The sequence below is a fragment of the Pedobacter sp. Bi126 genome, assembly GCF_918698245.1.
Lineage (GTDB): Bacteria > Bacteroidota > Bacteroidia > Sphingobacteriales > Sphingobacteriaceae > Pedobacter.
In genome coordinates this window covers 461371-518358 of sequence record NZ_CAKKMS010000004.1, presented here as the reverse complement: position 1 = coordinate 518358, position 56988 = coordinate 461371, and the positions used below count along the sequence as shown (strand labels likewise).

Sequence of the window (56988 nt, the reverse complement as noted above, 5' to 3'; positions counted from 1 at the left end):
TGTTTTTAGTACGCTGACCACGAGAAGGTAAACCTTTTCTGTGACGTAAACCACGGTAACAACCAATATCCATTAAACGTTTGATGTTTAACTGAACCTCTGAGCGTAAAGCACCTTCTACTTTAATCTCATCGTTAATCATTGTACGGATAGCTGATAACTCATCATCAGACCAGTCTTGTACTTTTTTGTTCAAGTCGATACCTGCTGTAGTTAATATACGTTGTGCAGTTGTTCTGCCAATTCCGTAGATATACGTTAAACCGATCTCTCCTCTTTTGTTTCTTGGTAAATCAATACCTGAAATCCTTGCCATATTTATTTATTTTTTGAGTAACTCCGAACGGCGGGCCACCGTTGTGCGGTTCATTACAATATTTTTAATTACCCTTGACGTTGCTTGTATTTAGGATTTTTCTTGTTGATTACGTAAAGTTTACCTTTACGGCGAATAATCTTACAATCAGCGCTACGTTTTTTAATTGATGATCTAACTTTCATTTTATTTGTATCTATAAGTAATGCGTCCCTTTGTTAAATCATAAGGAGACATTTCCAATTTAACTTTATCTCCAGGAAGAATTTTGATGTAGTGCATCCTCATCTTTCCTGAAATATGCGCAATAATCTCATGCCCGTTCTCGAGTTCTACCCGGAACATCGCATTGGATAATGCTTCTCTTATTACTCCGTCTTGTTCAATTGAGGCTTGTTTAGCCATATTTTATTGATTGTTACTTAATTAGCTGCTTCTAAACAGGGTTGCAAAATTAAATAAAAAATTTTAATTATTTATTTTTTTTTGTTGTAAAACTTCTTCTATTATAGAAAACGTTGATAAAACATCTGCTTTGCCCTTTTTTACGGCTACTGTGTGTTCAAAATGTGCCGATGGTTTATTGTCTTTACTGGTTACCGTCCATCCATCGTTATGGAATTTAACACCGGCTACGCCTGCATTGATCATGGGTTCTATCGCAATTACCATTCCTTCTTCAAGTTTTGGCCCTGCACCACGTTTCCCATAATTCGGAACTTCCGGTTTTTCATGAAGTTTTACACCAACACCGTGTCCAACAAGTTCTCTTACTACACCAAATCCATTAGCTTCTGCATACTGCTGAACAGCGAAACCGATATCACCGATCCGCATACCAACAACAGCTTTTTCTATACCCAATTCCAGGCAACGTTTAGTAACCTCAACCAACTTCTGTTTTTCAGCATCAATTTCTCCGATAGAGAAAGTATAGGCCGAATCGCCAAAGTAATTGTTTTTAATCACCCCACAATCAACTGAAATTAAATCGCCTTCCTGGATTACGTATTCGCTTGGAAAACCATGAACAACCTGTTCATTTGGCGAAATACATAAAGAATTAGGGAAACCATTATAATTTAAAAATGCCGGAATCGCTCCATGGTCACTTATAAATTCGTAGGCTAGTTTATCTAACTGGATAGTAGTCATGCCTGCTTTTATCACCTTGGCCACTTCGGCCAACGTTTTAGAAACAAGCATGGAACTTTCTCTTATTAACTCGATCTCCTCAAGAGATTTGTAATAAATTTTAGACATCCGTTACACTACAACGCTGCGTTGCTACTTGCAGCAGGAACACCTGTTCTGCCAGTAACTCTACCCGTTTTCATCAAACCATCGTAATGGCGCATCAATAAATAACTTTCGATCTGCTGTAAAGTATCCAATACAACACCAACTAAAATCAATAAAGAAGTACCACCGAAGAAGTGCGCAAACTCTTGTTTAATGCCGAACTTAACCGCTAACGAAGGTAAAATAGCAATGATCGCTAAAAATACTGCACCTGGGAAAGTGATTTTAGAAATTACATCATCAATAAAAGTTGATGTTGCAAAACCCGGTTTAACACCTGGAATAAAACCACCGTTTTTCTTCATATCGTCGCTCATTTGAGTTGGATTAACTGTAATTGCAGTATAGAAGAAAGTAAATGCGATAATTAAAAATGCGAACGTTAAGCTATAAGCCAACGAAGTTGTGTTGCTGAACTGGATTAACCAAGAACCTTGTAATGAAGGAACAAACTGCATTAAAGCACCTGGAATAAACATTAACGCTTGAGCGAAAATGATCGGCATAACACCAGCAGCATTTACCTTTAAAGGAATGTACTGACGAACACCACCAAACTGGCGGTTACCAACTATTTTCTTTGCGTATTGTACAGGTACTTTACGTACACCTTGAACAATTAAAATGGTAAACATTACCACAGCAAATAATGCAACGATCTCTAAAACCAATGCAACCGGGCCTCCACCTTCACTAGATGAGCCTACACGTGCACTAAATTCTTGAGAAATTGCAACTGGTAAACGGGCAATAATACCAACCATGATGATCAGTGATGTACCGTTCCCAATACCTTTATCAGTAATTTTTTCACCTAACCACATTACAAATAATGTACCTGCTGTTAATACAAACGTAGATAACACTAAGAATAAAGTATTTGGCAATAAAATAGCTTCTGCGGGAACTTGCGTTTTAACGTAACCAACAGATTGAACGATTGTGATCGCTACCGTTAGGTAACGGGTAATCTGGTTCATTTTCTTTCTACCACTTTCGCCCTCTTTCTGCATTTTTTGGAAAGAAGGAACAGCAATACCCAATAGTTGCACCACAATCGATGCAGAGATATAAGGCATTACCCCCAACGCTAAAATAGACACACGAGAGAAAGAACCTCCGGCAAACATATCTAGTAAGCCTAAAATTCCTGATTTTTCGTTATTGCCTAAAGCAGTTGGATCTACACCTGGTAAAACCACGTGAGATACGAAACGGTATACCAAAAGAATTAAGAGCGTAAACAATATACGCTCTTTTAATTCCTGAATTTTCCAGATATTACTTAAAGTAGTAAATAGCTTCTTCATTTAATAATTACAATTTTACAATAGAACCACCTGCAGCTTCAATAGCTTTTTGTGCGGTTGCAGAGAACGCATGTGCTGTAATTTCTAGCTTTGCTTTAACTTCACCACGACCTAAAATTTTAACCAAGTCGTTTTTAGAAGCTAAACCATGTGCTTGTAAAGCAGCGAAATCGATAGTTGTTAAGCTGTGTTTTTCAGCTAAAGCTTGTAAAACATCTAAGTTTACACCAACATATTCTGTACGGTTGATTGGTTTGAAACCAACTTTAGGCACACGACGTTGTAAAGGCATTTGACCACCTTCGAAACCGATTTTGGTTTTGTGACCTGAACGAGAACCCGCACCTTTGTGACCACGAGTTGAAGTACCGCCACGACCAGAACCTGTACCACGACCAATTCTTTTGCTGTTTTTTGTAGAACCTACTGCAGGTTTTAAATTACTTAAATTCATTTTTTTGAATTTGTGTTGCCCTTCGCTTTCACTAAACAGGTACAACGATTAAACATATATAAAGGTAGTACAGGATTTTACCCATACTACCTTTAAAACTTTTACTAGATTGCTTCGATTGCTACCAAATGGTTCACTTTGCGAACCATACCGATAATTTGTGGAGTAGCTTCAACCTCAACACTTTGGTTCATTTTAGATAAACCCAAAGCCTGAACGGTTCTTTTTTGGCGCTCGCTTCTGTCGATAACGCTTTTTACTTGTGTTATTTTGATCTTAGCCATGATATTATCCGTTAAATACTTTGTTTAAATCTATACCACGAGTTTGAGCTACTGTATAAGCATCACGCATTTTAGTTAATGCATCAACAGTTGCTTTTACCACGTTGTGTGGATTAGATGATCCTTTAGATTTTGCCAATACGTTATGCACGCCAGCACTCTCTAATACAGCACGCATCGCACCACCAGCAATTACTCCGGTACCTACTGCAGCTGGTTTGATTAAAACAAAACCACCTGAGAATTTACCGATTTGCTCGTGAGGAACAGTACCGTTTAAAATTGGAACTTTTACCAAGTTCTTTTTAGCATCATCCACACCTTTAGCGATTGCTTCAGTTACCTCTTTCGCTTTACCTAAACCGAAACCAACAACACCGTTTTCATCACCTACAACAACAATTGCTGAGAAGCTGAAAGTTCGGCCACCTTTGGTTACTTTGGCAACGCGTTGTATACTAACCAAACGATCCTTTAATTCGATATCGGTGGTTTTTACTCTTTTTATATTAATAGTTGACATCTTACTTTTTCTTCAGATTAAAATACTAAACCAGCTTCGCGGGCACCCTCTGCCAACGATTTTACACGACCGTGGTATAAATAGCCATTTCTATCGAAAACAACTTCTTTAACACCTGCAGCGATTGCTTTTTCGGCAACTAATTTGCCTACTGCTACCGACTGATCGCTTTTGTTTCCAGTACCAGTAAAATCTTTCGATAATGATGATGCTGATGCTATTGTTTTACCGGTTACATCGTTAATTACCTGCGCATAAATCCCTTTATTGCTTCTATATACAGATAACCTTGGACGTTCTTCCGAACCGGTAAGTCTTTTTCTGATCCCTTTTTTAATACGATCTCTTCTTGATAATTTTTTACCTGCCATGATTACTATTTTTTAGATGCTGATTTACCTGCTTTTCTTCTTAACACTTCACCTACAAACTTGATACCTTTACCTTTATATGGCTCTGGTGCACGTAACGAACGGATTTTCGCTGCTACCTGACCGATCAATTGTTTGTCAATACTTTCTAAAATGATTTTAGGAGTCTGACCTTTTTCTGAAGATGTAGTTACTTTAATCTCTTCTGGTAATTGGAATACATAGTGGTGAGAATAACCTAAAACTAGATCTAGTGTATTACCTTGGTTTGTAGCACGGTAACCAACACCTACTAATTCTTGAGTTAATTTATAACCTTCTGTAACACCAACAACCATGTTGTTAAGCAATGAGCGATATAAACCGTGTAATGCTTTGTGTTTCTTTTGTTCTGAAGGACGTTGAACTGTTAAAATTCCGTCTTCTTGACTTACAGTGATATCTGTATCAACTGCTTGAGTTAATTCACCTTTAGGACCTTTTACAGTTACTACGTTATCTTTTGATACGGTAATTGTAACACCTGCAGGGATTGTAATTGGGGCTTTTCCTATTCTTGACATTGTGCTGTTCTCCTAATATTAATAAACGTGACACAATACCTCACCACCAATGTTTAATTTGGCTGCTTCTTTATCGGTCATTACACCTTTAGAAGTAGATAAGATTGCGATACCTAAACCGTTTAATACTCTTGGCATATTTTCAACACCAGCATAGTTTCTCAAACCTGGTTTACTTACTCGCACTAATGTACGAATAGCAGGAACTTTAGTAATTGGATTGTATTTCAAAGCAATTTTAATCGTGCCTTGAACTGTAGTATCTTCAAACTTGTAGTTCGCGATGTAACCTTTGTCAAAAAGAACTTTAGTAATTTCTTTTTTAAGGTTTGATGCAGGAATTTCTACAACACGGTGGTTGGCCTTAATGGCATTCCTTACTCTTGTTAAATAATCTGCTATTGGATCTGTATTCATTTTTTATTGTTTTTGATAGTGGTTTCCTTCTGCTACCCAGCTGTGGGACCTGCTACCGGTTAAAATTCTTTTTTTAGTAAATAGATATAAGTATCAAGTATCAAGACCAAATTGGTTTCTTGCTACTTGATACTAAATACTTTATACTAATTATATTACCAAGATGCTTTTTTAACACCTGGTATTTTACCGTCTAGTGCCATCTGGCGGAACGTTACCCTTGAAATACCAAAGGTACGCATATATCCACGAGGACGACCAGTTAATTTACAACGGTTGTGTAAACGTACCGGAGATGAGTTTTTAGGTAATTTATCTAAACCCTCGAAATCTCCTGCAGCTTTTAATACTGCACGTTTTTCAGCGTATCTAGCTACCAATTTTTGGCGCTTAACTTCGCGTGCTTTTACACCTTCTTTTGCCATTATTCTGCTGTTTTTTGATTTTTAAATGGTAATCCGAATTGTTTCAATAACTCAAGCGCTTCAACGTCAGATTTTGCCGAAGTTACGAAAGTTATATCCATACCTAAAATTTTATTGATTTTATCGATATTAATCTCAGGGAAGATGATTTGCTCAGTAACACCTAATGTATAGTTACCTTTTCCATCAAATCCTTTATCATTAATACCTTTGAAATCGCGGATACGAGGCAAAGCTACAGAGATCAAACGATCTAAGAACTCGTACATGTTGTTATCGCGTAACGTAACACGTACACCTACTGGCATACCTTTACGTAATTTAAAGTTAGAGATATCTTTCTTTGAATTAGCCGGAACCGCTTGCTGACCAGTAATGGTAGTCAACTCAACGATAGTGGTATCCATAATTTTCTTATCAGTAACAGAAAAACGACCAACACCCTGATTGATACAGATTTTTTCCAATTTAGGAACCTGCATTACAGTTTTGTACTGAAATTTTTCTTTTAGTGCATTTACAACTTCTTCTTTGTATTTGCTTTTTAATCTAGGTGTAGCCATTATTTAATCTCCTCTCCTGAAATTTTAGCAACTCTAACTAATTTACCATCTGCGTTAAGTTTACGACCTACGCGGGTAGCTTTACCAGATTTTGGATCAACCAACATCAAGTTAGAAATGTGAAGAGCAGCTTCTTTTTTAATAATACCACCGTTAGGATTAGCAGCATTTGGTTTAGTATGTTTAGATACTAAGTTAATGCCTTCCACAATGGCTCTGTTTTTATCTATAAGTACTGAAAGTACTTTTCCTTGTTGACCTTTTGAATCGCCAGCAATGACTTTAACTAAATCTCCTGTGCGGATTTTAAGTTTTGATGGTGTATTTACTTTGTTTCCCATTTTATAATACCTCCGGTGCTAATGATACAATTTTCATGAATTGTTTTTCACGTAGTTCTCTCGCAACCGGGCCAAAGATACGTGTACCTCTTGGCTCATCCTGTGCGTTCAATAATACAGCAGCATTATCGTCAAAACGGATATAAGAACCATCTTTACGACGGATTTCTTTTTTAGTTCTTACAACAACTGCTTTAGAAACTGTACCTTTTTTAATGTTACCTGAAGGTAACGCGCTTTTTACGGTAACAACTACTTTATCACCAATTGAAGCATAACGTTTGCCGGTTCCACCTAGCACGCGAATTACTAATACTTCTTTTGCGCCGCTGTTATCAGCAACGTTTAATCTCGATTCCTGTTGTACCATCTTATTTAGCTCTTTCTAAAATTTGTACCAATCTCCAGTTCTTGTTTTTACTCAAAGGACGAGTTTCCATAATCAATACTGTATCACCGATACCGCATTCGTTTTTCTCGTCGTGAGCCATAAATTTGGTAGTTTTCTTTACGAACTTACCATAAATCGGGTGTTTTACTTTACGTTCCACGCTCACTACAACAGATTTATCCATCTTGTTGCTTACCACTAACCCGGTTCTTGTTTTTCTTAATTGTCTTTCCATGTCGACTCTCAAATTATTTAGTTTCAGTAGCTGACTCAGTGTTTTTCACTTTAGTCAACTCAGTGTTTAAACGGGCTATGTCTTTCCTTACTTTTGCAATGCGTGAAGGATTTTCGATAGCTGAAATAGTGTGAGCGAACTTCAATTTTGATAAGTTCTCTTTTTCTTCCGCAATCTTAGCTACTAATTCTTCTTTTGAAAGCCCTGTGATTTCTGAATTTTTCATTTTTCTTTTTCTTTTACGTTGAGTGTAGCGGTTATAATAAACAAGTATTTACAACATTCACCTCAACACTTTACTATGCTTCTACGTAATCTCTACGTACTACGAATTTGGTTTGGATCGGTAATTTCTGAGCTGCTAAACGCAATGCTTCTTTAGCAACTTCTAAAGGCACACCTTCAGCTTCGAAAATTACGCGTCCTGGTCTTACAACTGCTACCCAATACTCAGGAGCACCTTTACCTTTACCCATACGTACCTCAGCAGGTTTTTTAGTTACCGGTTTGTCCGGGAAGATCCTGATCCATACTTGGCCTTCACGTTTCATGAAACGAGTTACGGCAATACGGGCAGCCTCTATCTGACGACTTGTGATCCAAGTAGCTTCTAGAGATTTGATACCGAAAGATCCGAATGCTAACTCAGCTCCACGAGAAGCTAAACCCTTCATTCTGCCTTTTTGCATCTTCCTGAACTTCGTTCTTTTTGGCTGTAACATTTTATTTTGTTCTAATCGTTAAACGATGTTAATAAATCAATTATTTACGAGGACCTCTGTTAGCGCCTGCGCCACCACCTCTGTTTGCACCACCTTGGCCTGGACCACGACCACCGCCTTGGTTTCCACCACGTCTGTCGTTACCACCGCCACGGTTATCTCTTCCACCACCACGGTTATCTCTTCCACCGAAAGCTGGTTTATCTGATGCGCCTTTTGGACCGTTGTTTGTTGCACCAATGTTTGGAGACAAATCACGTTTTCCATAAACCTCACCTTTACAGATCCAAACTTTAACACCTATTTTACCATAAGTAGTTAAGGCTTCAGCTAAAGCGTAGTCGATATCAGCACGGAATGTATGCAAAGGCACTCTTCCTTCTTTGTACTGCTCGGTACGTGCCATCTCAGCACCGCCTAAACGACCAGAAGTCATAATTTTGATACCTTCAGCACCCATACGCATGGTTGATGCGATAGAAGATTTCATTGCTCTACGGAATGAGATCCTTGCTTCTAATTGTTTTGCAACACCTTCTGCAACTAATTGTGCATCAAGCTCTGGGCGTTTAATTTCGAAGATGTTAATTTGAATTTCCTTTTTAGTTAATTTCTTTAACTCTTCTTTAATTTTATCAACCTCAGCACCTGCTTTACCGATTACGATACCTGGACGAGCTGTGTGGATAGTTACCGTGATACGTTTTAACGTACGCTCGATTACTACTTTTGCAACACCGCCTTTAGCGATACGGGCAGAAAGGTATTTTCTTATTTTCTCATCTTCAACTAATTTATCGGAGTAGTTGTTGCCACCGAACCAGTTAGAATCCCATCCTTTGATGATACCTAACCTGTTACCTATTGGATTTGCTTTTTGTCCCATTTCCTAAAATTAGTTTTGAGTTGTTTCTGTACTTTTACTATCTACAATCAGCGTTACGTGGTTAGAACGTTTACGAATTCTATATCCACGGCCTTGAGGAGCTGGACGTAAGCGTTTCAACTGACGGCCACCATCAACCATAACTGTTTTTACAAAAAGTTGGTTTTCTTCAGGGCGAGCACCTTCATTTTTAGATTCCCAGTTTTTGATAGCAGATAATAATAATTTCTCAACTCTTATTGCTGCTTCTTTATTGGTAAACTTTAAAATGCTTAATGCTTTTTCTACACGTTCACCTCTGATAAGATCTACAACCAAACGCATCTTACGCGGTGAGGTTGGACAATTGTTTAATTTTGCTATTGCTTCCATTGTCTAATTATTTTTTCTTTTCAGCGTGTCCTCTGAATGTTCTGGTTGGAGCAAATTCTCCCAACTTGTGACCAACCATGTTTTCTGTTACGTACACAGGGATAAATTTATTTCCGTTGTGTACAGCAAATGTATGATTCACGAAATCTGGTGATATCATTGATCTGCGAGACCAAGTTTTGATTACAGACTTTTTGCCTGAATCATTCATAGAGTTTACTTTTTTCTCTACGTTATGGTCAATATAAGGTCCTTTTTTTATCGAACGAGCCATTATTTCTTCCTTCTCTCTATGATGTAACGATTAGAATATTTTTTAAGTTCTCTGGTTTTGAAGCCTTTAGCTAAAACACCATTTCTTGAACGTGGGTGACCACCTGATGATCTACCTTCACCACCACCCATTGGGTGATCGACAGGGTTCATCGCTACCGGTCTAGTTCTCGGACGACGGCCCAACCAACGTTTACGACCAGCTTTACCTAATACTTCGTTTGCGTGATCTGAGTTAGATACAGCACCGATAGTAGCAAGACAAGTAGTCAAGATTAAACGGGTTTCGCCTGAAGGCATTTTTAAAGTAGCATATTTACCATCGCGGGCAGCTAATTGTGCGTAAGCACCTGCACTACGAGCTAATTGTGCTCCTTTTCCAGGATGGATCTCTACGTTGTGTACGATAGAACCTAATGGAATGTTCGATAATTTTAAAGTGTTACCTACTTCTGGTGTTGCTTTGTCGCCCGATAATAATACCGAACCAACTTGCAATCCTTCAGGAGCGATGATATAACGCTTCTCGCCATCTGCATAATGTAATAATGCGATGCGGGCAGTACGGTTTGGATCGTATTCAACAGTAGCTACTGTTGCAGGAATATCGAATTTATCGCGTTTGAAGTCGATTAAACGATATGATTTTTTGTGACCACCGCCCATGTAGCGCATAGTCATTTTTCCTGTGTTGTTACGTCCACCAGACTTTTTTGATGATACAACCAATGATTTTTCGGGCTTGGTTGCTGTAATCTCCGTAAAACTAGCACCAACTCTGAAGCGGGTACCTGGAGTAACTGGTTTAAATTTTCTTAAGCCCATAGTTATAATGAATTATTAAATTAAAGGGTTGCGTAATAATCTATTGTTTCGCCGTCTTTTAACGTTACGATTGCTTTTTTGTATTTCGGGCTACGGCCAGATACAAAACCTGCTTTAGTGTAACGAGATTTAGCTTTTCCATCAACAACCATTGTGTTAACTGCAACGATGGTAACACCGTACAATTTCTCAATTGCTTGTTTAATCTGGATTTTGTTAGCCTTGTGGTTAACGCTAAATGTGAAACGGTTAGATTTCTCAGTTAAAGCTGAAGCTTTTTCGGTTAATATTGGTTTTTTTAAAATTTCCATATTATTTGGCAAACGCCTCCTCCAAAGTTTTAACAGAATCAGCAGTTAACACAAGTACTCCAGCGTTTAATACATCATAAGTATTTAAATCTGCTGCCGAGATTACTTTAGTTTTCTGAATGTTTCTGCTTGATAAATAGATATTATTATTTTGCGCAGGTAAAACCAATAAAGTTTTTTGAGTACCTACGTTTAACGCAGCCAATAAACTTGTATAGTTTTTAGTTTTAGCTGTATCGAAGTTGAAATCTTCTAAAACTACCACGTTGTTGTCTTTTGCTTTATAAGCTAAAGCTGATTTACGTGCTAATGATTTTAATTTCTTGTTCAATTTAAAGCTATAATCACGTGGCTGAGGACCGAAAACACGACCACCACCGTTAAATAACGGAGATTTAATGCTACCAGCACGGGCACCACCTGTACCTTTTTGTTTGTATAGTTTACGAGTTGAACCAGCAATCTCATTACGTTGTTTAGATTTGTGAGTACCTTGACGTTGGTTAGCCAAATACTGTTTTACATCTAAATAAATCGCGTGGTCGTTAGGCTCGATACCAAATACCGATTCAGGAAGTTGCACCTTGGCACCTGTTTCTTTACCTGAAATGTTTAATACTTTAACTTCCATCTGATTACTTGTCTAAGATTACGTAAGAACCTTTAGCTCCTGGAATGGAACCACTAACTACTAATAAGTTTTGCTCAGCATAAACTTTCAAAACCTGTAAGTTCTGAACTTTTACCCTGTCTCCACCTGTTCTTCCAGCCATGCGCATTCCTTTGAATACACGTGAAGGGAATGACGATGCTCCCAATGAACCTGGGGCACGTAAACGGTTATGCTGACCGTGAGTCTGCATACCAACACCGGCAAATCCGTGGCGTTTTACAACACCTTGAAAACCTTTACCTTTTGAGGTACCTACAACATCAACAAAATCGCCTTCTGCGAAAGAATCAACCGTTACCACATCACCTAAATTAAGTGAAGTTGTAAACGAATCAAATTCTACCAGCTTGCGTTTCGGAGTTGTGTTTGCTTTCGCGAAATGGCCTTTCAATGGTTGAGTTGTGTTTTTCTCTTTTTTCTCATCGTAACCCAACTGGATTGATGAATAACCATCTACTTCTTCGGTTTTTACCTGTGTAACTACACAAGGTCCAGCCTCGATTACCGTACAAGGAATGTTTCTTCCTTCGGCATCAAAGATACTGGTCATTCCTACTTTTTTTCCAATAATTCCTGACATTTTATCTTTTCTTTTTAACACCCATCGAAGCAGTAGGGCTTCGTTCAAGGTGGTTGTACATCCCCCGAAAGGGACGGCAAAGATAGGCAAGAAATATTAATTTTCAAATAGTTAGCCAAATATTTTTTCAAATAAATTGCTGATATGATGGGATTTAACTAAAAAAGAGATGTTAATGTGCCAAACCACCATTTAAACTGATGGTTATGATCGCTAAAATGATAAATCCAATGAGTACATATAGGTAATCGCGTTCGATTAAAAAGCTGAAAATAGCAAAAACAATACGTGCAATTGGCGTAAAAATGAGCATCAGGATGCCAAACTGCACAATTGCATCTCCCTGAAAAGTAGATACCCCCTTAAATATGGCCACTATAGAAGAAAACTTGCTTAGCTCGGGTTTAAAAACTTTATAGTCGGTAACTGCCCCTTTGTTATGGATCAGGAAAATGGCACCCCCTATTAATACAATGCTCATCGAAATAATTACACCTGCACGCAGAAGCGTACCTAAAATTACCTGAATATCCTTATCGTTTAGGTTTTCTTTTCCGGCTGTATCCATTATAACCCGCTTATTCCTTTATATATCATTTGCAGTGCCAAAAAGGTAACTACAATGGCAAATACAATTTTAAGTTTATCCGTTTTGGCTCTTAACAAAACTTTCGAGCCAACTGTTGCCCCTGTTAAAACGCCGATACAGACTGGCATGGCAATACCCGGATCTATCTGACCACGATGTAAATAAACCACCGCACTCGCCGCTGCCGTAACACCCATCATAAAATTACTGGTAGTGGTTGATACCTTAAAAGGCAAACGCATAATGTTATCCATCGCGATTACTTTTAATGCTCCACTCCCTATACCCAGCAAACCTGATAATGTTCCGGCAAAAAGCATCATTAAAAAACCTCCGGGAACATGTTTTACTGCATATGGATGATCTATACCTTTATCCGGATAAGATCCATTGAGTTTAAAAAAATTCGCCCATTTATCGGTATGGTCTAAAGTAGTATGATCTACCTTTTTCTTTAGCGTCATGATGGCCGAAAAAATCAGGATACAGCCAAATAGAATAGCAATATAATTGGCATTGAGATAAACGGCTACAATTGCACCGCACACCGCACCAATTGTGGTAGCGATTTCTAAAAACATCCCAATTCGGATATTGGTAATGCCTTCTTTTACATAAGCCGCTGCTGAACCTGAAGAGGTAGCGATAACAGAAACAATTGATGCGCCTATGGCATAATGGATATCAACCCCTAGTGCTAAAGTGAGTAATGGAATAATAATCACTCCCCCACCCAAGCCCGTCAGTGAACCCAATAATCCGGCTAAAAAAGCACCTAATAAAATGATAATGGTAAACAACAATACCGACATGCGGGCAAATATAATGCACTCTTTTTGGGTAAACGAAGAATTAAGGGAATAAAATAAAGTCTATATGTTATATGGATGATATAAGATGGGAGGTGGAAAATGGAAGATGTTAGAGGATAGCAAATGATTAAATTTACTTATAATACAAAGGGGTTTTACTTGTATGGCGTAAGCGTACTATTCGTATTTGGGTAGCAGTGATTTTATACGACACCCTGTAATGGTATTTTTCGAAGGCTCTCCAACTACCATCATTGTCAATCTTATATTTATCAAGAGCATATTTTTCAGAATGTTTACTAAGGGCTATTGTTAGATCAATAATTTCGTCACGAACCAATATTGCGTGTTTTAAAGAATCTAAAGCAATATAGTTAAAAACTTTTTTTAATTCTAACCTTGCCCCCTTTACTCCAAACAACTACCATTTACTAGCTTCAGCTTTTAGTTGGGTTGCTGAAATAAAATCACCCTGTTCTATTTCTGAATTTCCAGCTTCAAGATCTGCATTATATTCCTCCAAGGTCTGGGCTTCATCAACTAACCTCTCTGATTTATCAATATTATAATTTAAACCCAAGGCATCTAAAACAGCCTTAACAGCTTTTTCTGATTTCTTATTGTCAATATTTACAGTTAAAGTTATCATAATAATAAAGTTAAAAAATAATAGGGAGAAATGTTTGATTGTTTAAGCTATTAAAACTGTTTAATTGTAAAATTGTTGCCAAGCCTAATTACAATTTATAATATAGCTTACTTTCCTTATTTAAATCAACACCCCGAAAACTTTCAAGTAGTTCGAAAGCAATTTGCCGAACAGTTTCGGGTATTGGGTCGATAGTTGATTTGTTTCCTCCGGCATCTTTAACCGTCCAGCCTGAAGTATTAAGCAACAATGAACTGGAACTAGCCAACGATTTAATTATTTTAGCCCTCGTAAAAGCAATCCCGTCCGAATCAACGATCACTTTTTTATTGTTCCACCAGTTTTCTTGCGATACCCTTGTTAAAGCAGAACGGTCTAATTTGGCCGAATAACTCCAGCCTCTTCCGGCATGATGTGCCAGTTTCAATAAGCCGATAAAGTTGGTGAGGCTTTTAAAATTGTAAGCCTCCGAACTACAATACATATCGAGATGATTTAATTTAAGCTGACTCAACAATGCTTTTACCTGATCGGAGTTATGGAAAAACACGACGATTTTTTCGGCAATGGATGGAATAACAACATCAGTTCCTTTATCGTACTCCCCACAAAGTATTTCTATCTCTATTAATTGTTGTTGCAACAACGAAACCAGTTCAGGTTTATTCAGAATGATCTTCATCCCTGGCAGCTACTTGCCTAATCGCTTAATCATTTCCGCACTTAAATCTCTTCCATCATTTAAACGGTTGGCGAAAAATGATTTGGCCGCTTCGAAATGTTCTTTGTAACCTTTTAAATCGCCATAGCCAATAATCGATGCCCATTCGTGCACCGCGGTGTGGAATTCTAAATCATCTCCGCGGATAGATTTATCATATAAAGCAGTATTAATCGATTCCTCTAACATTGCTTCATTTTTGAAAAGATATTCGGCAATGCCCAGCCTCAATTTAAAAGGTGGGGTTTGGCAGATCAGGTTATCATAAGGGTTTACACCCATTTTATACCAGGCATATACCATGCTCAGCAAACTTAAATGCGAATTTGGTTTCTGTTTATGGCTGGCATCCGATAGGCTGAATTCTTTCATGATGTTATCATCCAACAGTAAAAGCGAACGGCTTTCATGAAAAACGAAATCGCGTGCAGCATAAATCTTTTCCCTAAACTCCGCCTCATTCTCGCAGATCATCAGCTTAAACAGTTCCGATTCGGCCTGTGCATAATATTTTACCTGTTTCTGAGCATAAGGATTTAAAATGGCCAAACCAGCATAAATATGAGATTTGTAACTAAAAATTCTCAGCGTGGTCAAAATTTTCACATTATCGATTCCACCCGCATATGCCGGATTATCCCAAGGGAAAAAACCCGCATTTTTCCATGCCGAGCCCATGCTTTCGAATCCCATGTGTGTTACTGCCTGTGTATCGGCCACAATACGGTCGTGCTCCCTATAATCGTCCATTTCAATAATGTTCGATTTTAAAGATTTGTAAATTTCTAATGCTTTGGCATAAACAGCATCGGTAGCACGGTGACGTACTACCACAAGTGTTTGCCCTTCCGGACTAAATGCTGGACCATGCAAAGAATGACAGGTTACAATCTGGGTATCCGCTGGAAGGTGTTTTTCGAAAGCAGCAATTTCGGGATGTTTAACCGAGGTTTGTCCGGCAACTATGGCGCCATATTTTGTTGAGCGGGCAAAAGCAGCTACCACTTCATCAATTTTTTCGGCTTCAACGCAATAGATAATAAAGTCTGATTTACGGGCAACCTCATGGCCATCGATTAAAACTTCGATTCCTTTAGGTTCCAGCTCTTTTTTTAAATCTGTAAAACGTAAGGGCATATCTGCCCCACATACCTTATAACCAGCGTTTAAGAACGATAGCGCATACAATTTGCCCATATCGCCCAAACCAATAATTCCTATTTGCATGAAACAAATGTAACCTATCGCAAATAAATTTATAATAAAACTTAGATAAAATTGTTATTTAGAATGTTAAACCAGAACAATTTTATCGATTTGCCAAAACCTTAAACAAATTTTATTAACCGGAAAATGGATAAAAATGTAGTTTTACATTCTAACACCTATATTTAAACTATGCAGAAAATTAAACACACCCTATTGTTTTTAGGCGCTATGCTATTTTTAAACGTTGCCTTTGGGCAAACTTTACCTGACACTACGAAAAATACCGACCCTTCTTTAAATGGCCAGTATCAGTTCATGTTAAAGAAATCTAAAAACTTCAACGGCGCAAGGCTGATCAATCCATCACGGTTATCATCTTTATGGAAAAGTGTTAGTGATACGCTCAGAAAAGAACGCAAGCAGCTGCAGGAAGCCCGTCAGGAAATTAAAGCACAAGCCGATAACATTTCGAGCTTAAAAGGCGAAGTAAATGGAAAAGAAAGTTCCTTAGCCAATGCCAACGCTGCTGTTAATGAAATTAAATTTTTAGGCATATCCTTCAATAAAGGCACTTATAATACCATTGTTTGGGCCATTATTATTGTACTTGGGGTAGGTTTGGCCTTTGTAATTTTCCAATCGGGTAAATTAAGGCACGAAGCGAAGTACAGAACCGAGCTTTACCAAGAGGTGGCCGATGAATTTCAGGCACACAAAGTAAAAGCAAAAGATAAGGAAATGAGACTCGCCCGTGAGCTGCAGGACGAGCGTAATAAATGGGATGATGGCCGGGGAAGGTAATCGAAGACCTTTTAGTTAACTGAAAAAACTTACTTTTTTTTTTAGAAAAGCAGGGCTTGTGGTACTTCGGTTCCGCTAGCCCCGCCATTCGCTTTACCTCACTACGTTCAGTGTCCGCTACTGTCGGGTTTATGGAATATGGTTTGTGGTTTATGGGAACCAACCGATGCCTAAAACACGAAACGTTCCTACGGAACGAAAAAAATAAAACATTTTTTTACCGAGGAGCCGTCCCGATGGGACGAGCAATTTTTGATCATATGAGATAGAAAGGGTGGGCGGTAGCTAAACATAGATGTTTTCTTCTTAGGTTGGTGCCCCCCCCATTTGACGGAAGACAAGGAGGCAATTTTATCATTACAAATCGTCCCATCGGGACGTCTTCTTGGTAGCCAATTTATATAATTGGCGTTTTTCGTTCCGTAGGAACGTTTGGTGGTAAACCCATCAATAGCCCCCATCATTGGCCACCTAACCCGATCAAAGCGAGATGCCGATATTTCATGGGCAGAAGCGGGAGCGGGAACTGCTCTTACCCAAAAGCTACCACAACTGCTTTCCAAAAAACAACGGTTTAAAAAAATAATTAAATTATTGGATAAATCTGTAGGTACATTTAACAGTAGATTTCTCCATTCCGTTGCACTTCAGTCGAAATGACGATAACAGCTTAATTTTTGATACTGTACTTCAAACCCACCTCAAATTCGCCATTGCTATAACTCTGCATTTTTGAAGTATTGGTCGTGTACTGGAATAAAACCGAAAATTGGTTTTTGTAGTTTGCACCAAAACCAGCTGTAAAGCTGTTGGTACTATGATATATGCCGTTCATCATCAACTTATTCTCTAAAAACTGAAGATTTACACCGGCATCAAAAATACCATCGTAATTCTGCACCCCTCTATATACCAATTTCGGTTCAATACTGTTGATTACTTTATCAGTTGTGAATTTATAACCCGCTGCGATAAAATAAATCGATCGGTCTACCACGTTTCGCAGTACATCTCTTTTAAAAAACCGTTTAAGATTAGGCAAAGCAGCCTGTAGTGTCAATTTATCGGAGCGGTAAGCTACTCCAAAATCGCCGTCCAGATATAATCTACGATCGTTAAAGCTATTGAGTACATCGTCGTCTAAATCGCCTTTGGCTTTACCGAAGTCAATCCATTCATTCATTAGGCCAGCCGACAACCCAAAATCCAAAAAGTTAGTCCCACCATTTAAAGGCAAATGATAAGCATAAGTTACAGTTGCCCTGGTACGGTTAATCGCCCCTGCACCTTCATTGTAAAAAAGAATGCCCAAACCTACTTTATTATTAGCCAAACCATAGTCGCCAGTCAAATACTGAATCTTTGGTGCACCATCTACCCCCGTCCATTGTGTTTTAAATGCTGCATTTAAATTTAGTCCGGTTTCTAAACCTGCCATTGCTGGGTTAGCTAAAAACTGGTTCTGATAGTAGATGCTCCCCATGGGGTTAAGCTGGGCAAATGCTGGTGTAACAAACAAAAACAACAGCCCCGCCATATAACATTTCATTTTTTTCACGCTGTTATTTTTTATATAAGATTGATATAAAACCTTTAATAGAACCATCTGCCCCCAAATCGAGCATATAATAATAAGTATCTTCGGTAAGTGGCTTTCCGTTAAAATAGCCATCCCAGTTGTTTTGATAACCTGGAGTAATATAAATCAACCTTCCGCCCCTATCAAAAATGGATAGCTTGTTGTTCGGATACTTTTCTAAGCCCTTAACTACAAAAAAATCGTTTTTCCCGTCTCCGTTTGGAGTAAGGATATTATTTACAATGGCTACGTCGGCTGTGGTCTGTATGATCAGAAAAGGCTGTAAAAATCCTTGGGTCAATGTAGTGTTGGCAGCCTGTAAAGTTTGTACCAGTACCATTTCACCAATACTAAAATCGTATAATTGATTGTTAATCTTACCGCTGCCACTGGCCGAATTAACCACGTACGGCAAACTTTGTGCGTTTACGTTTCCCCAGAAAAAACCTATGGTTAAGAAAACAAGCAAATAGGATATTCTTCTCATCATGTTTAGTTTAAAGAGATCCATGCCGCCCCATCGCTTTGAATGGTGAAAGTTTTTGCACCGGTAATTGTGGTTACACTAGAATCATCATTCAACAAAACAGGATTGTTTAACGTAACATCACCTGATGATAAAGCTTTTACAATTACATAAATCCTTCCTTTACAGCTAGAGGCCGTTGGGAGATTAACACCTACCGCCAAACCTGCATTTTTTATCCTGACGGTGTAATGACTGGCATCGAGTGTTAAGGCTCCGGCCGTAGTATAGGTTAAAACACTTGCTGCAACAGAACCATTGATGTTTAAAGTACTTGCATTTGCTGGGGCATAAGCTACAGAAGATGCAGCGGCAGTTCCATTAATGGTTAATGCACCACCATTTGCCGTAAAATCGCCAGCGATTAGAGGATATGAGGTACTGGAGTTAGCTACTACTAAGGTATTATTTGCATTTGTGCTGTTGGCGGCAGCGTTGCTTCCGATAAAAACATTCCCTGCCCCATTGTTTTTCGAACCGGCGGCATAACCTAGTGCCGTATTATTGTCGCCATTACTTGCTTCAAGCGCCAAACTTCCAATAGCTGTGTTTGATATACCAGTTCTATTGGCCATTAGTGTATGCGTGCCAATTGCAGTGTTATTGGAGCCTACCGTATTAATCGCTAATGCCTGCGAGCCAAAGCCGCTGTTGTTGATGGCGCTAAAACTGCGCTGCAACACCAGGTAACCGAAAGCGCTGTTTTCGTAACCTGAAATGTTAACAGATAATGCTTCGCGACCAAATGCACTGTTATAAAAGCCAGATACATTTGCAGTAAGTGTTTTATAACCGTAAGAAATATTGTTTTCGGATGAGTTTCCTAAACGGCCAGATTTTAAACCGTTAACCAAAAAATTAATGGCTACGTCATCTGTATTGCCCAGGAAATTATTGTTTTGATCGATGCTGCCCGTATTTCCTTTTAATGCCCAGGCATTTGCATTTGCAAATAATGTCCTGCTGATTAACTCAGGTTTTCCGGTTGTTGCATTGGTGATATACACTTTGTTTGCATCGCTTACCCCATCAGTAGTTAATTTAGCCATCGTAACAGCTGCATCAGCAAGTTTTGCTGTAGTTACCGACCCATCAGCGAGCTGTAGTGTATTTACTGCGGTGTCATCGATATTAACGTTTTTAACTTCTTTACTTCCAATTTTTACAGCGGTTACTGCAGCGTCGGCTAATTTTGCCGTTGTTACCGCCCCATCTGCCAGTTTAAGCGTGCTAACCGCCCCTGCATTGATATCAATTACCACATCTTTCAATAAAGCCGTAGCGCCATTGGTACTAATACTCAAATCAGTTGAGGTTAATGCCTTAGCTCCCGACAATTGACTCACATCCAATGTTACCGGTTTCCATACAGTCCCATCAAATAGAAGCACCTGATTATTGATTGGTGAAGTGGCATTTAATGTCTTTCCCTGAAGATTAGCTAATGTAGGATTTGGATAATTCCCTGTTAAATCACCGCCAGCTACTCCTGTTGAAGGACCAACCGGGCCTATGTCACCTTTATCCCCCTTATCCCCTTTTACGCCAGGTATGCCCTGCAAACCTTGTAATCCGGTAGCTCCCGTTGCACCTGTATCTCCTTTCGCTCCTTGTGGACCTGTTGCGCCTACCGCTCCTTGTGCACCGGCAGCACCAGTTAAGCCAATTGGCCCCTGAGCACCAGATGCTCCTGCTGGTCCCTGCGGACCTGCAGCGCCTGCAATACCTTGTGGACCAGCAGGGCCTGCTACACCCGGATCTCCTTTGGGTCCGGCTGGCCCATTGGCAGCATAAAGGGCATATGGAACACTTAGCAATTGTGCGGTTCCGGCCAAACTAAAATTTGTACCGTTATCAGGATCGATTTCGACCTTAACAAACTTTAATCCACTCGCCCAGGTTACTCCAGCTATTGTACCGTTAACCGAACTTGCACCTGTAGCCCCAATTGCCAATGCATATAAACCTAAAGCATTGGTTGTTACATTTCTTACTTCCGAATATTGAACGGTCCCGGTTGAAGATCCATCTAAAATACTAATCCGCAAGGCTATATTTTTATTGGCCAGCGGGGTGCCATTAGCATTTCTTGCCGCTCCTTGATAATTAAATTGTTGTGGGGTCTGCGCTTTAATAGCTAAGGTGAACCCTATGCTTAACAAAGCAATTAGTAAAAGTTTTTTCATGAATCGGGATGAGATCTAAAGCATCAGGCCTAAAAATAAGGAGCCCAACGATCAAATCTAACAATTAGTGCAAGCTGCTCCATTCGCTTTACACGAAATACTAATTACAAATACTAAAACGATTTTAAAGAACTACAAATCAATCACTTAAATAAAATTTAATTTTATAATTTTACACAAACACCCAATTTAAGGTCAATTTAACCCGCTAAATCAGAAGAAACAGAGCGTAAACCAGTAATTAATCGAACATAAAAAGTAAGGCCAGGAAGTTATCTTTAGGTTTCCGAAGGAAAAGATATTCCCTTTATATTGCGGTATAGATCAACTGCGTACAAATCGGTCATACCCGAAACGAAATCCAATACGCTCTGTATGATGGAATAAATATCAGTCAAATCGGTATGATATTGTTTGGGAATAAGTTTAACCAGTTTTTTATAATAGTGTGTATTGTTATGAATAAGTGCAGGAACAAACTCTTCTAATAAACCGGCCATAATTTTATAACCGGCAACCTCTTTCTGTATAACCGACGAGAAATTGTAGATACGCTCAACAGAAATTTTTTCTACGGCTTTCCAGGCAGAAATATAGGGCTCGGGCAATAAATCGGTTAAACTTTGATTAAGCTCACCTTTCAATAATTTTTCTTGTTCCCTAAAAAATATGCCTGCACATTGGTTGGTTAACGTATTAATTGCTTTAGCCCTTAACAGACCGATTTTTGCATCATCGTCTTCATAGTCATTTTTTAAACGATCTTCGATGGTGGTAGAGTTGGCAAAAGGCAACAGATAACTCTTTACCTCCTCGTAGGAAAGTATCTTTAAGCGGTGCGCATCTTCCAAATCGATGATGCTGTAACAGATATCATCGGCAGCTTCAACCAGATAAACCAAAGGATGTCGTTTGTAAATGAGGTATTCGCCTTCTTCTTTCTCCAAATTGAGCTCTTCTGCAATCTTTTTAAAAGTTTCTTCTTCTGATTGAAAGAAACCGTATTTCTTACGGTGCAGCACTCCCTTTTGTTTACCCGCAATTGAGGCGCAAGGGTATTTTGCAATCGAAGCCAAAGTAGAATAGGTTAACGCGTAAGCATCGTTGCCTTTTCCTTTTAGCGGATGGGTAAGGATCCGGATGGCATTTGCATTACCTTCAAAATTAATTAAATCGTGCCACTGCGATTCCTTCATCTCATTCTGATAAACTTTCCCATCGCCATCGGTAAAATATCGTGAAATAGCTGCTTCTCCTGAGTGCCCAAAGGCTGGGTTTCCCAAATCATGCGCCAGTGCAGCGGCAGCCACGATATTACCCACTTCGTTAATTAAAGGAACATCTTTAATCAGTTGCGGTTGTTGCTCCTCTACACTTTTTAAAAAAATATTGGCCATGGAGCGGGCCACACTGGCAACCTCTAAACTATGTGTTAAACGGTTATGTACAAAAACACTTCCTGGCAATGGGAAAACCTGGGTTTTGTTCTGCAACCTTCTAAAAGGAGACGAAAAAATCAACCGGTCATAATCACGCTGAAAATCAGACCGTGCCCGATCTGTGCTGGCACCATATTGTTCTTGTCCGTATCTCTTATTCGAAAGTAAATATTTCCACTCCATTTATCCCGTTTGCTTTAAAATTTGGCGCAAGTTAAACAAAACGCGAAAATGGTTAAGCATAAAGCTTCAGGTAAAATTTATATTATACAATTAAAAGATATTTTTATATTCGCTACAAAATTAAACAAACAAATAATGAAGAAAATCTTATTAACGCTCGCTATCTTGTGCTGCTTTACGGTTTTAACCAAAGCGCAATTTGAAGGCTCGAAGCAAATTTTTGAAAGTCCGAAACTAAAGGAAACAATCAAAACACAAAAAACTGTAGCCATTTTGCCTTTCGAGGTAAAAATTTCTTACCGGAAACAACCAAAAAACTTCAGTGCAGAAGCAAACAAAAGCCAGGAAGAGTCGATGGCAAAATCGATACAGGCCAGTATGTACACCTTTTTGTTAAGGAAAGCTTCTGATTATACGGTAACTTTCCAGGATGTTGACAAAACAAACATCTTATTAAAAAAAGCAGGTGTTTTAGGTAAGTTAGACGAAACAACTAAAGATGAACTGGCCAAAATACTTGGTGTTGATGCTGTTATCGGTGGGCGTTTTGAAACTGAGCAAACGAAATCTGAAGCTGGTGCAATCGCCTCTGCTGTTTTATTTGGTGGCTTTGGTGGAAAATCTGGAACAGGTACTATGTTCTTAACCATAAACAACGGAGCGGATGGAGAGTTAATGTGGCGTTTCTTTAAAACAATGGACGATTCCATTATGAGCTCTACCGATGATATGGTAGAACGGATGATGCGAAAAATATCACGGAATTTCCCATATAAAAGTTAAAACGAAGGCAGATAGAAATATCTGCCTTTTTTGTTACGACTATCTTTTGATTTATCCTGATTCAAACTATTTAGTCTGCGTTCTGTTTATTCATAAAGCTATAATACGATGAAAACGAACATATATAACAAGGAAGAGCATATTGAAGGTTATGTAGGATCAGGTGATGAACAATCAGAAAAATCTGATGTACAAAAAGCTTACGAAGCAGGTAACAACACCGATGTAGTAACCAGTTATGGCAAAGAACCAAGCGAACTGATTGAGGGAAATCCTTTAGCCAAAGACGGTCGGGATAATTCTGGTACGCAAGGTAAAGATTCTCTTAGTGATGACGCCTACAACAGTTCGGATAAAAATCCAACCTTACAGAGTGCCGAAAGTCATACCGGAAGTTCATCTGATGATTTTAAGACGAATACCAACATTAATGAGGCTGATGAAAACCATGCTTTAAATACAGGAATATAAACAGATAATTATGGGACTATTAAAATATGCCATTATAGGCGCAGCAGCCGTATATGGTTTTAAGTATGCCACAAAAAAGCGGATAACTGACGGTAAATCGTTGATTGATGACCTTAAGGAAAAAGCTCCGGAATATGTAGATAGGATTAAGGATTATTCTGAAAAAATAAGACAGGATTATCGTCAGACAAGCGATTTATACTGACAATTAATCGAGTATAGAAATACACATTAAATTGACATATATCAATATATTAATGCAAGACGTCTTGTAAATTGGCGATAAGTTCTTGAAATTTGCAGCGCTGTAGGATTCGCGACAAAGATTAACTAAAAAAATCAGAGACTAACGATTTAAGGGCATTTGCTTCTTGATTAACGCATTTCAGTTGTGGAATCCTAATTAATTTCCATCTACCGGAAAATGCATAAATTTTATAAAGGGATTATTCTGTATGGATAGTCTCTTTATAATTGGATCATAAATCTTTTCCCCTCAAACCTTTCTCGTTATTCTTGTTTCTGTTTCCAATGTCTTCACCCTGACTTAAATTCGAATTATTTAAATTTTCATTTACGGCATGCGTAGGATCATTTTCTGTTTTTAATAAATGTGACTCATCTGGCTGATCTTTACGCTTAAAATCGGCGCGTTTATGTCCATAAGTAGCCTCTCCATTATCCCATTCAATATCCTCCTCATTTCGGTTAATCTCCGAATTAGGATCGACATTTTTATTTTCATTCATTTCCATAGCCATTTTTTTTATAGATACCTCTTATTTAAACAATTGGTACGATAAAAAGTTTAATCAGGCATTAATATATCAATCGCAGCCTATTGTCTCTTTAACCGAACCCTACCACCCATTTGCGGCTACTGTACACCTTTACTTTGATCTATCTCTGTGCTACTATCCAAATCATCTTTGGTCGATCCATTTTCATCACGATGTTTTGGCGGATTTTCCATTCTGCTTTCTTCCAGTTCAGAAAAATCACCGTCTTTTTGATTGGCCACTTCCCCATGTGAAGAGGGGTTTTCTTTCAATTTTTCTTTAGGATCCGCAAAATCCTGTCCTTCAACTGGTAATCTTTGGTGCGTTTTATCTTCCTTAGCCATATCAGTACAACCAGCTAACGTTGCTTTTGTTTTAAAATTTGGATGCATAAAAAAAGGTCTCGATTTGCATCGAGACCTTTTCTATTCTTTTAAAATCAATTAAACTTTGATTTCAACTTCAACACCGCTAGGTAATTCAAGTTTCATTAAAGCATCAACTGTTTTAGAGTTAGAGCTATAAATATCCAATAAACGTTTGTAGGCGCATAATTGGAACTGCTCTCTAGCTTTTTTGTTTACGTGTGGAGAACGTAAAACAGTAAAGATTTTTTTCTCTGTAGGAAGTGGAATTGGTCCACTTACAACTGCACCCGTAGGCTTAACAGTTTTTACGATTTTCTCAGCAGATTTATCTACTAAGTTGTAATCGTAAGATTTTAATTTAATTCTGATTCTTTGGCTCATCTTATTTTTAATTGTGGTTTCCTGTTAGAGCTATTAACAACAGAAACCGGATTTATCTTTTTAGCAGCAAGTATTTTAGTATCGAGTATCAAGTCTAATAATCCATCTTGATACTTGATACCTTTATCTTAATACTAATTAGTCTTCAGATTTTACTCTTCCTTTAGATTTAGCAACTACTTCATCCTGTACGTTTTTAGGCGCAGCTTCATAGTGGTCAAATTCCATTGTAGAAGTTGCACGGCCTGAAGTGATTGTACGTAACTGCGTTACATAACCAAACATTTCAGAAAGCGGCACAGTAGCTTTAATTACTTGAGATCCATTACGGGTATCCATACCTAATAATTGACCACGACGACGGTTCATATCACCTATAACATCACCCATGTTTTCTTCAGGGGTTAAGATTTCGATTTTCATGATTGGCTCCATCAAAGTAGGCTTACATTTAGGTAAAGCTTCACGATATGCCATACGGGCAGCAAGCTCGAATGATAAAGCATCTGAATCGACTGCGTGGAATGAACCATCAATCAAACGTACTTTCATATCAGGAAGCGGATAACCAGCTAATACACCATTAGCCATTGCAGCAGCAAAGCCTTTTTCTACTGAAGGGATAAACTCACGTGGAATTGAACCACCTGTAATTTCGTTTACGAACTGTAAACCACCTTTTTCGAAATCAGCATCAATTGGTGAAATAATTACCTGAATATCTGCAAATTTACCACGACCACCAGATTGTTTTTTATAAGTTTCACGGTGTTGAGTAGTACCAAAAATTGCTTCTTTGTAAGCTACTTGCGGCGCACCTTGGTTAACCTCTACTTTAAATTCGCGTTTTAAACGGTCAATTAAAATATCTAAGTGTAACTCACCCATACCAGAGATAACCGTTTGACCAGTTTCCTGATCAGTTTGAACTCTGAATGTAGGATCTTCTTCAGCTAATTTAGCTAAGCCCATACCTAATTTATCAACATCAGCTTGAGTTTTAGGCTCAATAGCTAAACCGATAACTGGTTCAGGGAAGTTCATAGACTCAAGAACGATTGGGTTTTTCTCTTCACAAAGTGTATCACCAGTTTTGATATCTTTAAATCCTACTACCGCAGCAATATCACCAGCAGCCACATTAGGTACAGGGTTTTGCTTGTTAGCATGCATTTGGAAGATACGGGAAATACGCTCTTTACTTTCTGAACGTGTGTTATACACGTAAGAACCAGCTTCTAAGTTACCCGAGTAAACACGGATAAAACATAAACGGCCTACGAATGGGTCAGTTGCAATTTTAAATGCTAAAGCTGCAAATGGCTCATTGATGCTTGGTTTTAATAAAACTTCAGCACCTGTATCTGGGTTAGTACCTGTTACACCTTCTGAATCAAGAGGTGAAGGCAATAATTCCATCACGTAATCCAACATGGTTTGAACACCTTTGTTTTTGAAAGATGAACCACAAACCATAGGAACGATTTTAGCATCTAAAACAGCTGCACGTAAAGCATCTAAAATTTCGCGCTCAGTGATTGAGTTTGGATCTTCAAAGAATTTCTCCATTAAAGACTCATCATAATCAGCAACTGATTCTAATAATTTCTCTCTCCACTCAGCAACCTCATCTAACATATCTTCAGGAATTGGCACTTCAGTAAAGGTCATACCTTTATCATGCTCATTCCAAACGATACCACGGTTGTTGATCAAATCAACCACACCTTTAAATCCGTCTTCAGCACCGATAGGTAATTGCAATGGAACTGCATTACTACCTAACATATCTTTAACTTGTTTAACAACTTTTAAGAAGTCAGCTCCAGAACGGTCCATTTTGTTAACGAAACCGATACGGGCAACATTATAGTTGTTAGCCAAACGCCAGTTGGTTTCTGATTGAGGCTCAACACCATCAACTGCAGAAAACAAGAACACTAAACCATCTAATACACGTAACGAACGGTTTACCTCTACGGTAAAATCCACGTGTCCTGGTGTATCGATAATGTTCATGTGGTAAGCCTGACCTCTGTATTTCCACTCAACCGTAGTTGCAGCAGAAGTGATCGTGATACCACGCTCTTGCTCTTGTGCCATCCAGTCCATTGTTGCAGCACCTTCGTGCACTTCACCAATTTTATGACTTACACCAGCATAATAAAGAATACGCTCCGTTGTTGTAGTTTTACCTGCATCAATGTGAGCCGCGATTCCAATATTTCTTGTAAATTTTAAATCTCTTGCCATGTTATGTTTTTGATTTATCTGATTTTAAATAATTACACCGATTATGTTAAAACAAATCGGTGTAATTTATCTAATCAGTATAATCTTCTAATTAAATCTGTGTAATCTTACTAATCTGTTAATCCTAAATTAGAATCTGAAGTGAGAGAACGCTTTGTTAGCCTCAGCCATTTTGTGCGTATCTTCTTTCTTCTTAACAGCAGCACCTTCACCTTTAGCAGCAGCTACGATTTCACCAGCTAATTTCTCTTTCATGGTTTTTTCGCCACGTTTACGAGCATATAAAATTAACCATTTCATACCTAAAGCTGTTTTACGCTCTGGTCTAACCTCAGTTGGAACCTGGAAGTTAGCACCACCAACACGACGAGATTTAACCTCGACAGCTGGCATAATGTTAGTTAAAGCACGTTTAAAGATCTCTAAACCGTTTTCACCTGCTTTTTTCTCAGCAATTTCAACAGCATCGTAAAAAATTGAATAAGCGATAGATTTTTTTCCATCGTACATCATATTGTTTACAAAACGAGTTACCTGAACATCATTAAATTTTGGATCAGGAAGAATAATTCTCTTTTTTGGTTTTGACTTTCTCATTTCTTATTTCCTCCCGATTATTTCTTTTTACCTTTTGTTGGTGCCGCAACTACCTGTCCTGGCTTAGGACGTTTAGTACCATATTTAGAACGACGTTGGTTACGACCAGCTACACCTGATGTATCTAATGCACCACGGATGATGTGGTAACGTACACCTGGTAAATCTTTAACACGACCACCACGGATCAATACGATTGAGTGCTCCTGTAAGTTGTGACCTTCCCCAGGAATGTAAGCATTCACCTCTTTACCGTTCGTTAAACGAACACGGGCTACTTTACGCATTGCTGAGTTTGGTTTTTTAGGGGTAGTGGTGTACACACGTGTACATACACCTCTTCGCTGTGGACAGCTGTCCAACGCTGGAGACTTACTCTTGAACTCCAGTGCTACTCTACCTTTTCTAACTAATTGTTGAATGGTTGGCATTGTGCTTTTTTATGTTTTTTTATTAAAAAATTTACCGCTCCCCCGGCATCCTTGCAGATAGCCCATAAAACGGACTGCAAAAGTAGAACAATTCTTTTTAAAAATCAAGGGGTTAGCATAAAAAGTTTTCTATTGGCAATTATCAGTTTTCAGTTGAAGATTAAGGAGTAGTTCAGTTTACAGTTTTAGATTTTCAGTTAACAGTTCTCTCTCTAAATCCTCTAGCACGCTCATCATACTGAACTCGTTTTAGCATCTAGTTTGGCTATTTAAATTACTTTTGGAAAGCAGTTTCAGTAATTCTTAGGTTGAGTTCGGCCCCGTTCCAAAGGAACTCCTTCGGAGCTAACGTTACAAGTTCGTAAAGAACTCACTTTCCACGTATATCGGGTTTAGTTAGTAAAGTTAACCGATCCTATTAACGTTATAATTTTCCCCAGCCCATTTCTATACGCTTTAAAAAGCCTTAAAACCACACATGCTTTAATTCCATAAAAGATTGTATTAAATACTTTATCTTTAATAAAAATCTAAATTATATGTTCTTAAGTATCATTGGGATTATTATCATTTTTGTCGGTTTTGCAGTATCAAACCAAAATAACGTTATTGGCCGCTACAGTAGTATTACCAAAATTATCGGTGTGGTGCTGGTCATCATTGGCTTATCTTTCTCCATGTTTAAAGTTATTGATGCCGGCGAAGTTGGCGTTAAAACCGTTTTTGGAAAAGTAGATAACGAAGTTTTATATAGTGGCCTGAATGTAATTAACCCTATAGCGGTAATTACGCCATTTGATGTTAAAACACAGAACTACACCATGTCTGGCGTGCATGATGAAGGCAATAAACAAACTGACGATGCATTACGTGTTTTGTCTGCTGATGGCTTGGAGGTCATTATTGATCTCTCGGTACTATTCAGGGTAAAGGGAAGTGCCGCTCCAAATATTTTAAGGGAAATAGGAACTGATTATCTGGAAAAAATTGTCCGACCGGTTTCACGTACCGCCATACGCGATAATGCAGTTGCTTACGATGCCGTTGCATTGTACTCGAGTAAGCGGGATGAATTCCAATCGAAAATATTTAATACCATCGAAAAAAGCTTTGCCAAAAGAGGTTTAGAGCTGGAACAACTTTTGGTGCGTAATATTACGTTACCTGCATCGGTAAAAGCAAGTATCGAATCGAAAATAAACGCAGAACAAGATGCGCAAAAAATGACATTTGTACTCCAAAAAGAACGTCAGGAAGCCGAACGGAAAAGAGTAGAAGCACAAGGAATTGCCGATTACCAACGGATCCTTTCCACAGGCTTAAGCGATCGCCAGCTCCAATACGAATCTATATTGGCACAAAAAGAAATTGCAAAATCGGCCAACACCAAAGTTATTATTATGGGTAATGGCAAAAGTGCACCAATTATTTTAGGTGGAAATTAACATTCAGGTGTTTAAAAATGAAAACAAAAATCGTCACCATCATATGCTGTAGCATTGCATACCTATGTAATGCACAAACTTCGTCAACCATTAAAAGAAAGGCCAATGTAGATTTTGATGCTTACGAAAAACTCATACCCGAGGTTAAAGCCCATCGTATAGGTAGGCTCGTAGATTTACCAACATTTTTAAAAATGGCCGAAGAGAAAGGTACCATTATTTTAGATACACGTTCTGATAGTCTATTTAAACGCAAACATGTTAAAGGTGCCATTCATCTAAATTTTTCTGATTTCACACAACAAAACCTGTTAAGGATTATACCAAATGCGGATACCAAAATATTAATCTATTGCAATAATAATTTTATAGATGACCAGGCAAATTTTGCCAGTAAAGTAGTTGTGCCTGTTTTAATAAAGAAAAAAATAGCCCCAATTTCATTGGCCTTAAATATTCCTACTTATATTAATCTATATGGCTATGGGTATAGAAATGTATATGAGCTGTCCGAACTGGTGAGCACACGGGATAAACGGATAACCTTTGAAGGAACCGAAATCAGAAGTGCTGTTATTAAAGCAAGGTGATAAAAGCTAAGCTTTAATTACAATCCTTAAAGCTATCTTTCAGAACTTTCAACTGTGCAACTGCAGCTTCTAATTCTTTTGGTGCTTTACCATACTCGTAAGTAATTTTATACTGTTTACCATCGGCATTAATAGCAATCCACTCTGCACCTCCATCAGCACAATCAGGGCAGCCAATTACCTCTGGAAGGGCCGAAATCTTCTCCAAATTCAATTCTTTTTTGATTGCGTTTATATCAGCTTCGGAGATTGTTTTGCTACAGGTTTTGGTATCAGCTGTTTGCCCGTTTTTCGATTTAGAAAAAGTAAGTTTCAGGTCGCTAATGAGTAAATTACTGGAACAATAGCCTACACACATCCCAAATGACGATCCATAACCAATACTGTTTAGGGTTTTAATGTCGCCTTTTTTACATGCCGAAAAATACAGGGTTATTAAAATTGTAAAAATGAGTGGTAAAGTTTTCTTCATACATTAAGATTTCCAAATAAGCTTATTCTATCCGAAGATACAAATATCCTGCTATACAGATTAACAAATCGCCACTAATTAACGGTATTGCGTGGGTTGCTCCTTTGGTTGTTTACACCCACTTTGGTTAACTTGTAATTTAGTGATAAATAAAAATATCGGGTGATGTTGTTGTACCTTACATCTTCAATCCGGCTACTATTCACAACTCTATCTATGCTGGTATTCTGGTTCAGGATATCAAAACCTTTTAAACTCAGTGTTACCCTTCGTTTCATTAAATATTTGTTTATGCCCGCGTTAAGTAGAAAGTAATTGTTATTAAACCCATCGGCACGGCCTGCTGAACCGATATGATTTAAATCAGCTTCTATTCTTAAATCTTTAATGAACTCGTAACTTAGATTTAAGGTGTTATTTAGCGTAAAATATTTATTGTCGATCGCCGATTCGGCTGTATTATTTACTTTGGTATAGGCTACATAAACATATATACCAGCATTAAATTTATCATCAATATCATAGCTCCAGTTAATGTTCGGACCGATTTCGAACCTGTTGGTGATGTTTTTAGCACCGCTGATAAAGTTTGTTCTATGTTCGGTAAAGAAATTTGCACCATAATTCATCCTTAAACCTTTAAGTTTTGATGGCATCCCAAAAAATGTTCCGGCACGCAGGTAATAATTGCCATTTACATTGATCGGCTTCACCGTTTGTATCCCATTGTTATAGGTAATATCATTTCCGGTATCATCAAAAGATAGGTTATAGAGAAAATATCCATTCCAATAGCGGTTATTATCAGGACTAAAGGTATTAAAGTTTACCGATAGGCGATGGTTTTTTCGGGCTTCGAGATCAGGGTTTCCGATTCTTTGATATAATGGATTGGTATTGTTCTGTACAGGCTGCAGATCGGTAACTGAAGGTAGATTAACGCTTGCCCGGTAATTGATTGCAATGGTTTGATTTGCTTTATTTTTAAAATTGACTGTTAAACGCGGCAATAAGTTGTAATACGATTTTTCAATATTGCCAATATTGGCACCTACATTATTAAATACATTGGCATTTAACAAACTTTCCTGTGCATTGAAACCGAAATTATAAGTCCAATCCTTTCCGGTGTAGATAAAGCCCAAACCGGCAACTTGCAGGCTGTTATGGTTATCGAAAGTATTGGTTAAGGATGGCACAATGGTTTCGTAGCGATCGGTAGTCGGATTATAATCAAAGGTAATCTGCTGCGCATCAACAATGCTTCTTGTATAACCGTAAGCAAGGTTGGCACTCCACTTTTGATTCAACTGCCTGGCATAATTTCCGTTGATGGTATAAGTTTTTGAGGCATTTTCCTGATTCGCTTGCTGATTGATATTGGTAACGGCGGTATCACCATTTACATATTGATGAAGCAGCGATTGATTTAACCAGTCAGAATTAAAGGTATTTTGTGTGCCATTTAACCGGAGCGAAACCGAGCCTTTTTTATTGGCCAATCTCCTCAGCACGGTAAACTCGCCAAATAAGGATGGGGTGAAATTATGCTGATTGTAATATTGGCTTCCATCATTTGCTTTTCCTGTAGCATCAAAATTTGCATTGAATGTACGGTTGTTGATGTTGGTGGTACTGTTTAGGATCACATTTGGCCGGAATACCATATCTGTTAACGAATCGGGATGGTATTCTGCCTTAAAGTTAAAACGATGTGCCTGGTTATTACTATTGCGGTCGGTATTATCCAATGTGCGTAAAATATCGCCAGCGCTTAAATCCTGAATATTGGATAATTTATTACCTAGACCAGAAGAAAAATAAGTAAAATAACTTCCGCTAATGGCTAACTTATTATTCTTGCCCCAGGAATTACTGTAGTTTACACCGCCACTATGTGTGGTGTAGAGTCCAATGGCATTGTTATCAAAAACCCCACTCCCACCAATAGTTGTTTTGCCGTTATTGTTATTGATGGAGAAACTTCCCCCGGCTGGTGGAGCAAAAATATTTCCGATATTTCCACCGCTGAAACTACTCAGGTCATCGTAGCCAAAGCTGGCATCGTTGGTATTGTTGCTCATGCCCAGAACAGCAAACTGCAGATTTTTATTAAAGTGGTTGGCACTTAAATAACTTCCATATTTATCTGTTGTTCCTCCTGCTAGATTGGCGTTACCGAACCAACCCTTTTTCTTATCTTCTTTAATGGTAAGATTCAATACTTTTTCGCGCTGACCGTCGTCAATGCCAGTGGCTTTTGCTTCCTGGGTTTTGCTGTCAATCAACTGTACTTTGGCGATCGCATCTGCAGGGAGGTTTTTCGTTGCCGTTTTAGGGTCAGTGCCAAAGAAATCCTTACCGTCGACAGTTAAGCGGGTAACTTTTTGTCCCTGCACCAAAATACTTCCATCTTTATCAACGGTTACACCTGGAAGCTTCTTCAATAAATCTTCTACCGCTGCATTTGGCCTGGTTTTATAAGCATCGGCATTAAATTCTATGGTATCTTTTTTTACGGTGGCTGTAGCATAACGCCCGCTTACCGCTACATCTTTTAAGGCAATGGCATCTTCTGCCAATTTTAAAGTGCCAATGTTAACAGTCTTTCCGTTCAAATTGATGTTTTTGGTGATGGAATTATATCCTAAGGCCGAAATCCTGATTTTATAGTCGCCATTGGCAACCGCATTAAAAGAAAATTCTCCGGCTTTGTTGGTTACTACACCTACTTTTTTGGTAGAATCAGTTTTATCGGATAAAATAATACCCACATATTCAATAGGTTGGTTTGTTTTCCCATCAATAATTTTTCCATTTATATTACCCGCTTGTTGTGCGAAGACTTTCGTAGATAATACGCACAGCAATATCCATAAATAGGTTTTCATACTTAAAATTGTCTTTTTTATTGGTTTGTTTGATTAACCCTTTTTTAAGGGTTCAACTATAAGACACCAAAAAAATTAAAATGTGACAAGAAAAAAGATTTTTTTTTTTAAAAATCCCTCCCTAGTCGGACCGACTTCCGAAGTTTGCTCCTGCGCAGGCCTTTGAAACTTCGGAAGTCTGAGGGCTTTGATTGTTGAGCGTTTTAAAGGAAAGGTTGCAAGGTGAGATAATTATTGAATGAGTGAATGACGGAATTATTGAATGAGAGCAGGATTGAGTGAAGAAATTACTGGATGACTGATTGATGAAATGTTGGATTTGATCACTAGCACATTTACTCATTCAAAATTCACTCATTCAATCATTAGATCTCATTTATGAAACGTATCAAGATATAATTCTTCTACCTTTTTACGCGCCCAAGGCATTCTTCTTAAAAATTTTAAACTCGATTTTATCGTTTGGTTGTTGTTAAAACAATCGATCCTGATCAGTGACCCCAGTTTTTCCCAGCCGTAGTGTAGCTGAAGATCGGTTACAATTTTTTCTAGGGTGATACCGTGTAAGGGATTGTTTTTTTGCTGTTCGGCCATGCTGCAAAGTTAAGGCAAAATTATCAGGGTTTATATTGTGCCATCCAAACATTTGCGCCGCCACAATCAGGGTCATTTATGATATGGCTAAGTACTTCAAAGTGATTGGATTCAAGCAATGATCGATATTCATCAGTATCTAAAGAAGCATGGAATAAGTTTTCACCACCGTTCATCCCCCAAACCTCTCCTCTATCCGTTCCAGAGGTAAATAACAAAATGCCATTTGGTTTAAGGTGACGCCTAAAAATACTGAACATACCAGGCTGATCGGCTGCCGGGAGATGAAAAAAACTGTGCCAGGCAATTATTGCATCGAATTTTTCATCTAAATCAAGTTTACGCATATCTTTCAGCATAAACTGTGTGTCTGGAAAATTTAGTTTGGCCAATTCTAACATCTGCTCACTGGCATCGATTCCGAGAACATTTACATTTTGCCTGATCAGATATTCTAATATAGGTTTTCCACTGCCGCAGCCCAAATCTAAAATACTTGCATTTAGAGGCACTCGCTTAAGTAAATCGTCCAAATAGGTTTTCTCTTCTAAACCCGCATAGCGGTTTTCGGCAAACCATTTACCCATCTTATTGTAAGCCTTATAAACATTTTTGCGTTCTCCTTTTTCCATCTGTATAATTTTTTCAATTTATTATTAATGCTTTAGCAACACCAAATTAATTATAGCTATATTTTTTTGGAAACAAACGTACAATGGTTTTTGGCAAATGCAGCCCTTCCATCCGCTTTATCCCGATGAAGAATCGGGATGCCCGCTACTATCAGGTTTAGGATGAAAGGTCTGCTCCTAGCATGGCGCCAAGGCATCGAAGCGATGTTTCTGAACCCGATCCGATAGCTATCGGATGAAGTGGAAGCCCGCAGCGCTGGACTTGGAACGGAAAGCGGGACTGAAAACCTCCAGGAGAACGGAACCCTTCATTTCCAAAAATACACAACATCAGTTTATAAATTAGTCAATGGCCGTAGCATCAATTTCGATCAGCATGCCAGTTAAGGCCAATCTTTGTACCGGAATAAGCGTGTTTACCGGAAATTTCTGATCAGGCCATATTTTGTTCGATTCTTCGATCAGGATTTCGTGTTTCGCCTCATCATAATCCACCACTAATGTTGTGAGCTTTGCAATATTGGCCATGGTTAAGCCTTTGCTTTTTAAGGCCAAAGCTATATTTTCGAATACAATACCTACCTGCGTCCTGAAATCATCACTCAGTACGCCATCTGTTCTGCTACCACCCTGGCCTGCAACAAACACAAGTGAGGAGTTGACTGAAACAGAAGCAACGTGAGAATATCCATGTGGACGGGGATCGTATATGCCTGCCGGGTTACTGATTTCTAAATTAGGTTTTTCCATTTGCTAATAAAATTAACTGGTGCTAAATTATTCGATAAGAAATAGTAAACCGTCGGTTGTTTGCAATAAAAAACCTCCTGATCTTTAAAAATCAGGAGGTACAATTCATTAATCAGGCTAAATTAGTTACCTGTAGCTGTCCAGGTATTATTATCTGTATTCGAATCTGGCAATACTTTATTAGGATCTAAAGTAACGGATTCGATCTCTTCAGTTGTTGGATAGCGTACCAACCAAGTCGCGTTTTTCATCCAAACATCAACAGGAATTTTTACGATGTCCGTTTTACCGCTTTTGGTTTTAACCTGCAGGATAATTGGCATTGGCATTTTCTCCAGGTTTACAACTTTAATCGCGTAGCCCACCAATTTATCATCTTGCTTAACAGCCTCAACACCAGCAATACCTTGATCCATTTTCCAGTTGTTTAACCACCAGCTTCTCCAAAACCAGGCTAAATCTTCGCCAGCACCATTCTCCATTGAACGAAAGAAATCAAATGGGGTTGGATGTTTAAATGCCCAGTTTTTAATGTATTGACGGAAAGCATAATCGAAACGATCTTCACCTAAAATCTGATTTCTCAGGATATCTAAGCCCCATCCTGGTTTATAATATAAATTAATACCTATATTACGTTCCGCCATACCATCAGGCATTAACATCATGTTTTCATAAACCGGATTTCCGATGGTGCTTTTACCAACTTTATTCATATCGGTTGGCTGAGCGGCATACTCACCTTTATTAAAACTACTTTTAGAAATACCGTTGATAAAAGTATTGAAGCCTTCATCCATCCAACCATATTTACGTTCGTTGGAACCCACAATCATAGGGAACCAGGTATGGCCGAATTCGTGATCGATTACGCCCCATGCACCTGCTTTTTTAGCTTTCCAACCACAAAAAACAATACCAGGATATTCCATCCCACCTACATTGGTAGCCACATTAACTGCCATTGGATATGGATATTCGAACCATTTGCCTGAGTAATGCTCAATGGTAGATTTTACATATTCTACACCACGGCCATATGCATCAACACCGTTGCTTTCTACAGGTTGTGCAGAAACGGCCAGGGATTTTTTACCGCTTGGCAAATTGATCTTTGCTGCATCTAACACAAAAGATTTAGATGAAGCCCAGGCCGCATCGCGTGCATTTAAGATTTTAAATCTCCAGGTTAATTTATCTTTCGCCGGACGGGATTTTGGATCTGTTACCTCTTCTTCTGTACGGATGTGAACGGTAGCATCGCTAAGTTTAGCGGCATTCCACCTTTTTAATTGTTCTGGTGTAAAAACTTCGGCAGGGTTTAATAATTCGCCCGAACCCATTACGATATGGCTTGCCGGTGCGGTGATGGCAAAATTAATATCGCCATATTCGCAATAAAATTCACCGCCGCCCCAATAAGGCAAAGTATTCCATCCTAGCACATCATCATACACACACATGCGTGGAAACCACTGTGCAATGGCAAAAATTTCGCCATTTTTTGTGGTTAAATGTCCTGTTCTGTCTGAACCCTCTTTTGGGATAACGAAAGAATAGTCCATTTTAACAGTTACAATATCACCATTAGCCGCCATTGGTTGGTCTAAACGGATCTGCATGCGCGTATCTTCTACCAAAGAAGTAAATTTTACAGCAGCAGCTTTTTGCGAAACACTGATGTTCTGGATTTTATAACCACCATCAAATTTTTCACCTTGTGCACCATAACGGCTACGCGCTGGTGTAATGGCATAGCCACGTGAAGTTTCTTTAAAGGTATTCTGATCTAATTGCAGCCATAAATAGGGTAATTTATCGGGACTATTATTTTTGTAAGTAATGGTAACGGTACCCGTAACCGTATTTTTAGTTTCATCGAGATTAGCGGTAATGTTGTAATCAACGCGGTTTTGCCAATATTTTGGTCCGGGTGCACCAATTGCAGAGCGGAATTCGTTCCCGTTTTGTGTATAAAATAGTGGGCCAAAGGCTTCAGCAGGATTATAATTGGTTGCTGGCGCCGGTGTTGTAGCTTGTTGTGCCGATGCGGAAAAGGCAAAAACGCAACAAACCAAACATAAAGTTATTAGTTTAGTCAATTTCATGATAATAATAAGGTTGTAATCAGGCCGTAAATATAAAAAATAACCACATATAGATTTATATGTGGTTATAATGTTACCAATGATGGTTATAATGCTACCGATAGTAATTACCGAATATTAATTCGCTTTTAATTTGGGTAAATCCTGAAGTTTTCTTTCTTGCTGGGTTAATTTTTTCCATGCTACAAAGGCACGGGAAATATAATAAGCATAACGGTATGGCCTTTCTGCCTTTACTGTCTCAACTGAGGGGCGATAAATAATCATGAAGTTTTTGAGTTCCTCCCCCTCTAGCTTGGTCATATCCGTAATGGCTTTTGCGGTAAAGTTCTCATCAATTTCCTGGAGATACATTTCCTTTTCCTCCAAATCAGCCTCTTTTCGTTGTTGTCTTCTATATTTACCATAGCCAAGGTTTAGGTTTAAGCCTCCAACCTTGTCGGTCATACGCTTACGGTTTAGGTTTCCACCTGTACTTAATAACGTATATTTTTCAGCTAATGGATCTTTCGCATCTGTAACCTGACTATTCATCCGCACTGCTGTAATATCTACATCTTTTAAACTGTTCGATTTAACGGGAAGATATATCGTTCTATTTAACAGGTTGGTTAAGTACAACGTATCGGTATGATAGCCAACGGCAGAAAACTCTAAAAGATCGCCAATATTGGCACTAATGGTATATCTACCTTCTTTATTTGTACTGGTTGATTTTTTACTGTTCAGATTTCTGATACTAACACCAGGGAGAGAGAGCGTTTTTTTCGAGTAATCGAAAACCGTGCCTGTAGTTACCGTTTGTGCAAAAACGCCAATTGGCAAGGTAAGCAATAGAAAAATGATCAGTTTGTACATACTCAAAAGTAACTTAGTTCGACATTTAAAAGCTGCATTTAACAAACTTTAACATTAGAACAATTGAATCAGGCTAGTGTTTTTAAATAATTGTCATCATCAAATCCAATTAATATGGCTTTGTTGTTCTGCTCAACAATCGGACGTTTTATTGCGCTGGTATTTTCTTTTAAATAAGCTATCGCCAAATCTTGGTTGTCAATTTTAGCCTGCTCTTCTTTAGTTAGTTTTTTCCAGGTTAAACCTTTGCGGTTTAATACCGTTTCCCAACCGAAGGTATTACACCATTCATTTAATTTTTCAGTTGTAATGCCTTTTTTCTTGAAATCATGAAATTCAAAATCAACCTGATGTGCTTTTAACCAATCGAGCGATTTTTTAACTGTATTGCAATTTGGAATTCCGTAAACGGTCATATTGAATGAATGAATTTTGAATGAGTGACTGAATGTAAAAGCAAAGTTAATAAACTGTTTAGCTTTATACTTAATATTTTGAAGATCCTTGTTTTATTGTGGTGCTGGATGTGGTGTCAGATATTTCTATCTGACACTAATCGTGATTATTCATTTGGGTATGAACCCAACTATCAGTCAGATGGTAACATCTGACAGCACAACGAAGAAAGTTGACAACGCTAAAAACCGATCTTAAAATCTAAAAATCCTATTCATTCATCACATTTTTTGCCCCATCCATCACATTTTAAATATTGGTGCCGATTCTCTTCGTAAAATTGTGGTATAAACTAAAAAAATGGTAATTCTTTCAGGCAACCCATCAACAACAAAGACCAAAAACATCAACCAGCTTGAGTTTTGGATTTCTACAACACTATATATTCTGGCATTGATCAGTATTTGTTCATCTACTATTTACAGCAGGGGCAATTCTTATCGTTTTGAAGAAAGCCAAATTGATTATAGTGTAATGTCAAATTACTTTGTCCCCGAATTATTTAAGATCAGTATTTTGTACATCAGTTTTCTATTGTTCAATTTTTTCTTCATGCCTCAACTGGCAAATAAAAAAAATATTGCACTCAATATCATTCTTAGCATTTTGATAACATCGTTTTCCGTTGTTGCATGGATGATTTTTAACACCTACGCTCAAGCTTACCGCCTGTTAGAATATGATAACATCGATAACGCTTACGGGATCTTTTTCGGGGAGGCATTTACCTATATTTTCTTTCTCTATCTACTCTTTAATGCCTACGCATATTTTAACGAGCGGGGCCTTGAAATGTTAAATAGAATTCGATTTTTAAAAAGCTTTAACAACAATATCATTCCAGAACTTTTTACCGCTACCAGAATCTGGCTGATTACGCTGATGATTTTTGCAGCTATATTTTCGGTAAGGATAGATTACGAAATATTGATCGTTTGGCTAATTGTACCACCTGTAAACATTTTCTTTGCTTTTTGTGCTATTTATTACATCATTCCAAATCTTAGAAAGAATTTTAAAGGTTTTGGCCGGTATTTTTGGGGAAATGTAGGTTTAACCATTATCATTTCACTTTTGCTGCTAATTATCCTTATTCCCTTTATGCGTAATGGCGAAGTGATACCAGTTACCTTAATTTTAAATGCGATATGTTTAATCTGCATTACCACACCATCGGCCTGGTATATTTACAAGCATAAATTTGAAAAGCTCAGCGAAATTCAGATGCTCAAAACGGAATTGGGCAAATCGGATGCGAACCTAAATTTCTTAAAATCGCAGATCAATCCGCATTTCTTATTCAATGCTTTAAATACCTTATTCGGAACAGCTTTGCAGGAAAATGCAGAAAGAACGGGCGAAGGGATCCAGAAACTGGGCGATATGATGCGTTTTATGCTCCATGAAAATACCCAGGATAAAATTTCGTTAACCCGCGAGGTAGAATACCTGAACAACTATATTGATTTACAAAAGCTGCGCACCTCCCGCTCTGCAGATATCAGGATCGACACGCATATTGAAGAACAGTTAAATAGCCTGCAGATTACGCCGATGCTGTTGATTCCATTTATTGAAAATGCATTTAAACATGGTATTAGTTTGCAGCAGCCTTCGTACATTAAAATCACCTTGCAAACCAAAGAAAAAACTTTGTATTTTGACGTAAGCAATAGCATTTACATTAAGGCAGATAACGATCCGGAAAAATTAAAAAGTGGCATCGGACTAGAAAATGTTAAACAACGTTTATCATTACTTTACTATGGAAAACACGAATTGATTATCCGTGAAAGTGCCAATGAGTTTTTTGTTCATTTAACTTTGCAATTGGATTAGTGATACGTATCTTTCAGAAATCAAATAAACGGGTAAATAATTTAAATTGATAAATTTGGGTGATCCGTCATTTCGACTGGAGCGCAGCGTAATGGAGAAATCTTTGACCAAAGTTTAAAAGATTTCTCCACTACGGTCGACATGACGATCTCCTTTGAGCTACTAAAGATGCTTCCTTCGTCAGCATGACAGAAGAGAAAAACACAAAGAACAAATAAAAAATGATTGCCATTGCCATAGATGATGAACCGATTGCATTAGAGATTATAAAATCTCACGCCTCAAAAGTTCCATTTGTAACATTGCAGCAAACTTTTACAGATGCCTTTGCGGCCATTAGCTATCTTCAGCAGAACAAGGTTGATTTAATTTTTCTGGATATCAAAATGCCCGATATCAGTGGAATTGATTTTTTAAAAAGTTTGAGCAAGCCACCGATGGTTATTTTTACAACAGCCTACACAGAGCATGCTGTGCAGAGTTTTGAACTCGATGCTGTAGATTATCTGCTAAAGCCTTTTTCACTTTCTCGTTTCCTAAAGGCTTGTAATAAAGCCCAGGAACTCTTTAACCTACGCAACCAGAAGGAGGAAACAAAAACAGCATATATTTTCGTAAAGGACGGTTACGAGCAAATTAAGGTGGAGCTGGACGAAATTCTTTATGTGGAGGCTTCAGGCAATTACACCCAGATACAGCTAAAAGACAAACTTTTAAGCTCGAGGATTACCATTAACGATTTGGCTGAACTGTTGCCAAAAGCAGATTTTATCCGCTGTCACCGGGCTTTTATTGTAGCTAAAAACAAAATATCCAAATTTGACCGCAGCCAGATTTGGATTGGAGAAAAAATTATTCCTATAGGTGCAACTTATACCAATATTAACCTTACTTAGATGTCATGTTGTCAAAAGGACTCCTATGGAGAGCCTGTCGAAACACCTTAAAGAATGTTTAACAGGCCCTTTGACAAGCTCAGGATGACAAATCTATATTTATGATGCAGCTTCTTCTACTTCTTTAGCTAAACTCTGAAATAAATTCAGGGTGACGGTCAAAACACTATGGCTTTACATTCACCCTTATTCCTGCTGAGTGTGTGGTAAACTCTGGTGCATACATACTTTGCAAAGAGGTAATTCCATTTGAAAAATTTCCGGCATGCGTAACCCGCAACGGGTATTCAAATACGTAAGTTCCTTTAGGCATATAACTGATAAAGAAATTGGTTGAAGCATCTTTTGTACTTTCGTAATAACCTAAACCATCCTGATATTTATACCTCGAGATTACGTTCACAGGTTCAAAACCCGATGAACGCATATCTTTCAAATGAATATATTCCATATCTCGGTCGCAATAAATTTCAATACGCACTTTCAACAAATCGCCAGGTGCCAAAATATTGGTTGCCGTAAGCGGAGTTAGAACATCGCCTTTTGCGCTAGCTTTTTGAACAAACAATTGTTTGTTGATTTTAACACCTGTGTTGGCCGGCGTAATTTTATCCAGTTGCTCAAAATATTGCCAGTACAATGCGCCCCAGGCTACGGTTTGGTTGTTATTTTTAACCTGTACTTTTCCCATTTCTGGTTTTATATTAGCCGCTGTAATGGTTAATTTTTGGTAACCCGTTCCGGCTTCTTTTACGGCATTAGGCTGCTGCAATTCTGCTATTTTTTGACCACCTATAGTTATTTCAGACTCATTGCGCTCCGTCAGAAGATCAGTACCTCTCATTAGCAATGCATAACATGCCGCCGCAGTGGCTTTGGTTGTTTTCCAATCGTTGGTCTGTTTGTTTTTGAGCAACCAGATTTTCATTTCCTCCACGGATTTGGCATCGTTAGTCACTTCGTCGAAAGCCTCTATTAATAAAGCCTGTGTTTCTATCGGGCTTTGGTACCACCACCAGCCAGCTTTATTTGTAGCCCAGTACATACCCAGTTCATCATTTTGCTGAGCCGTTTGATTTAATAATGCAATGATTCTTTTGGCTTCTACCTCATTGTTGGCTCTATTTAAAACCAAGGCGGTTTGTGCCAACTGGTAAGTATCAAAGGTTTTCCAGTTTGCCATTAATTTTTTCAGATAGAAATCTTTGGCCTTTAAAAAATCTGCATTGTTATTTTTTTGATTGGTGTAACTTCTGGCGAATAGGTAGTGCAATGGCAAATAGGCAAACCGTTTTCCTTTCACTTCATCCTTATAATCTTTAACCAGCTGTGCATCTAAATAAATAATGGCTTTGTTAAGCATTACATTAAAATTAGGATAAGCTTTTTCGTCAATCAGTTTTAGTTTTTTTAACTGGCCCATTCCTAAAACTATGTGCTGTGTAATGTACCGGTCTTCCTGCATGCCGTTAAACCACGGAAAGGCACCATTGTTAAATTGCATCTTCTCTAACTTTTCGAAATTGTTTTTCAACTCGTATGTCATTCTATTCAAATCGAAAAGTATGGCCAACCGCTTTTTACGCTCATTTTCATTATCGGCACTATGTACCCAAGGCGTTTCTTCTAACAAAATTGATTTGAGCTCCTGGTTTTTCTCTAAGTTAGATAAGAGGGCTTCGCCATTATTTGTATTTTGCCATTGTTCGAAAACGGTTTTAATTTTTGGTGAGGAATTAATGATACCTGTTGCAAAACTATTGGCATAAAACCGGCTAAAGGTTTGTTCAGCACACTCATAGGGGTATTCCATTAAATAAGGTAATGCCTGCACGGCATACCAGATGGGATTTGAGGTAAACTCGAAAGTTAAACTTTGGTTACGTAAGGTTTTTGAAACTCCTGATTTCTCCAGCTTCTCAAAGTCGAAAGTTTTACTGGTATTACCACGCACGTTTATGGGCATACTTTCGGTAACCAACATGGCATTTGCCAAAACGGGAATGGTATTTTCTTCACCATCGCTAAACTTGCCACTTTGGGCCAAAACTTTATAGGTAATGGCATTAATACCGGATGGAATAATTAATGTCCATTTTAAAACAGCATTTCCTGCATCATCAACTTCGAAAGTTTTTTCGGTTTTTTCGTTTGTTCCAAAAATCTGGATCGGTTTTGCAGTTAAGGCATCGGTAAGTGCTAAACTGGCATTGCCAATAAGTTTTTTGCCTGCCAGGTTATTTAGTTTGGCGCTTAATAAAATGGTATCCCCTTCGCGGAAAAAACGTGGCGCATTAATGGCAATGGCCAATTGTTTCTGGGTAACCAATTCGTTGGTAATAAATGCCGTTTTTAAATCTTTGGTGTGCGCAAACCCCATCATTTTATAGCGCGTTAAACTTTGAGGGATGGTAAACTCGATCTTGATTTCGCCTTTGGCATCGGTTAGCAATTGCGGATAAAAAAATGCGAGCTCGTTAAAGTTGGTACGTGGAGTGATGTCAGTCTTTTTGTTTTTAAGTGCCTCTACTTCTTGACGCAGTGTTGGATCTTTCTGATCAATCGGTGCCCCAGCACTTAAGATTAAATCTTCAATTGCACTATTATCAGCAGCCCTACTGCCATAAATAGCGTCTGTCGCCACACCTGCTACCTTCCCTTTTAAGGTAGCTGAACCTCTGATCTGGATCGCAGCGGTTGACATCTCCTTTTTCTGCGACCCATAGCCCACAACCACCACCTCATTTAAAGCTTGCCCATCTTCTTTCAGGGTTACATCAATCCGTTTTTTAGTACCTACTTTTATAGTGTAGCCCTTAAAGCCCAGAAAAGCGAAACTCAATGTTTCCCCTGCTTTAGCATCAATAGTATAAATACCAAAAACATTTGTGGTTGTTACTGTTTTGCCAGATTTTACCTGTACACCCGGCAATATTTCACCATGCGCATTGAATACCACCCCGTAGCTTAATTTACCATTGGCCAACTCTGCTAATTTCTGAACAGCCTCTGGAGATAAACCTCTTTTTTTGGGCTTTTTCAGATTGTTTATGTAATTGCGGTAACTATAGTTGTAGCCACCATAATAATTGTAACCGAATAAATTAAGGTTTTCGTAACCACGTGTAATTACGCCAAAATTATTTTCAGACCTTAAAAACCATAAATAACCTGGGTTCGCGACGTCATTTACAGTGAAATTCCAAGTGTAAAAATAATAGTTAAAGCCTGTTGGTAACTGCGTATTCCAATCCATTCTTTTCAAGTCGTCCAAACTTGCGTCGTATAGCGTAGCCACCATTTCGGCCATCTGCTTTTCGCCATTTTTATTACTGATCTGTAGTTTCCAGCTTTCTTTTTCACCGGGTTGAAGTTTATTTCTAAAGGTTAAAAACCTAATATCTAGCTCTTTTTTCGGATCTATAATTTTAACCTGTTGCATAGAACTGTAAACCATACCTTGGTGTACCATGGTAAACTGTACGGCAAAACCATCCTCATAATTACCTTTTGGTTTAATTTTAACAAAACTTTGTTTTGGCGATAGATTAAGCCATACCTTTTCGGCTATACTATCACGATAATAAACCTCATAATATGCCCTGCTGTTATCGGCTAAGCCTGCCAAGCGGAAAACAGCACTTTCAGTCGGTTTAATTATGCTTACTTCAGGAGCAATCCATTCGATATTAGATTGTATCGTTGCAGGCGCTTCATTATAGATAATTAAATACTTATCTACTTTAATGGTATCGTCCTGCTCGTTTATGGCCATTAAATTGATTTTATAATAACCTGGTTTTAGATTTTTTTGATTGAAGATTAAACTCCCCCGACCATTTTCAGCAATCGCGCTTTGTTTTAATTCTACCGATTTTATTGGCCATTTGGCTACTTCGAGCTCGTTGTTATAATCCTCATCCGGAAAATTTTTAATAAACTCCTCTTTACTTAATGCATAGTTTTCGGCATAAAACGGACTCTTGTTCATTAACCTGGATGGCGCCTGCAACAAACTCCATTCTGCCTTAATATTCGCTTTAATGGGTTCGTTGTTTAAATTGGTTACCCAGAATGGGATACTATCGGTTTTGTTGCTTATATAAATAACCTGTTCGGCACTGACGTTAAGGTTAATATCTTTTTGCCCCACATTTATAACTGTGGTTTTCGTTCGGGTTTCGCCGTTTAAATCCGTTACCTCAGTTTCAATTTCGTAGCTATAATTCTGTTTGGTATTGGCGGCCTTTGCAAAAAAGATAATATCGAATTTGCCACCTGGTTTGGTATTTGTTTTGCCAATGGCAATCTGTTTTCTTTCGATATATATATTTGAACCATAAATAGCACTATGCTGTGCGTAAGTTAGGCGATAATCGTACATCGCCCTGCGGAAAATCTTATAATTTACCTTTGCATTATTTACGAAATATCCTGAAAATGAACTGGCTTTACCTTGTACCTTAATGCTGTCGTTCAGTTTGTAGTGCTGATTAGGTTTATCAAAAAGCACTTCAAAAGTTGGGCGTTTATATTCTTCTACCTGTATATTAATGCGGCCATAATCGGTTTCAATTTCCATCTGGCCATTTAATTTCCCCATCGGGATACTAAACGAACCTTGAAAAGTGCCAAAATCATTGCTCGTTACATTGGTCGAAGTTATTTCCTTTCCGTTAGCATCATTAAAAAAAACCTCAAGTGTTTTATTTACTTCTATTTTATTTTTACCATCTTTCGATTGCAAGCATATACCCTTATAGTAAATGGTTTGCCCTGGCCGATAAATAGGTCTGTCAGTAAAAAGAATTACACGTTCTTTATCATCCTCATCCCGATAGGTGTTATAATTATTGATGTTTACTTTCAATTCGTCTTTCCCAAAAGTAGCCACGGCAAAAGACATATTCGCATCGGTTTCATTTGTAGTTGCATAACCATTTTCATTAGTGGTAATTAAATCGCCATTAATATATTTCCGCTTGTTGTAATCATATCGCTGTTGCTGGATCTTAACATTCTTCAATGGTGCACCGTTGCTAAGCTGGCTAACAAAATATTCATGTTTTTCAATATTGCGCCTGTTGATTACAGCCATTGCAGTAACCTTAAAATTAATATTGCTATAAACAGTATCTTTTTGTTCACGGTTAATGGTTTGGGCAATCAAAGTATAATTACCAAAGGGTAAACCATCTATTTTATCAATTAAGGTATGGCTTTGATAATCAGTGGTTTTTGGTACTATGACAAACCATTTTTTGATTACTTTATTCTGATTAAAAAAAGTTAAAAAGCCATCTTTGTTTTTAAACTGTTCGTAATCATTTTGAGGTTCGGGTGCTTTAAACAGCCTGACATGTACTGTATCTGTATTTTTATATGATAAATATAACTGTGCAGGTTTATCCGGCTGGATATATCCTTTTATTTTAGTTGATAATTCGCTGCTTTTAATCTGCTTGATTAAATTCTCTGCATTTTGCGCACCGATACTTTTAGGATAGGCCTCAACAGCTTTTTTGGCCAAGGCAACGGCTGTTAAAAGGTTTTGTTTGTTGGTATCAACAGGCAATTGCGCATTTTTATGCATAAGGGCCTGTTCATATAAAATATCGGCATAAACTTCGGTTTCGGTGCTTTGTTCAGCTAAATTACTCAAAGCGTTATTGTACAATTCCTGATTATCGCCACTAAAATTTCGTTGTATAAATTTTAAGCGCTTTAAATCAACATCGGCCAATGCCGAAAAGTTATTGCTGTTTTGATGAAATCTGATCAGGTTTTTAAACAACTGCAAAGCTTGCGGCTTAAACAATGTACTATCATTTGTGAGTTCCATCGCTAAAAAATCCTGTCTGTTGCCAAACCAGGCAGCATTACTCATATCAATTGAGTCATCATCATATTGTGTAAGGCTTATCTGTGTGTTGCTAAAAATATCGATGGCCCGGTGCGCAAGCAGGTCATACAGTGTTGGCCTGTAATTCCGGTTATTTTTATCACCCGCCAAAACTGCATCCAAAACATCAACTTTAGTTTGTTGCAAAATCTGGGCTTCTTTTAACGATAACAGGTAATACTTTATCGTTTCTTCGTTTAGTTTTTTAATGCTCCAGGTTTTAATGTCATTGCCAATATCGCCCTGTACTTGTGTACGCAATTCAATTTGCCACCTGTTTTGTTGCAAATAATTCCAATACGTTTCGGCTAAAAGCGACTGTAAAATGCTTTTTTCGGGTTGTTTGGCATTGCTGATGTCTGTGCGCAGGCTAACCAAAATTTTATCAAAGGCATTCTCTTCCAAATAGCTTTGAAACATCATCCGGTAGATAACTGATTTGATCAGCAATGGTGCATTGTTCTCTTTCTTTGCCGCTTGATATATTTTTTCAATCAAAGCCAGGGCATCTTTGGGTTTGGCCTGGTTAGCAAGAGAATCTACCCGATAAAAATCGGCCAGCGTATATTTATGCTGAGCAGAAACATCGAAAGAAAACAAAAAGGTAAAAAGAAATAAAGCGGAGATACGTAATGATATGTTCATAAGATGGCTTTGCGTTTTAATATAGATGGGCAGAACGTAAAAATTCCATAAGCGGTTAAAATTTTATGTGATTATTATACTAATCTAACCATAACTGAACTAAATGTTACAAGTAACAAACATTAAGGTTTTTAACATTCGCAGCATAACATTATCTTTGCCCCATGTCAACACAATTAAAAAATCTATCTGATTTCTCTCACACCACCGTTCCCAGTGGAGCAAACTATAAATTCGGAATTATTGTAGCCGAATGGAATGCCGAAATTACCGGTGCTTTGTACAATGGTGCTTTAAAAACGTTATTAGCCAATGGTGTTGCCGAAGAAAATATAATTTCTTTACCGGTACCGGGAAGTTTCGAATTAACAGGTGGCGCAGAAATTCTATTGAGCAAAAGAAGCGATATAGATGCTGTAATCTGTTTAGGGTGCGTGATTCAGGGGGATACCAAACATTTCGATTTTATTTGCGATGCAGTAGCACAAGGTGTAACCAATGTTGGCATTAAATACAGTAAACCAGTTATTTTTGGTGTTTTAACGACCAATAACTTAGAGCAGGCACAAGATCGTGCTGGTGGCAAACATGGCAACAAAGGAGATGAGGCTGCAATTACAGCGATTAAAATGGCTGATTTTTCGGCTCAAATTTAGACTTGCGTTTTAATAATTATTTGTAACTTAGAAGTTTAAAAATTAACAGATCCCGATGAAACCATCATGACTGGTTCATGATCGCTTCATTACCATTGAAACAAACTTATGCAGATGAAAAAAGTAGCCATTTTATTATTGGCGGTGTTTTGCACCATTACCATTTTAGAATCTTGTTCTTCTAAGCTTTGTCCTGCTTATGGATCTTATCCTGAAGGAAAACGCAGAAGGAATTAATCCACATCATTTGTAATCTCATATTCAGGTCATTTACAGAACTTTATTTAACTGTAATTGTTGTCCTGTAAAACAATACGTATAATATCATGACTTGGGTTAACTTAACTTCAATAGGACAGCTTGACGAGATCAAGAATGCAAGCGGCTTTAGCCTTATTTTTAAACACAGCACGCGTTGCTCGATCAGTTTAATGGCTAAAAAAAACTTCGAATTTGATTGGGACATCATTCCTGCAGATACAAAACTTTACTTTTTAGATTTAATTAGCTACCGCGATATTTCCAACCAGATTGCAGAAATCTTTCAGGTAGCGCACCAATCACCACAGATTTTATTGATTAAAGATGGCGATTGTGTATTGGAAGCGTCGCATAGCGATATTTCTGCAGATGAAGTTGCAGAAGTAATTGCGGCTTAACCATAAAGTATTTTTCACAAAAGAGGGTATTCAAGCAATTGGATACCCTCTTTTGCGTGGTAAGAATATATGTCATAATTTTTTGAAAAGCAAGGTCCGGTTTGCTATCGGTTATTGTAGTCCTGCTGTACACTGTAGTCCCGATGAAACCTGCGAACAAGCAAGCACACCGTAAAAAACAAAAGAATAGTGCCCAAATCGGGAGCTGCCGTTCCCATCAGGTTTATAATTAAGGAGCAGTGCAAAACACACCAAACGTTCCTATGGAACGAAAAAAATCCTCTTCCCTATATGTTACCTATTAAACGTTCCTAACGGAACGAAAGAAAACTGTTACTCAATGTTATTCATGAACCCCATCCCTCTGGTAAATATGGATGATATCGATAGCTAATATAACGTATTAGGCGTCCCAGCGGGACGCATCGTGGGTAGCAAATAACATTTTGTTATTTGTGTTCGTTCCGTAGGAACGTTTGGTGATACAAATGATCAATTACCTACCCCATTATATTCTGTGCGGACACAGACCATGGAAATACCTCAAACAAAAAAAGTCCCGATTTACATCGGGACCTTGTATAAAATTATATCGCTGTTTAACTAAGCAACTACAGTATTTTCTATTTTCAATACTTTCGATGTTCTTATTCTGGTTTCTTTGCAAAGTTCTGGGTCCTGAGCTAAGGCTTTTCCATAGGTTGGGATCATTTCTCTGATTTTCGCCTGCCATTCGTCGGTAGCTAAATCTTCTGCAAAGCAACGGTTTAATAGATCGAGCATGATAGAAACAGCTGTTGATGCACCAGGAGAAGCGCCCAACAAAGCCGCAATAGAACCATCAGCAGCACTTACCACCTCGGTACCAAACTCTAAAATACCGCCTTGTTTTTCGTCTTTTTTAATCACCTGAACACGCTGTCCAGCATATTCCAGTTCCCAATCTTTAAGTTCGGCAGTTGGCAAATATTCTTTCAACGCTTCCAGTCTGTCTTCTGGCGACTGCCTAACCTGCTCAATTAAATATTTTGTTAAATCGAGGTTGTGCAATCCGGCAGAAAGCATTGGGCGGATGTTATTAAATTTAATTGATTTTGGTAAATCCAGGAACGAACCATTTTTAAGAAATTTGGTCGAAAAACCAGCATAAGGACCAAATAACAATGCTTGTTTGCCATTAATCATTCTGGTATCTAAATGTGGAACCGACATTGGTGGTGCACCAACCGCAGCCTTACCATATACCTTTGCATGGTGTTTTTTAATAATTTCTTCATTGGTACATTTTAGCCATTGCCCACTTACAGGGAAACCGCCAAAACCTTTTCCTTCAGGAATATCTGATTTTTCCAATAATGGTAAAGAACCACCACCGGCACCGATAAATACAAATTTAGCTACTCGTTTACGTTTATCACCGGTTTCTAAATCTTTAACTTTTACAATCCAATTGCCGTCTTTATTCTTTTTCAAGTCACGGATTTCGTGATTGAAATGCAGATTAACATTACTTTGTTCCTTTAAGTTGTTAAACATATCACGGGTTAAGGTTCCAAAATTAACGTCGGTTCCCAGATCCATTTTTGTTGCTGCAACTTTTTCGCTCTTTTTACGGCCATCCATAATTAAGGGTGCCCAGTTTCTTACAAGCTCAGTATCCTCGGTATATTGCATATCGCTAAACAGATCACATTGGGTTAATGCGTCGTAGCGTTTTTTAAGATATTCTACATTCTTTTTCCCCCAAACAAAACTCATGTGAGGAATATTGCGGATAAAATTACAAGGGTCAGAAACCAATCCCTTGTTCACTAAATATGACCAAAATTGCTTGGAAACTTCAAAATGCTCAGCAATCTGAACAGCCTTTTTTATTTCAACCGTACCATCCTTCTTTTCGGGTGTATAGTTTAGTTCGCAAAAAGCAGAGTGTCCCGTTCCAGCATTATTCCAGGCATCAGAGCTTTCTGCCGCCGCAATATCTAAACGTTCGTAAATTTCTATGCTTAAATTGGGTTCTAATTGTTTTAACAAAACACCCAGGGTTGCACTCATGATGCCAGCCCCTATTAAAATTACATCAGCGTCAGTTTTACCAACTGTCTTTTTCTTTTTTGTCATCTTAGCTTAAAGGAGTTACAAATTTAGAATGATTTTAAACATCCCACGAATTTTAGGGCATTAAATCTTAAAAAATTGCTAAAAAATTAGAAATACCCTTCTGTTTTTGACAAGTTCTAATCAAATTTTAATCCAAAAAATAGTTTGGTCAATAACAAAGCAAACGGAACATTAAACTTACAGCAGGAACCTATTATTAATTTGCTAAACATGCTATCTGTTTCTTTTAAAAATTTATCATTTTACCTTTAAACGCGCTAAAAAATTTAAATTTCAATAATTAAGAAATATCCTTAAACGCTAATTTTATAAGAATCTGTGTTTTTCATTTTTATTCCTTCCTAAAGTGTTAGTTTTACACATCTATTTGTTTAAACCTGCCCTCATGAAGAATTTAATTTTATTTTGCGTTATCCTATTTTTAGCTGCCTGTTCTGGCGAAAAAACCGATCAGCTTTTACTCGAACTTGATAAAAAGAAACTGGCTGAAAACATTAATTACGATAAAATCATATTTTATAAATTTGCTAAAATAGCGGTCCGTTCAACTGCCGTTCAAGATACGACCCAGCCCGAGTATCAGAAATTCAGCAAACAGGCACAAAGTGTTGTCAGGACGCTGAACAAAGTAAATACACACAACAATGAAAACATTTCTGTAATAGATGCCTTAAGGGTGTATAAAGAATATCGATCGGTTAAACAATTTGTAAAAGAAACCGATGAAGATGTTTTTCCATTGCTAACTGCAGGCTTCATCGCGATGAAAACGGGCGTAAAAACGCCACAGCCATTTTTTAAAGATACAAACAAGGCTTACTATCAAAATATAGAACATGCCATTTTAAGCATGGCTGTACTGGCCACCAGAGATTTAGGACAACCTTTTGCGTTATATGAATGTGCTAAAACTCAACCTGAACTGCTGGATGATTGCGAAATTAAAACACTTTTAGAATTTGTGCGCGGTTTCTTATTTTTTAGCAACAACCTATTTTATCTATCTGAAGATGGCCTTTCGAGAAATATTAAATGGCTGGATAAAAACGAGAAAATCCCACTGCCATATACCAAATCATTTTTTGGCTGGAGCCGTTTAAACGATGAGCAGACACATTTGGCTTTCCATAGCATGAACTATCTTTTTAGAGGTTTTGACCGAATGAGAATGGAGCGAAAAATTGATGAGGAAAGATCGCTTGAAGATTTTGAGGCTTTTTTAAACGACATGAACAAACTCGGCATCCAAAACGAACTGGTTTGGGGAATAACCGTTTATCTGAATTTAAAAAAAGAAAAACCAGAGCAGTCACTTCCAGCATTGGAAAAGCTGAGCAAAAGCCCATTATTTTCTAAGAACGAACACGAAGCACTACTACAAACTATGATATATGTAAAAGACCGTAAATCAGATAAGGCACTAACTGGTGTGTACGACAAAGCATTTATCGGTCAAATTGCCACTAAATACATGATTGCTGTGCTCTCAAAAATAGACTGGGAAAAACTGATGAAACAGCAGGGTGTTCCTTATACCGAAGAAGTATTTGCTGGCATAGGTAAGTTTAAAGCACTTTCCAATTCGGTGAGTGAGTATACTCAGCCTTCAACTATAGAAAAAGGAAAAAAAGAGATTGGCAAAAAAGGCAGCGAACTACTCGAAAAAGCTAAAGGTTTTTTGAACTAAAAGACGATTCGTCATCTCGACTGAAGCGTAGCGGAATGGAGAGATCTATCTCGACAGATTTAGCTTCCCTGAGCCTTCGGGTTCTCGACTGCGTTGCACTCTGCTCGAAATGACGCCCACCTAAACCTGTCATCGTAACTCTAGTGTTTTGTCAAAAATTAGCTCTCAATAATGGCTTAAAATATTAACCAATTTACCAAAAGGATCTCTGGTGTAAAACCGCCTAACGCCCCATGGTTCATCAGCAGGGCCGTATTCGACCGGAAATCCGGCGGCTTTCACCTTTTCCAATATTTCATCAACATTTTCAACTTCGATGGATAGATCTGGTGTTGGGGTACCTGATCCGCCTTCGGAGGCAAAACTGATCTGTACATCCATTTTTTGTCCTACCGCACCATAAGTTGCAATCCAACCATGATCCATTAGTAGATCAAGTCCCAAAATATCTTTATAAAAACTGGCTGCATCAGCAATTTTTTGGGTATCAATATTAAGCACTATTCTTTTTACCATAAACAGAAGTTTAAATTTCTAAGATAACAAAAAGCCCTGCAATGTTTTATTGCAGGGCTAGTCAAGCGCGCTTATTAATTTTTAAGCTTCGCTTTAAATATTTTCTCCAGTTTATCTATTTTTGGCTGGATCACTAATCTACAATAGGGCTCACTTCCATTTTTGTTGAAATAATTCTGGTGATAATTTTCTGCAACATAAAATGGCTTGGCTGCTTCGATTGCCGTTACCACTTTTTTGCCATAAGCATTTGTTTTATTCAGCTCTGCCTTATATTTTTCTGCCAAAGCTTTTTGTTCGGCTGAATGATAAAAAACTACGGAGCGATATTGCGTACCACTATCGGCGCCCTGACGGTTTAATGTTGTAGGATCGTGGCTTTTCCAAAAAACTTCCAATAAATCATCGTAAGAAATCACCATCGGGTTATAGGTAATCTCTAAAACTTCGGCATGCCCGGTAGCACCGGTACATACTTCTTCGTAAGTTGGATTCGTTAAAGTACCACCTTCATAACCAGATTTAACCGATACCACACCCTTTAAACGTTGAAAAATGGCTTCAGTACACCAAAAACAGCCCATTCCGAATGTGGCTTTCTCTGTCTTTTTTCCTTGTGCATTTGCCTGATTTAAGGCCAATACCGATAGAAGAATTAAAATTATTTTTTTCATTGTGTGTGTTTTATTTTATTAGTCGCAAATAACCAATTTACCTTACAGTTCATCAAGTTATTTTCTAGTTAATTATACGAAATTAAATAAGCTGTAGTTTGCGTTTTAATTATAATGGATTTAGTGTGACAATCGACTATTACATTGCTTCTACAATTTTGTTAATAACTTAAAAAACTGTATATTAATTTATTAAACACTTAATACACAACCGAAACGCACTTATTAACAATTCTTTTTAAATTCGTAAAACATTAAATATAAAATTATGTCTACACCGTATATTCCTTGTTTGGATTTAGGCTCTTACATCAATGGTTCTGCAGAAGACCGTAAAAAGTTTTCTGATGAATTGGGCAGGGCTTTTAACGATTCGGGTTTTGTTACCATTACCAACCATGGTTTAAGCCAGGAATTAATTGATAAGCTTTATGAAAATATTAAAGCTGCTTTTTCGCTTCCAGTTGAAACCAAAAGGAAATACGAGAAACCAGAATTAGCTGGTCAACGTGGTTACACCAGTGCAGGCAAAGAAACTGCTAAAGGGGCCAAAACCCCAGATTTGAAAGAATTCTGGCAGATTGGCCAAGAAGTAACTGATGGTGATCCGGTTAAAAATGAATATCCTGATAATGAAGTTTTAGAAGAATTACCAGAATTTAACAAAGTAACAGGCGATATTTACAAAAAACTGGAAGAAAACGGGACACATTTATTACGTGCAATTGCTACTTACCTGGAATTGCCGATCGACTATTTCGACAAACATGTTCATAACGGAAATTCTATTTTGAGGGGTATCCACTACTTCCCGATCGAAAATCCTGAAACCATTCCTGATGATGCGGTGCGTGCAGGTGCGCATGAAGACATTAACTTGATTACCTTATTAATTGGCGCAAGTGCCGATGGCCTTGAAGTGTTAACCCGCAGCAATGAATGGTTGCCAATTAAAGCACATCACACTGATATCGTAGTGAACGTTGGCGATATGTTACAGCGTTTAACCAACAATAAATTAAAATCGACTACACATAGAGTGGTAAACCCACCTCGTGAACTGATGAAAACCTCTCGTTTCTCTGTTCCTTTTTTCTTACATCCACGCAGCGACATGGATTTAACAAGCTTGCCATCAACCATTGATGCTGAACATCCTAAAGCCTATAGCGATATGACAGCTGGTGAATATTTGGATGAAAGATTAAGAGAAATTGGATTAAAGAAGTAGTTCGGAGTCGTGAGTCCTCAGTCATGAGTCCCTAGCGAATCGTAAACAAAAATAAAAGCATCGGCCAAAACCGGTGCTTTTTTGTTATTTTCAAACATGCATTTAACAACTTTAGAAGTTTTTGCCAAGATTGATGGTATCGGTTCTGCTTCGGGTCTATTCCTTCACGAGGATTTACTGTATATCATTGGCGACAACAGCGGCTACTTGAACGAATATAACATCAAAACCAAAAAACTCCGTAAAATTCAGATTTTATTTGACAAAATACTTGATCAGTTAGAAAATATACCTAAATCCTTAAAACCCGATTTCGAAATCCTTTGTCATAACAACAATAAGCTCTACATGTTAGGTTCGGGCTCTACCCCCAAAAGAAACCTGATGATCGAATTCGATCTGGAAACTCAAAAAGTTATTCAGAAAGACCTGACTAATACCTACACCAAACTTAAAGCTATTGCCAAAATAG

Annotated in this window: 66 protein-coding genes and 1 pseudogene (2 of these 67 cut by a window edge); 15 read left to right on the top strand and 52 right to left on the bottom strand. The window is 38.0% G+C overall.

What is annotated here, in order from left to right; genetic code table 11:
* From rpsM to LQ201_RS16950, 29 genes are all read right to left on the bottom strand, one after another.
* Window positions 1–316, bottom strand: the 5' portion of a protein-coding gene (gene rpsM, locus LQ201_RS17090; RefSeq protein WP_010599886.1) for a 30S ribosomal protein S13. 62 nt of this gene lie to the left of the window's left edge; only the first 316 of its 378 coding nucleotides appear in the window; its start codon is at window positions 314–316; its stop codon lies beyond the left edge, outside the window.
* A 68-nt stretch (window positions 317–384) separates the two neighbouring features.
* A complete protein-coding gene (rpmJ, locus tag LQ201_RS17085) occupies window positions 385–501 on the bottom strand; it encodes a 50S ribosomal protein L36 (RefSeq protein ID WP_010599887.1) in 117 nt (38 codons plus the stop codon).
* 1 nt (window position 502) lies between these two features.
* Window positions 503–721 carry a translation initiation factor IF-1 gene (infA, locus tag LQ201_RS17080; protein WP_010599888.1) on the bottom strand — a complete coding sequence of 73 codons (219 nt, stop codon included), beginning with the start codon at window positions 719–721 and terminating at the stop codon, window positions 503–505.
* A 63-nt stretch (window positions 722–784) separates the two neighbouring features.
* A complete protein-coding gene (gene map / locus LQ201_RS17075; protein WP_230144620.1) occupies window positions 785–1579 on the bottom strand; it encodes a type I methionyl aminopeptidase in 795 nt (264 codons plus the stop codon).
* Between the two features lie 8 nt (window positions 1580–1587).
* Complete coding sequence (secY, locus tag LQ201_RS17070) at window positions 1588–2928, bottom strand: preprotein translocase subunit SecY (protein WP_029278656.1); 1341 nt, start codon at window positions 2926–2928, stop codon at window positions 1588–1590.
* A 7-nt stretch (window positions 2929–2935) separates the two neighbouring features.
* Window positions 2936–3382: a 50S ribosomal protein L15 gene (gene rplO, locus LQ201_RS17065; RefSeq protein WP_025145210.1), complete on the bottom strand. Its 447-nt coding sequence runs from the start codon at window positions 3380–3382 to the stop codon at window positions 2936–2938.
* Between the two features lie 104 nt (window positions 3383–3486).
* Window positions 3487–3666 (bottom strand): 50S ribosomal protein L30, encoded by a 180-nt coding sequence (rpmD, locus tag LQ201_RS17060; protein WP_010599892.1) that lies wholly within the window; start codon window positions 3664–3666, stop codon window positions 3487–3489.
* Between the two features lie 4 nt (window positions 3667–3670).
* The gene (rpsE, locus tag LQ201_RS17055) at window positions 3671–4189 is read right to left on the bottom strand and encodes a 30S ribosomal protein S5 (RefSeq protein ID WP_010599893.1); all 519 of its coding nucleotides are present in this window, start codon (window positions 4187–4189) and stop codon (window positions 3671–3673) included.
* A gap of 17 nt (window positions 4190–4206) precedes the next feature.
* Window positions 4207–4560 carry a 50S ribosomal protein L18 gene (gene rplR, locus LQ201_RS17050; protein WP_029278655.1) on the bottom strand — a complete coding sequence of 118 codons (354 nt, stop codon included), beginning with the start codon at window positions 4558–4560 and terminating at the stop codon, window positions 4207–4209.
* 5 nt (window positions 4561–4565) lie between these two features.
* Complete coding sequence (gene rplF, locus LQ201_RS17045) at window positions 4566–5123, bottom strand: 50S ribosomal protein L6 (RefSeq protein WP_029278654.1); 558 nt, start codon at window positions 5121–5123, stop codon at window positions 4566–4568.
* Window positions 5124–5141: 18 nt separating this feature from the next.
* The gene (rpsH, locus tag LQ201_RS17040) at window positions 5142–5540 is read right to left on the bottom strand and encodes a 30S ribosomal protein S8 (protein WP_010599896.1); all 399 of its coding nucleotides are present in this window, start codon (window positions 5538–5540) and stop codon (window positions 5142–5144) included.
* A gap of 155 nt (window positions 5541–5695) precedes the next feature.
* On the bottom strand, window positions 5696–5965 hold the full coding sequence (gene rpsN, locus LQ201_RS17035; RefSeq protein ID WP_025145214.1) for a 30S ribosomal protein S14: 270 nt from the start codon (window positions 5963–5965) through the stop codon (window positions 5696–5698).
* Window positions 5965–6531, bottom strand: coding sequence for a 50S ribosomal protein L5 (rplE, locus tag LQ201_RS17030; protein ID WP_086547740.1), 567 nt, complete (start codon window positions 6529–6531; stop codon window positions 5965–5967). The genes rpsN and rplE overlap by 1 nt, the downstream gene beginning before the upstream one ends.
* Window positions 6528–6869: a 50S ribosomal protein L24 gene (gene rplX, locus LQ201_RS17025; protein ID WP_029278653.1), complete on the bottom strand. Its 342-nt coding sequence runs from the start codon at window positions 6867–6869 to the stop codon at window positions 6528–6530. Before rplX ends, rplE begins: the two co-directional genes overlap by 4 nt.
* A gap of 1 nt (window position 6870) precedes the next feature.
* Complete coding sequence (gene rplN, locus LQ201_RS17020) at window positions 6871–7239, bottom strand: 50S ribosomal protein L14 (RefSeq protein ID WP_010599900.1); 369 nt, start codon at window positions 7237–7239, stop codon at window positions 6871–6873.
* Window position 7240: 1 nt separating this feature from the next.
* A complete protein-coding gene (gene rpsQ, locus LQ201_RS17015) occupies window positions 7241–7495 on the bottom strand; it encodes a 30S ribosomal protein S17 (RefSeq protein ID WP_010599901.1) in 255 nt (84 codons plus the stop codon).
* A 13-nt stretch (window positions 7496–7508) separates the two neighbouring features.
* Window positions 7509–7721, bottom strand: a complete 213-nt coding sequence (rpmC, locus tag LQ201_RS17010) for a 50S ribosomal protein L29 (protein WP_025145217.1) — start codon at window positions 7719–7721, stop codon at window positions 7509–7511.
* 73 nt (window positions 7722–7794) lie between these two features.
* On the bottom strand, window positions 7795–8217 hold the full coding sequence (gene rplP / locus LQ201_RS17005; RefSeq protein ID WP_010599903.1) for a 50S ribosomal protein L16: 423 nt from the start codon (window positions 8215–8217) through the stop codon (window positions 7795–7797).
* Window positions 8218–8257: 40 nt separating this feature from the next.
* Window positions 8258–9103 (bottom strand): 30S ribosomal protein S3, encoded by an 846-nt coding sequence (gene rpsC, locus LQ201_RS17000; RefSeq protein ID WP_029278651.1) that lies wholly within the window; start codon window positions 9101–9103, stop codon window positions 8258–8260.
* Between the two features lie 9 nt (window positions 9104–9112).
* Window positions 9113–9475, bottom strand: a complete 363-nt coding sequence (gene rplV / locus LQ201_RS16995; RefSeq protein WP_029278650.1) for a 50S ribosomal protein L22 — start codon at window positions 9473–9475, stop codon at window positions 9113–9115.
* A 7-nt stretch (window positions 9476–9482) separates the two neighbouring features.
* Window positions 9483–9749: a 30S ribosomal protein S19 gene (gene rpsS / locus LQ201_RS16990; protein WP_010599906.1), complete on the bottom strand. Its 267-nt coding sequence runs from the start codon at window positions 9747–9749 to the stop codon at window positions 9483–9485.
* Window positions 9749–10573 carry a 50S ribosomal protein L2 gene (rplB, locus tag LQ201_RS16985; RefSeq protein WP_029278649.1) on the bottom strand — a complete coding sequence of 275 codons (825 nt, stop codon included), beginning with the start codon at window positions 10571–10573 and terminating at the stop codon, window positions 9749–9751. The genes rpsS and rplB overlap by 1 nt, the downstream gene beginning before the upstream one ends.
* Window positions 10574–10593: 20 nt before the next feature.
* Window positions 10594–10884 carry a 50S ribosomal protein L23 gene (gene rplW / locus LQ201_RS16980; RefSeq protein ID WP_029278648.1) on the bottom strand — a complete coding sequence of 97 codons (291 nt, stop codon included), beginning with the start codon at window positions 10882–10884 and terminating at the stop codon, window positions 10594–10596.
* A gap of 1 nt (window position 10885) precedes the next feature.
* Complete coding sequence (rplD, locus tag LQ201_RS16975; RefSeq protein WP_029278647.1) at window positions 10886–11515, bottom strand: 50S ribosomal protein L4; 630 nt, start codon at window positions 11513–11515, stop codon at window positions 10886–10888.
* A 4-nt stretch (window positions 11516–11519) separates the two neighbouring features.
* Complete coding sequence (gene rplC / locus LQ201_RS16970; RefSeq protein WP_029278646.1) at window positions 11520–12137, bottom strand: 50S ribosomal protein L3; 618 nt, start codon at window positions 12135–12137, stop codon at window positions 11520–11522.
* A gap of 172 nt (window positions 12138–12309) precedes the next feature.
* The gene (locus LQ201_RS16965; RefSeq protein ID WP_230144619.1) at window positions 12310–12705 is read right to left on the bottom strand and encodes a DUF1634 domain-containing protein; all 396 of its coding nucleotides are present in this window, start codon (window positions 12703–12705) and stop codon (window positions 12310–12312) included.
* Window positions 12705–13538: a sulfite exporter TauE/SafE family protein gene (locus tag LQ201_RS16960; RefSeq protein WP_230144618.1), complete on the bottom strand. Its 834-nt coding sequence runs from the start codon at window positions 13536–13538 to the stop codon at window positions 12705–12707. Before LQ201_RS16960 ends, LQ201_RS16965 begins: the two co-directional genes overlap by 1 nt.
* 421 nt (window positions 13539–13959) lie before the next feature.
* Window positions 13960–14187: a hypothetical protein gene (locus LQ201_RS16955; RefSeq protein ID WP_230144617.1), complete on the bottom strand. Its 228-nt coding sequence runs from the start codon at window positions 14185–14187 to the stop codon at window positions 13960–13962.
* Between the two features lie 88 nt (window positions 14188–14275).
* Window positions 14276–14869: a hypothetical protein gene (locus tag LQ201_RS16950; protein ID WP_230144616.1), complete on the bottom strand. Its 594-nt coding sequence runs from the start codon at window positions 14867–14869 to the stop codon at window positions 14276–14278.
* Window positions 14870–15006: 137 nt separating this feature from the next.
* Here LQ201_RS16950 and LQ201_RS25740 point away from each other — a divergent pair, with 137 nt between their 5' ends.
* Window positions 15007–15057 carry a Com family DNA-binding transcriptional regulator gene (locus LQ201_RS25740; protein ID WP_371823055.1) on the top strand — a complete coding sequence of 17 codons (51 nt, stop codon included), beginning with the start codon at window positions 15007–15009 and terminating at the stop codon, window positions 15055–15057.
* 763 nt (window positions 15058–15820) lie between these two features.
* On the opposite strand, the pseudogene LQ201_RS25735 reads toward LQ201_RS25740, so the two are convergent.
* Window positions 15821–16105 (bottom strand): annotated as a pseudogene (locus tag LQ201_RS25735) (NAD(P)-binding domain-containing protein); the annotation flags it as partial.
* A gap of 201 nt (window positions 16106–16306) precedes the next feature.
* On the opposite strand from LQ201_RS25735, the gene LQ201_RS16940 reads away from it, so the two are divergent.
* On the top strand, window positions 16307–16918 hold the full coding sequence (locus LQ201_RS16940) for a hypothetical protein (RefSeq protein WP_230144614.1): 612 nt from the start codon (window positions 16307–16309) through the stop codon (window positions 16916–16918).
* A gap of 670 nt (window positions 16919–17588) precedes the next feature.
* Here LQ201_RS16940 and LQ201_RS16935 read toward each other — a convergent pair.
* From LQ201_RS16935 to LQ201_RS16920, 4 genes are all read right to left on the bottom strand, one after another.
* Window positions 17589–18467: a PorP/SprF family type IX secretion system membrane protein gene (locus LQ201_RS16935; protein ID WP_230144814.1), complete on the bottom strand. Its 879-nt coding sequence runs from the start codon at window positions 18465–18467 to the stop codon at window positions 17589–17591.
* A 13-nt stretch (window positions 18468–18480) separates the two neighbouring features.
* Entirely contained in the window at window positions 18481–18987 is a 507-nt protein-coding gene (locus LQ201_RS16930) for a gliding motility-associated C-terminal domain-containing protein (protein WP_230144613.1), read from the bottom strand.
* A gap of 2 nt (window positions 18988–18989) precedes the next feature.
* Window positions 18990–21209, bottom strand: coding sequence for a hypothetical protein (locus LQ201_RS16925; protein ID WP_230144612.1), 2220 nt, complete (start codon window positions 21207–21209; stop codon window positions 18990–18992).
* A gap of 278 nt (window positions 21210–21487) precedes the next feature.
* Window positions 21488–22831, bottom strand: coding sequence for a deoxyguanosinetriphosphate triphosphohydrolase (locus tag LQ201_RS16920; protein WP_230144611.1), 1344 nt, complete (start codon window positions 22829–22831; stop codon window positions 21488–21490).
* 135 nt (window positions 22832–22966) lie between these two features.
* Here LQ201_RS16920 and LQ201_RS16915 point away from each other — a divergent pair, with 135 nt between their 5' ends.
* From LQ201_RS16915 to LQ201_RS16905, 3 genes are all read left to right on the top strand, one after another.
* A complete protein-coding gene (locus tag LQ201_RS16915) occupies window positions 22967–23614 on the top strand; it encodes a hypothetical protein (RefSeq protein ID WP_230144610.1) in 648 nt (215 codons plus the stop codon).
* Window positions 23615–23722: 108 nt separating this feature from the next.
* Entirely contained in the window at window positions 23723–24085 is a 363-nt protein-coding gene (locus LQ201_RS16910) for a hypothetical protein (RefSeq protein WP_230144609.1), read from the top strand.
* Between the two features lie 10 nt (window positions 24086–24095).
* Window positions 24096–24290: a YtxH domain-containing protein gene (locus LQ201_RS16905; RefSeq protein ID WP_230144608.1), complete on the top strand. Its 195-nt coding sequence runs from the start codon at window positions 24096–24098 to the stop codon at window positions 24288–24290.
* 274 nt (window positions 24291–24564) lie between these two features.
* Here the strand turns inward: LQ201_RS16905 and LQ201_RS16900 are convergent, their stop codons facing one another.
* From LQ201_RS16900 to rpsL, 6 genes are all read right to left on the bottom strand, one after another.
* Window positions 24565–24840 (bottom strand): hypothetical protein, encoded by a 276-nt coding sequence (locus LQ201_RS16900; RefSeq protein WP_230144607.1) that lies wholly within the window; start codon window positions 24838–24840, stop codon window positions 24565–24567.
* A 122-nt stretch (window positions 24841–24962) separates the two neighbouring features.
* Complete coding sequence (locus tag LQ201_RS16895) at window positions 24963–25256, bottom strand: hypothetical protein (protein ID WP_230144606.1); 294 nt, start codon at window positions 25254–25256, stop codon at window positions 24963–24965.
* Between the two features lie 51 nt (window positions 25257–25307).
* A complete protein-coding gene (gene rpsJ / locus LQ201_RS16890) occupies window positions 25308–25613 on the bottom strand; it encodes a 30S ribosomal protein S10 (protein WP_008244591.1) in 306 nt (101 codons plus the stop codon).
* 138 nt (window positions 25614–25751) lie between these two features.
* Entirely contained in the window at window positions 25752–27866 is a 2115-nt protein-coding gene (fusA, locus tag LQ201_RS16885) for an elongation factor G (protein WP_230144605.1), read from the bottom strand.
* 129 nt (window positions 27867–27995) lie between these two features.
* The gene (gene rpsG, locus LQ201_RS16880; protein WP_029278632.1) at window positions 27996–28463 is read right to left on the bottom strand and encodes a 30S ribosomal protein S7; all 468 of its coding nucleotides are present in this window, start codon (window positions 28461–28463) and stop codon (window positions 27996–27998) included.
* A 17-nt stretch (window positions 28464–28480) separates the two neighbouring features.
* Window positions 28481–28894, bottom strand: a complete 414-nt coding sequence (gene rpsL / locus LQ201_RS16875; protein WP_029278631.1) for a 30S ribosomal protein S12 — start codon at window positions 28892–28894, stop codon at window positions 28481–28483.
* A gap of 539 nt (window positions 28895–29433) precedes the next feature.
* On the opposite strand from rpsL, the gene LQ201_RS16870 reads away from it, so the two are divergent.
* Window positions 29434–30339: a prohibitin family protein gene (locus tag LQ201_RS16870; RefSeq protein WP_230144604.1), complete on the top strand. Its 906-nt coding sequence runs from the start codon at window positions 29434–29436 to the stop codon at window positions 30337–30339.
* Between the two features lie 17 nt (window positions 30340–30356).
* Complete coding sequence (locus LQ201_RS16865) at window positions 30357–30929, top strand: rhodanese-like domain-containing protein (protein WP_230144603.1); 573 nt, start codon at window positions 30357–30359, stop codon at window positions 30927–30929.
* Between the two features lie 13 nt (window positions 30930–30942).
* Here LQ201_RS16865 and LQ201_RS16860 read toward each other — a convergent pair whose 3' ends face one another.
* The 8 genes from LQ201_RS16860 to LQ201_RS16825 form a co-directional block, all read right to left on the bottom strand.
* Window positions 30943–31401, bottom strand: a complete 459-nt coding sequence (locus LQ201_RS16860; RefSeq protein ID WP_230144602.1) for a hypothetical protein — start codon at window positions 31399–31401, stop codon at window positions 30943–30945.
* Between the two features lie 74 nt (window positions 31402–31475).
* Window positions 31476–34292 carry a TonB-dependent receptor gene (locus LQ201_RS16855; protein ID WP_230144601.1) on the bottom strand — a complete coding sequence of 939 codons (2817 nt, stop codon included), beginning with the start codon at window positions 34290–34292 and terminating at the stop codon, window positions 31476–31478.
* A 372-nt stretch (window positions 34293–34664) separates the two neighbouring features.
* Entirely contained in the window at window positions 34665–34886 is a 222-nt protein-coding gene (locus LQ201_RS16850; RefSeq protein WP_230144600.1) for a VF530 family DNA-binding protein, read from the bottom strand.
* 23 nt (window positions 34887–34909) lie between these two features.
* Complete coding sequence (locus LQ201_RS16845) at window positions 34910–35518, bottom strand: trans-aconitate 2-methyltransferase (RefSeq protein WP_230144599.1); 609 nt, start codon at window positions 35516–35518, stop codon at window positions 34910–34912.
* 342 nt (window positions 35519–35860) lie between these two features.
* The gene (locus LQ201_RS16840; RefSeq protein WP_230144598.1) at window positions 35861–36268 is read right to left on the bottom strand and encodes a RidA family protein; all 408 of its coding nucleotides are present in this window, start codon (window positions 36266–36268) and stop codon (window positions 35861–35863) included.
* Window positions 36269–36390: 122 nt separating this feature from the next.
* Window positions 36391–38376 carry a M1 family metallopeptidase gene (locus tag LQ201_RS16835; RefSeq protein ID WP_230144597.1) on the bottom strand — a complete coding sequence of 662 codons (1986 nt, stop codon included), beginning with the start codon at window positions 38374–38376 and terminating at the stop codon, window positions 36391–36393.
* A gap of 117 nt (window positions 38377–38493) precedes the next feature.
* The gene (locus LQ201_RS16830; protein ID WP_230144596.1) at window positions 38494–39234 is read right to left on the bottom strand and encodes a carboxypeptidase-like regulatory domain-containing protein; all 741 of its coding nucleotides are present in this window, start codon (window positions 39232–39234) and stop codon (window positions 38494–38496) included.
* A 68-nt stretch (window positions 39235–39302) separates the two neighbouring features.
* Window positions 39303–39650, bottom strand: coding sequence for a Spx/MgsR family RNA polymerase-binding regulatory protein (locus LQ201_RS16825; RefSeq protein WP_230144595.1), 348 nt, complete (start codon window positions 39648–39650; stop codon window positions 39303–39305).
* A gap of 340 nt (window positions 39651–39990) precedes the next feature.
* On the opposite strand from LQ201_RS16825, the gene LQ201_RS16820 reads away from it, so the two are divergent.
* Window positions 39991–41529 carry a sensor histidine kinase gene (locus LQ201_RS16820; protein ID WP_230144594.1) on the top strand — a complete coding sequence of 513 codons (1539 nt, stop codon included), beginning with the start codon at window positions 39991–39993 and terminating at the stop codon, window positions 41527–41529.
* 221 nt (window positions 41530–41750) lie between these two features.
* A complete protein-coding gene (locus LQ201_RS16815; protein ID WP_230144593.1) occupies window positions 41751–42425 on the top strand; it encodes a LytTR family DNA-binding domain-containing protein in 675 nt (224 codons plus the stop codon).
* Window positions 42426–42591: 166 nt separating this feature from the next.
* Here the strand turns inward: LQ201_RS16815 and LQ201_RS16810 are convergent, their stop codons facing one another.
* Complete coding sequence (locus LQ201_RS16810; RefSeq protein ID WP_230144592.1) at window positions 42592–48972, bottom strand: alpha-2-macroglobulin; 6381 nt, start codon at window positions 48970–48972, stop codon at window positions 42592–42594.
* Between the two features lie 164 nt (window positions 48973–49136).
* Between LQ201_RS16810 and ribH the strand changes: the two genes are divergently transcribed.
* The 3 genes from ribH (at window position 49137) to ytxJ (ending at window position 50287) form a co-directional block, all read left to right on the top strand.
* Window positions 49137–49628 carry a 6,7-dimethyl-8-ribityllumazine synthase gene (gene ribH / locus LQ201_RS16805; RefSeq protein ID WP_025145257.1) on the top strand — a complete coding sequence of 164 codons (492 nt, stop codon included), beginning with the start codon at window positions 49137–49139 and terminating at the stop codon, window positions 49626–49628.
* Between the two features lie 114 nt (window positions 49629–49742).
* Window positions 49743–49865, top strand: coding sequence for a hypothetical protein (locus tag LQ201_RS25670; RefSeq protein WP_255420130.1), 123 nt, complete (start codon window positions 49743–49745; stop codon window positions 49863–49865).
* A gap of 89 nt (window positions 49866–49954) precedes the next feature.
* Window positions 49955–50287 carry a bacillithiol system redox-active protein YtxJ gene (gene ytxJ / locus LQ201_RS16800; protein ID WP_230144591.1) on the top strand — a complete coding sequence of 111 codons (333 nt, stop codon included), beginning with the start codon at window positions 49955–49957 and terminating at the stop codon, window positions 50285–50287.
* 603 nt (window positions 50288–50890) lie between these two features.
* Here the strand turns inward: ytxJ and LQ201_RS16795 are convergent.
* Window positions 50891–52408 (bottom strand): malate:quinone oxidoreductase, encoded by a 1518-nt coding sequence (locus LQ201_RS16795; RefSeq protein WP_230144590.1) that lies wholly within the window; start codon window positions 52406–52408, stop codon window positions 50891–50893.
* Between the two features lie 385 nt (window positions 52409–52793).
* On the opposite strand from LQ201_RS16795, the gene LQ201_RS16790 reads away from it, so the two are divergent.
* The gene (locus LQ201_RS16790; RefSeq protein ID WP_230144589.1) at window positions 52794–54095 is read left to right on the top strand and encodes a hypothetical protein; all 1302 of its coding nucleotides are present in this window, start codon (window positions 52794–52796) and stop codon (window positions 54093–54095) included.
* A 165-nt stretch (window positions 54096–54260) separates the two neighbouring features.
* On the opposite strand, the gene LQ201_RS16785 is transcribed toward LQ201_RS16790, so the two are convergent.
* Complete coding sequence (locus tag LQ201_RS16785; RefSeq protein WP_230144588.1) at window positions 54261–54611, bottom strand: VOC family protein; 351 nt, start codon at window positions 54609–54611, stop codon at window positions 54261–54263.
* 74 nt (window positions 54612–54685) lie between these two features.
* Window positions 54686–55285 carry a peptide-methionine (S)-S-oxide reductase MsrA gene (gene msrA, locus LQ201_RS16780; RefSeq protein ID WP_230144587.1) on the bottom strand — a complete coding sequence of 200 codons (600 nt, stop codon included), beginning with the start codon at window positions 55283–55285 and terminating at the stop codon, window positions 54686–54688.
* A gap of 268 nt (window positions 55286–55553) precedes the next feature.
* On the opposite strand from msrA, the gene LQ201_RS16775 reads away from it, so the two are divergent.
* The gene (locus LQ201_RS16775) at window positions 55554–56516 is read left to right on the top strand and encodes an isopenicillin N synthase family oxygenase (protein ID WP_230144586.1); all 963 of its coding nucleotides are present in this window, start codon (window positions 55554–55556) and stop codon (window positions 56514–56516) included.
* 96 nt (window positions 56517–56612) lie between these two features.
* Window positions 56613–56988, top strand: partial view of a hypothetical protein gene (locus LQ201_RS16770; RefSeq protein ID WP_230144585.1) — the 5' portion only. It continues 467 nt past the right edge of the window; 376 of the gene's 843 nt are visible here — the first part of the coding sequence; it begins with the start codon at window positions 56613–56615; its stop codon lies off the right edge, out of view.

Coding starts and splice junctions, on each gene's coding strand:
- rpmJ (WP_010599887.1), bottom strand. CDS start 501: ATGAAAGTTAGATCATCAATTAAAAAACGTAGCGCTGATTGTAAGATT.
- infA (WP_010599888.1), bottom strand. CDS start 721: ATGGCTAAACAAGCCTCAATTGAACAAGACGGAGTAATAAGAGAAGCA.
- map (WP_230144620.1), bottom strand. CDS start 1,579: ATGTCTAAAATTTATTACAAATCTCTTGAGGAGATCGAGTTAATAAGA.
- secY (WP_029278656.1), bottom strand. CDS start 2,928: ATGAAGAAGCTATTTACTACTTTAAGTAATATCTGGAAAATTCAGGAA.
- rplO (WP_025145210.1), bottom strand. CDS start 3,382: ATGAATTTAAGTAATTTAAAACCTGCAGTAGGTTCTACAAAAAACAGC.
- rpmD (WP_010599892.1), bottom strand. CDS start 3,666: ATGGCTAAGATCAAAATAACACAAGTAAAAAGCGTTATCGACAGAAGC.
- rpsE (WP_010599893.1), bottom strand. CDS start 4,189: ATGTCAACTATTAATATAAAAAGAGTAAAAACCACCGATATCGAATTA.
- rplR (WP_029278655.1), bottom strand. CDS start 4,560: ATGGCAGGTAAAAAATTATCAAGAAGAGATCGTATTAAAAAAGGGATC.
- rplF (WP_029278654.1), bottom strand. CDS start 5,123: ATGTCAAGAATAGGAAAAGCCCCAATTACAATCCCTGCAGGTGTTACA.
- rpsH (WP_010599896.1), bottom strand. CDS start 5,540: ATGAATACAGATCCAATAGCAGATTATTTAACAAGAGTAAGGAATGCC.
- rpsN (WP_025145214.1), bottom strand. CDS start 5,965: ATGGCAAAAGAAGGTGTAAAAGCACGCGAAGTTAAGCGCCAAAAATTG.
- rplX (WP_029278653.1), bottom strand. CDS start 6,869: ATGGGAAACAAAGTAAATACACCATCAAAACTTAAAATCCGCACAGGA.
- rplN (WP_010599900.1), bottom strand. CDS start 7,239: ATGGTACAACAGGAATCGAGATTAAACGTTGCTGATAACAGCGGCGCA.
- rpsQ (WP_010599901.1), bottom strand. CDS start 7,495: ATGGAAAGACAATTAAGAAAAACAAGAACCGGGTTAGTGGTAAGCAAC.
- rpmC (WP_025145217.1), bottom strand. CDS start 7,721: ATGAAAAATTCAGAAATCACAGGGCTTTCAAAAGAAGAATTAGTAGCT.
- rplP (WP_010599903.1), bottom strand. CDS start 8,217: ATGTTACAGCCAAAAAGAACGAAGTTCAGGAAGATGCAAAAAGGCAGA.
- rpsC (WP_029278651.1), bottom strand. CDS start 9,103: ATGGGACAAAAAGCAAATCCAATAGGTAACAGGTTAGGTATCATCAAA.
- rplV (WP_029278650.1), bottom strand. CDS start 9,475: ATGGAAGCAATAGCAAAATTAAACAATTGTCCAACCTCACCGCGTAAG.
- rpsS (WP_010599906.1), bottom strand. CDS start 9,749: ATGGCTCGTTCGATAAAAAAAGGACCTTATATTGACCATAACGTAGAG.
- rplB (WP_029278649.1), bottom strand. CDS start 10,573: ATGGGCTTAAGAAAATTTAAACCAGTTACTCCAGGTACCCGCTTCAGA.
- rplW (WP_029278648.1), bottom strand. CDS start 10,884: ATGGAAATTTTAAAAAAACCAATATTAACCGAAAAAGCTTCAGCTTTA.
- rplD (WP_029278647.1), bottom strand. CDS start 11,515: ATGGAAGTTAAAGTATTAAACATTTCAGGTAAAGAAACAGGTGCCAAG.
- rplC (WP_029278646.1), bottom strand. CDS start 12,137: ATGTCAGGAATTATTGGAAAAAAAGTAGGAATGACCAGTATCTTTGAT.
- LQ201_RS16965 (WP_230144619.1), bottom strand. CDS start 12,705: ATGGATACAGCCGGAAAAGAAAACCTAAACGATAAGGATATTCAGGTA.
- LQ201_RS16960 (WP_230144618.1), bottom strand. CDS start 13,538: ATGTCGGTATTGTTGTTTACCATTATCATTTTATTAGGTGCTTTTTTA.
- LQ201_RS16955 (WP_230144617.1), bottom strand. CDS start 14,187: ATGATAACTTTAACTGTAAATATTGACAATAAGAAATCAGAAAAAGCT.
- LQ201_RS16950 (WP_230144616.1), bottom strand. CDS start 14,869: ATGAAGATCATTCTGAATAAACCTGAACTGGTTTCGTTGTTGCAACAA.
- LQ201_RS16940 (WP_230144614.1), top strand. CDS start 16,307: ATGCAGAAAATTAAACACACCCTATTGTTTTTAGGCGCTATGCTATTT.
- LQ201_RS16935 (WP_230144814.1), bottom strand. CDS start 18,467: ATGAAATGTTATATGGCGGGGCTGTTGTTTTTGTTTGTTACACCAGCA.
- LQ201_RS16930 (WP_230144613.1), bottom strand. CDS start 18,987: ATGATGAGAAGAATATCCTATTTGCTTGTTTTCTTAACCATAGGTTTT.
- LQ201_RS16925 (WP_230144612.1), bottom strand. CDS start 21,209: ATGAAAAAACTTTTACTAATTGCTTTGTTAAGCATAGGGTTCACCTTA.
- LQ201_RS16920 (WP_230144611.1), bottom strand. CDS start 22,831: ATGGAGTGGAAATATTTACTTTCGAATAAGAGATACGGACAAGAACAA.
- LQ201_RS16915 (WP_230144610.1), top strand. CDS start 22,967: ATGAAGAAAATCTTATTAACGCTCGCTATCTTGTGCTGCTTTACGGTT.
- LQ201_RS16910 (WP_230144609.1), top strand. CDS start 23,723: ATGAAAACGAACATATATAACAAGGAAGAGCATATTGAAGGTTATGTA.
- LQ201_RS16905 (WP_230144608.1), top strand. CDS start 24,096: ATGGGACTATTAAAATATGCCATTATAGGCGCAGCAGCCGTATATGGT.
- LQ201_RS16900 (WP_230144607.1), bottom strand. CDS start 24,840: ATGGAAATGAATGAAAATAAAAATGTCGATCCTAATTCGGAGATTAAC.
- LQ201_RS16895 (WP_230144606.1), bottom strand. CDS start 25,256: ATGCATCCAAATTTTAAAACAAAAGCAACGTTAGCTGGTTGTACTGAT.
- rpsJ (WP_008244591.1), bottom strand. CDS start 25,613: ATGAGCCAAAGAATCAGAATTAAATTAAAATCTTACGATTACAACTTA.
- fusA (WP_230144605.1), bottom strand. CDS start 27,866: ATGGCAAGAGATTTAAAATTTACAAGAAATATTGGAATCGCGGCTCAC.
- rpsG (WP_029278632.1), bottom strand. CDS start 28,463: ATGAGAAAGTCAAAACCAAAAAAGAGAATTATTCTTCCTGATCCAAAA.
- rpsL (WP_029278631.1), bottom strand. CDS start 28,894: ATGCCAACCATTCAACAATTAGTTAGAAAAGGTAGAGTAGCACTGGAG.
- LQ201_RS16870 (WP_230144604.1), top strand. CDS start 29,434: ATGTTCTTAAGTATCATTGGGATTATTATCATTTTTGTCGGTTTTGCA.
- LQ201_RS16865 (WP_230144603.1), top strand. CDS start 30,357: ATGAAAACAAAAATCGTCACCATCATATGCTGTAGCATTGCATACCTA.
- LQ201_RS16860 (WP_230144602.1), bottom strand. CDS start 31,401: ATGAAGAAAACTTTACCACTCATTTTTACAATTTTAATAACCCTGTAT.
- LQ201_RS16855 (WP_230144601.1), bottom strand. CDS start 34,292: ATGAAAACCTATTTATGGATATTGCTGTGCGTATTATCTACGAAAGTC.
- LQ201_RS16850 (WP_230144600.1), bottom strand. CDS start 34,886: ATGGCCGAACAGCAAAAAAACAATCCCTTACACGGTATCACCCTAGAA.
- LQ201_RS16845 (WP_230144599.1), bottom strand. CDS start 35,518: ATGGAAAAAGGAGAACGCAAAAATGTTTATAAGGCTTACAATAAGATG.
- LQ201_RS16840 (WP_230144598.1), bottom strand. CDS start 36,268: ATGGAAAAACCTAATTTAGAAATCAGTAACCCGGCAGGCATATACGAT.
- LQ201_RS16835 (WP_230144597.1), bottom strand. CDS start 38,376: ATGAAATTGACTAAACTAATAACTTTATGTTTGGTTTGTTGCGTTTTT.
- LQ201_RS16830 (WP_230144596.1), bottom strand. CDS start 39,234: ATGTACAAACTGATCATTTTTCTATTGCTTACCTTGCCAATTGGCGTT.
- LQ201_RS16825 (WP_230144595.1), bottom strand. CDS start 39,650: ATGACCGTTTACGGAATTCCAAATTGCAATACAGTTAAAAAATCGCTC.
- LQ201_RS16820 (WP_230144594.1), top strand. CDS start 39,991: ATGGTAATTCTTTCAGGCAACCCATCAACAACAAAGACCAAAAACATC.
- LQ201_RS16815 (WP_230144593.1), top strand. CDS start 41,751: ATGATTGCCATTGCCATAGATGATGAACCGATTGCATTAGAGATTATA.
- LQ201_RS16810 (WP_230144592.1), bottom strand. CDS start 48,972: ATGAACATATCATTACGTATCTCCGCTTTATTTCTTTTTACCTTTTTG.
- ribH (WP_025145257.1), top strand. CDS start 49,137: ATGTCAACACAATTAAAAAATCTATCTGATTTCTCTCACACCACCGTT.
- LQ201_RS25670 (WP_255420130.1), top strand. CDS start 49,743: ATGAAAAAAGTAGCCATTTTATTATTGGCGGTGTTTTGCACCATTACC.
- ytxJ (WP_230144591.1), top strand. CDS start 49,955: ATGACTTGGGTTAACTTAACTTCAATAGGACAGCTTGACGAGATCAAG.
- LQ201_RS16795 (WP_230144590.1), bottom strand. CDS start 52,408: ATGACAAAAAAGAAAAAGACAGTTGGTAAAACTGACGCTGATGTAATT.
- LQ201_RS16790 (WP_230144589.1), top strand. CDS start 52,794: ATGAAGAATTTAATTTTATTTTGCGTTATCCTATTTTTAGCTGCCTGT.
- LQ201_RS16785 (WP_230144588.1), bottom strand. CDS start 54,611: ATGGTAAAAAGAATAGTGCTTAATATTGATACCCAAAAAATTGCTGAT.
- msrA (WP_230144587.1), bottom strand. CDS start 55,285: ATGAAAAAAATAATTTTAATTCTTCTATCGGTATTGGCCTTAAATCAG.
- LQ201_RS16775 (WP_230144586.1), top strand. CDS start 55,554: ATGTCTACACCGTATATTCCTTGTTTGGATTTAGGCTCTTACATCAAT.